Here is a 50345-nt window from a genome sequence, read left to right on the forward strand (position 1 = left end):
CTTCGTGGTAAAGGCCAAAGCTTTTTTTACCCTTGAATTCTTGAACTTGTACAAACGGGCAACTTCAGTCTTGCTCTCCAACTTAACTTCTTTGGTATCGGCCATTTCAACCTCAACTACATTGGTATCGATTTTAGCTTCTTGGGCTTGGGCGGCCATTCCGATAAAAAGAACAAAAGTGATAGTTAAGATAGTTTTCATGACTTGCGTTTTATATAAATAAAACGCCACAGGCCCCATTATAAGGGGTTTCCATTCGTTCAAAAACCTTTTAAACTCGTTAAGTTGCCCAACTTCGGATTAAAGGCAAAAAATGTTCGATGAGCGTAACGGGCCCCAAAAACACCTTATCGGAAGAAGGTGTTTTTTATCGATACGACAGTGAACAATGTCATAAATCGACGCGAATGCGAGATATCATATCTACTATTAAAAAGAATGGGGTACTTTAAGGAGCGCTAAAAGGAGTAAAGCTTATAGTAAGGAGAAGAGCTAAATTAGTAAATTTTAACCGTGTTCATTGTTTTTTCAAAAACGTTACAACATGCGCTCTGTTTGTTTCAGGAGTTCCTTGACACGGATTTTTAGGGTTTCAGGTTCCAAAATTTTAGCATGGTCACCGAACATCATATACCATCTGGGGAAACCGTGTACCAAGTCGGCGCACATAAAGGTCATTTCAACCTTATCATCTTTTATTTCCTCAGAAACGAAACCAAATGATTTACTTCCACTTTTAATATATCGGGCAACAGTTCTATCGACAAGAATCCTGATCTTAGTTTTCTTACCCTCGCTTTTTTTGCTCCGGTATTCATCAATTGTACCGTGTAGCAATTCAAAGGGCTGTCCAATGCATCGAATGGCCATCATCCGATCGGTACGAAATTGCCTATAGTCTTTTCTTAAATGGCAATAGCCCAATACATACCAAAAGTTGTTCTCGTGAAACAATCCTACAGGTTCGATATGTCTTTCAGATGGTTTATCGGCTTCCAAAGATTGATATTTTAAAAATACCTGTTTTTTTTCTGCCATACTCTCAAAAAGAACTTCAAGTGCATTTGGTATCTTTTCATTGAACAGCACTTGGGCGGGATCGATAATGACCTGCGACTCCAAAGCGGCAATCCAATCCTTCTCTTTTCCGCGTAGTACGGACTTTATTTTATACATCGCCGATTTGTGATATGCTCCAAGCGATGCATCGGTGAACTTTTGCATCAGCTTCTCTGCGGCAACAAAGCTACCGGCCTCTTCACGGGTGAACATTACCGGAGGAAGTCGATACCCATCCATAATGGAATACCCCACACCGGCTTCGCTTACTATCGGAACACCAGAAGCTTCTAATGTTCTTATGTCACGATATACGGTCCGAAGACTTACGCCAAAGCGATCGGCAAGTTCTTGAGCTTTTACAATACGTTTTGATTGCATCTGAATCAATATGGCGACAATGCGATCAAAGCGTTTTACAGTATCAATACCCATAATTGAATAACATATACTCCAAAGATAGGACTTCAGATTAAAGCTTGTCTTGAAGAAGGGTTTCATTTTTCGCTTTCATTACAGTTATCCGACCCGCCATTTTAAAATCAGTCGGTCGCATTATTTCGAGAAGTATCATAGGTTTTTTTTCAGTTGCAACACAAAGAAAGGTATGGTTGGTGACAACCCTTCGTCAGCAGCATATAAACAATTCAACGTACAGTCGAAACTACATAAACAACTAATATTAAGTCACTTAAAAAATACTATGACGTTTATTTTTACTACTGACAAAGGGCTGTCACCTACTGGTTTTAGTTTTGTTCATAACATTAGTAATCACTTAAAAACATATCTTATGAACACAATAGTAGAACAGCAAAAAGAAACTGCCCAAGTTATTACCCCTTCAGAATTGCTAAAACATTGGCAAGGGCATAGAAGTCTAACACGACGGGTCATCGAAGCATTTCCTGAAGAAGCTTTTTTCAACCACTCCATTGGCGGTATGCGCACTTTTGCGCAACTTACCATGGAGCTTCTCGGTATCGCGGGACCGGGAATCCAAGAAATTGCGACTGGCAACACCTCCGACTTAAAAGAACATTTTGACCATGACAACAGCAAAGCCAAAATTCTAGAGTTATGGGACAGGGCTACGGAAGAAATCAATGCGAATTGGTCACAAATTACTATAGAAAAATTTCAGGAAACCATTAAAATTTTTGGACAGTACGAAGGAACCGTCATGTCTTCGATATTCTATTTTATTGACAATGAGATACACCATCGCGGACAGGGCTATGTATATTTAAGATCTTTGGGCATTGAGCCACCAGCTTTCTGGGAACGATAATCAAGCGTATTAAGGCTATCATATGAAAACAGTTTTGGTATTTAAGACATCGGTCACCAGAAAGAAGCAAATACGAAGGCTTCGCCCACTTTTGAATAACTTGATAGACCCTAATGATTATTGGAATTTTGACTTGGAGGATTGTGATAACATCCTCCGGGTCGAAACCCAACAACTTGGGGCTGACATTATTTCTACCACATTGAAAACCCAAGGATTTTTTTGTGAAGAGCTCCCTTAAGGATACTAAATAGCAATATCTTAAACATTAAGCAAAAGATTGGGATCAGGGCAGTTTTCGGAATAAAAGGCTACGTCTTCTTTGGCACAGACGCCAGGATAATCACCTAACCAATTATTCATATCGATTATAATTTGAAAATGAAGATGCGGTGCATAGTTTCCGTTGACTTCTTTATTTCCAAGAGTTCCCAAAACAGTTCCTGCTTCGAACGATTTTCCTACTTTGAGGTTCTGTAAAGATTCCAAAGACAAATGACCGTACAGGGTATGGAACCTGAAACCAGCTATTTCATGAACAAGAATAATTGTTGGGCCATAATCACCTCGCCTATCATTGTTTTTGAAACTATGTATCTTTCCCTTGAGGGGTACTAAAACGGTCGTTCCGGCTTTCGTCCAAAAATCAACCCCCAAATGAATTGTTCTTTTTGACTCCCCTACTCGTGAAAATTCAGCCTTGTCCGAATAGAGGCTACGATTTTCCAAATAGCCGCCGTAAGCGACTTCTGCATCATTTCTTTTTAGCTCAGCGTTGATATAACTTTGACAAACATCGGGTTCCGTAACCTTCAACCCAACTAAATCACTATTTTCAGCAGACAGATTCAAGGGAGTATACTGCTCTCTAGTTATTGTCTTATCTAGAATAGGTATAGATTCAATTAAATAACTTTGGAACAACTTTGTCAACGGATTCATGAATCAAATATATTGAACAATAAGAGAAGTAACGGTTTTCTTTTTTAGGGATGTACCAAACTTTTTAGACCTATTTTTCGTAAGTATTTGTATATTATGGATACTAAGTATAAAAATTAATGCGATGCTAAGAATACAGATACCCATTTTAATACTGACACTTTTATTTGCAACAGGTTGCCAATCGAATACTAAAAAGAACGGGGATAATAATGTTGCGGAAGTTACTTCAGAAATTACCAAAGAGACCATAAAATTGGCTCCTCAAGACTTGGCCAAATATGAGACCGCCTATTTTGCCAGCGGTTGTTTCTGGTGTGTAGAGGCCATATTCGAAAGTGTAAAAGGTGTGAAGGAAGCTGTTTCAGGTTATGCGGGCGGTACAGAAAAAAATCCTACCTATGAACAAGTTGGCCGTGGACTTACTTCGCATGCCGAAGCCGTAGAGGTCTATTATGACCCAAAGGAAATTACCTTTATCGAATTGGTACAAGTTTTTTTTGGTTCGCATGACCCCACCTCTTTAAATCGTCAAGGCCCCGACAGAGGGCCCCAGTACCGGTCGATAGCTTTTTATAAAAATGAGGAAGAAAAGAAAATCATAGATACCTACATCGCAGCACTCAAAGAACAACATATTTATGATGCCCCGATTGTGACCGAAGTTACCAAATTCACCAAATTTTACGACGCCGAAGACTATCACCAAGACTATGAGAAACGCAATCCTGACAATTCGTACATTCGAAACGTTTCGATTCCAAGACTAAATCGGTTCAAGCAAAATTTTCCTGAGTATTTAAAAAAGGAGGCACATTAATTAAAATATAGCGAGAACTGACGAGAAAATTGAGCGACCTAAATGGGTCGCTTTTTTTGTTTGTTGAGAATTACGTTTATCTTTAATGGCTCAAATAAAAAACAACATGAGATTAAAATCAACCTATTATTCAATTTCTATGGCCATGGTGGCCGTATTCTTATTTGTTGGCTGTAACGAAGAAAAAAAAGACGATACCCCCTGGGTGTCACTTTTTGACGGCCAAACTTTAAACGGATGGACCCAAAAAGGAGGGGTTGCCAAATACATGGTTCGTGATGAAACGATCGTGGGTACTACCGTAAACAATACGCCCAACTCCTTTATGACATCTGACAAGATGTACGGAGATTTCATTTTGGAGCTCGAATACAAAGTCGATTCTTCGATGAACTCGGGTATTCAAATCCGTAGCAATAGCTTTCCTCATTATAGGGATGGAAGAGTGCACGGCTATCAGATCGAGATTGACCCTTCTGAGCGAGCCTGGAGCGCTGGAATCTATGATGAAGGACGTCGTGGTTGGTTGAATCCGCTTGATAATAACCCTGAAGCCCAAAAAGCTTTTAAACAAAACGACTGGAACCACTACCGCATAGAAGCTATAGGTGACACCTTGAAAACATGGATCAACGGTGTGCCCGCAGCGCATCTTATCGATGACAAAACGGCAAGTGGCTTTATAGGTCTTCAAGTACACGGTATCGGTAAAGACAAAACGCCAGGAACCGAAATTATTTGGAGAAACATCAACATCTTAACAGATAACCTCTCGAAGTATTCAAAAAAATCTCCCTTAGCACCAATCGTGACTAAAAATAACTTGACGGTGTCGGAGAAAAAAGATGGATTCAAAATGTTGTGGGATGGAAAAACCACGGATGGATGGCGCGGAGCACGTTTAGATGAATTCCCAGAAAAAGGCTGGAAAATAGAAGACGGTGTGCTAACCGTACTATCTTCTGGTGGTGAAGAATCTGCTGCCGGAGGTGATATTGTTACTAAAAATCTTTACGGAAATTTTGAACTGATGGTCGATTTCAAGCTTACTGAAGGCGCCAATAGCGGTATCAAATATTATGTGGATACCGACATTAATAAAGGTCCTGGTTCTTCTATTGGTTTAGAATATCAAATTTTAGACGATGCCAGACACCCTGATGCAAAACTGGGCAACCATGACGGTAGCCGTACCGTAGCCTCGCTTTACGATCTTATTCAAGCAGACCCCAGCAAACCTATCAATCCTATTGGGGAATGGAACACTGCCCGTATCGTTGCCAAAGACAACCATATCGAGCATTGGCTTAATGGTGCCAAGGTTTTGGAATACGAACGAAAAAGTGATGCATATAGAAAACTCGTGGCTGAAAGCAAGTACAAAAAATGGCCAAACTTCGGCGAAGTTGACAAAGGTCATATTCTCTTGCAAGACCATGGGGACGATGTTAGCTACAAGAATATCAAAATAAAAACGATGGATTAGTATCGATTGGTAACAATACTATGAAAGTTCAAAAAGGGCGGCTTCAGAATTTCTGAGGCCGCCCTTTTTATAATCGTTACAAAGCATTGCTTGTAGCCGTACAAGAAATCATTTATTCTAAGGTAACCTCACCGAATTTAGAACCGATGCTAATCGAACGACCTCCATTGTTCTTAATATTATAACCTTCATACAATGTATTTTCTTGATCTTTTGTCGTATTCAACACCAAGTTCGATGGATACATTACTTCCGAAGCCGTGGCGTTCATATTAATATTTATCGAAGAGCTAGGTAATTTAAAGTACAATTCGCCAAATTCAGAAGTTACAGTAAGATCGGAAAAATCGGGAGCTATCGAGTAAATTCGAACCACCCCCATTTTATTATTTATAGAAGCTCGGTTCGCCAAACGCTCAATAGAAACTTCAGAACTATTCGAGCTTAACGACAGGTTCGATACCTCGGTAAGTTCTACCTCGTCGGAATAATCAATTTTCAATTGCCCATAATTCCACTTTTCCACCAATACCGGTGAATATGAGGCAGTCACCGTCGTTTGCTCACCATCAATTGTTGCTGCGAAAAGACTCGCATGTGATAGTGTCGCATTGATATTTTTTGTGTTTTCGGCTAATTTGACTTCCCCGTGACGCACGTTCATTTTTAATTTTACCGACTTTGGCATTTTCACTTTAATTGTTTTTTTAACCTTTATGTTTTTACTCTTACCACCTGAATTGAAATAAAAAACATCAGGACCATTATTTCGCAGGGTATCGTCTGCCCTAACAATATTTTTTGTTACCGCCCTATTGACCAAACGTTGTACATGGGCCTCTGCCCTTTTTGCATGCAGTTCAGCCCTTTCCTCATGCATTTTCGCCCTTTCCTCATGAAGTTGTTTCATTTGCTCTACCCGTTTTTGGGCCAACTCACGGTAGCGTTCTCCTCGTTCTTCCATTCTTTTGCCCCATTCTTCCATTTTCTTTTGATGTTTCTTGTCAAATCCTTTTTCAAAATCCCTTTGCCATTTCTTCATGTATTTTTCTCCATCCTTTTTATAAGCCTCGTAATCGAATTTCATCATATTCATATTAGGAAGTGGCGGTGTATCTGTCATTTCTACCAATTCGTTCAGTTCTGCCACCTCAGGAATTTCAATTATTATTGGTTCTATGTCCGGAATTTCAAAATGAAAATCTTGCCTAAAGTCTCCCATTGCATGACGTATAGAGAATGAATTGTTCTCTTTTGTCGTTATTTTGATTTTTGAACTATTTCCCAAAATCTCCACAACATCATCTTCAAAATACGTATTCGCCTCGTCAAGGGTGGCATCTTCCATAGTTACCGTAGCCTCTACCAAGACTTCGTTCTTCTCCCATGTTTCAAACTGAATATCTGCATAGCTGGTATTAATTTCAATGATGGCATCATCACCAACTCCAAATGTCTCCGTATAAGTTCTTGACTCTTTTTGACCGTATGCCAATACGCTGACAGTAAAGAAAAAGAGCATAATTGCTTTAGATAATAGTATTTGCTTCATTTTTTGATTTTAAGTCGTTCAACCTCATTTTTAACTTCTGCAACAACTGTAATCGCAGTTGCAGGTTTTTTATCAGAGCTGCTATAGTCTGGTCATTGGGGCCTATGTCATTCAACTCTTTATTTAAAATGCCATACTCCCGATCTAATTCTTCCATGCGTTCCATAAAACTGTCGACCAATGCTTTATTATCAGCAGTGAGATCTAGTTTTGAAAGCTCCATATTTATGCTTGACACATAATAATTTTCTACCTTCTTCAAATCAGGAGATAAGTCGCCCAATGATATTTTTTCCAATACTACATCACGCTTCTGTTCGGCTGACCCAACATTGGTTACTGAATTGTATAGGTAACCACCGATGCTGACCAAGATTAATACCGATGCCGCTATTTTAAGAGCAAGGAAAGAAGGCTTGGCCTTTTGTGGCAATTTCGTATTCAGTCGTGCCAAAAAGCGTTCTTTATGACCCTCGCTCAGCTGTTCAGCTCCGGGCCTCTTTTTTTTGAACATTTCCCTAAGGTCTTGTGCCATATACTTTGTTTTTTAATAGTTCCCTCAAATATCCTTTCCCTCGAAGTAATCTCGTTCGGCATGTGTTTTCTGTCAAATCAAGCACTTGGGCTATTTCACCATGATCATAACCTTCAACCAAATACATCATAACAACGAATTTATATTTCTCGGGAAGCAAGGTTATGGCCGATTTGACCGCTTCGACAGTGACATCATTTTCTACCGACCAATCTTCATCTTCTACGATATATACGTGGTTTTCGTTCAGGGCAACCAAATTCTCCTTTTTCGATTTTACAAAATCAATGCTCTTATTGATTACAATACGCTTCAACCATGCCCCGAACGTAACTTCACCTTTAAATTGATGTATTTTCTCAAAGGCTTTAATAAACGATTCCTGCATAACATCTTCAGCATCATCGGCATTTCCAACAAAACGCAAGGCAACATGAAACATGCCATTACAATATTGCTCATATAGCTGCAATTGCGCTTTTCTATTATTAGCTTTGCACTGATTTACGACATCAATTGGAAACATTGGATTCGTTTCGTTGTTGGTTTAAGCTTGTTGTTATACTAAGGACGAGGAAAATATTCGGATGTTGCAAAAAACGATTACTTTTATAAAAAATTAAATATTTCCGCTTGAAACAAGTTACGCTTACTACCCCATATATTACATTGATCGTATTAGATTATGGTGCTATCATTCAAAAGGTTTTGGTGAAAAATAATCAAGGAAAATATACCAATATGGTAGTTGGTTCCAATTTTCCCGATGACTATTTGACCGATACCGCTCACCTCGGAGCGTGTGTAGGTCGTTTTGCAGGACGCATTTCCAAAGCCCGTTTTGAGCTTGACCGGGAAACCTATCCGTTGTACGGAGAACACGGAATGCATCTTCATGGAGGAAAAGAAGGGTTTGGTAAAAAATATTGGACTATCGAAGAGGTCAACCATGGTAATCGCCCCTATGTAAGACTTTCGTATTTCAGCAAACATTTGGAAGAAGGGTACCCTGGCAATTTAAAGGTCATGGTCACATACCAACTGATCAATAACAGCCTACGTATATTACATCAAGCAAAAACGGATCGTACAACGGTGGTAAACCTTACCAATCACTCTTACTTTAAACTTGACGAGAGCGATAGCTTAGAACATTATGACCTTCAACTAAACTGCCCAGCACGAGTTGAAACACATGAAAACCTTTTGCCAACAGGCAAAGTGGTATCTGTAAAAGGATCGAAATACGACTTCACCAACAAGCGGCCTATGGGTGATACAACCTTGGATACACCCTATGTAATCAACCCGAATACAAAGAGGGCGGCCCACATACATTCACAGAAATCTGGTATTTCTATGGATGTAAAGACAAATCAACCCGCCGTTGTAGTCTATACTCCACCACATTTTACCGGCATTTGTTTCGAAACACAAAATTTCCCCGATGCGCCAAATCATAAGAATTTTCCAAGCAGTGTTCTCAGACCTGGCGAGTTGTATAAAAACGAGTCTGAATTTAAATTCACGACACACGAAGCCCAGCTACCTTTGTTCTAGATTTTGTTTAGCCGCTTTGCGAGATATATCAAAATCAAGAATCGGAATAAGAAAATTCTTTAAGAGCCTAGTAGTGTCTTTAAACGTCAACCAATAAATTTAACCGTACTGTAATATTGTCTCGAGTGGCTTTGCTATAAGGGCAAATCTCATGTGCGGCATTTACCAACTCCTCTCCGGTTTCGGTATTTACCGTCGGCAAATAGCAATCAAGGGTCACCCCAATAAAAAAGCCATCTTTATCTTTATTGAACGCGACAATCGCTGTAACACTAAAATCACCAAGATCATCAACGTTTTGCTCTTTGGCAACCACTTGTAAAGCACCTGCAAAACAAGTTGAATAAGCGGCAGCGAACAATTGTTCGGGATTTGTTGATTTCCCATCCGTTTTCCCTTCACTATCCGGCATTTTTATGGCGAAATCAAGTGTACCGTCTTCACTTGTAACATGGCCAGACCTTCCACCTTTATTGGCCGCTTTTGTTTTGAATATTGTTTTCATGATCAACATTTAAAATTAGGTTTTAAGATAGTAAAGATGATTATCAAAGACGCAGTGGAACTATTAAATTTGTGTGAAACTTTATCCGTTATTGAACGAAAAAGGTATCATTTGGTTTTGTAACTTAGTAGTTGATCCCAACAAGGATTATAAAACTTCCAAATTTTCATCACCTAAACCGAAGAAAATGAAAATCTTAAAATGGCTTTTAATAGTTTTAATTGTTCTGGTTGCCCTTTTCTTCACAGTTGGTCAACCCTATTTGAAAGGACAGACAAAAAAAAACAGTCCAGAAAAAACAGTTACCTATTCAGAAAATGGAATAGATCTTTCGGTAAACTATTCGAGCCCCGCTAAAAAAGAACGTGAAATTTTTGGGGCTTTGGTCCCTTATGATGCTATTTGGCGAACAGGTGCCAATGAGCCCACCACCTTTACTACCGCTTCCGATATCAAGATAATCGACAAGAACCTACCTGCCGGTACGTATTCATTGTGGACGGAACCCAACCCTGAAAGCTGGAGCATCATTTTTAATAAAGAGGTTCCCGAATGGGGCGTAACACTTCTTAGCGGAGGAAAGAAAACGACTCGTGAACCGCAATCGGATGTGGTTCGTGTAAATGTACCAACAGAAAAGTTATCGAATGTTCAAGAACATTTCACTATTGCTTTTGAAGACGCGACTTCCTTATATTTAACGCTCAGTTGGGACCGAACAAAAGTGAAAATCCCCATTAACAAATAAGATTGGCCCTTAAAAAAAATAGTGAATCTACGAGCATTTCCAAACCGGAGCATAAGCGGAAACAAATTCCATCTATCGATGAGCTCTTTCATGGCATTCAAAAAGGTGATAAGACTGCTTTAGCCAGAGCGATAACATTAGTGGAAAGCAGCAACGCCGAGCACCTTGCTAAAGCGAACCTAATTGTTGAAAAATGTCTGAATCAAAATAAAAAAACCTTACGAATAGGCATAACAGGCGTTCCTGGCGTCGGTAAAAGTACTTTTATTGAGGCCCTCGGCAAGAAATTGACTTCGTTGGGTAAAAAAGTCGCCGTACTTACGGTCGACCCTACCAGTTCGCAAAGCAAAGGAAGTATTTTAGGTGATAAGACCAGAATGTATGAGTTGGCAAAAGACCCAAATGCTTTTATACGCCCCTCGCCCTCTAGCGAATCTTTAGGAGGGGTAGCGCGAAAAACCCGAGAGACCATTATATTATGTGAAGCTGCAGGCTATGATGTCGTTTTAATAGAAACGGTAGGTGTAGGCCAAAGTGAAACCATGGTTCACAGTATGGTCGATTTTTTCTTGTTGCTGAAACTTGCCGGCGCAGGTGACGAACTGCAGGGGATTAAACGGGGAATTATCGAAATGGCCGACGCCTTGGTAATAAATAAGGCCGATGGGGAAAATATTAGATCTGCCGCAATAGCGAAACAAGACTTCTCGAAAGCCTTGCATTTGTTTCCTTTAAAAGAAAGTGGTTGGAAACCGGAAGTTCTTACCTGTTCAGCTTTAGAGAATAAAGGTATAACCGAAGTTTGGGAGTTCATCGAAAAGTTTTTCGAACTGACTACTTCAAATGGCTATTTTGAAAAGAATCGTAGAAAACAGAACAAAAATTGGTTGCTACAATATATTGATAATCGAATTACCACTGATTTTTATCAACACCCCCAAGTTGCCCATGCATTACCTTCTGTGATAAATGAGGTAACCCAGGGCACAACATCGCCTTTTACCGCCGCAGAGAAGCTGATCAAGGCCTACAAGGCCCAAAAATAATAATTCCAAGTCGCTGTGAAGTCGGCAAATAGAGAGATTACCGACTATAACCAAGTATTATGAATAAAAACATAACTTTGCCGAACCCAAATAATCTTGGGTATTGACATTCAAGCAAAGAACCAAAACGACATTCCTATAAACCCATCGAATGAATCCTGTAACTACTTTAGCACTTTCCGTAGTCGTCCCGCTATATAATGAAGAAGAAAACGTAACACTCTTGACCCAAAAGATTCATGAGAGCCTAAAGGGGTACAACTATCAGATTATTTACGTTGATGATTTCTCCAAAGATGCGACCCGCAAAGTGGTAAAAGAGATGAAAGACGACAAGGTGCACTTGATCGAACTTAAAAAAAATTATGGGCAAAGTTTGGCTTTGGCCGCCGGGTTGGACTATGCCGAAGGAGAATTCATAATTACTATGGACGGAGACCTTCAAAATGACCCGAGCGACATTCCGCAAATGTTGGAGCAGGCATTAAGTGGGGAATATGATGTTATTACAGGAATACGTCAAAAAAGAAAAGATTCGCTTGTTAAGAAAATTCCTTCAAAGATTGCCAATTTTTTGGTTCGCCGTATTACAAAATTAGATATAAAAGACAACGGTTGCGCTCTAAAAGTGTTCACCCGTGACATTGCCAAAGACCTCAACCTTTATGGTGAAATGCATCGCTTTATAACCTTATTGGCCCATTTGGAAGGTGCACAAATAAAACAAGTACCCGTAAAGCACCATGCACGCCACGCAGGCGTATCAAAATATGGTTTGGAACGCGTTTTCAAGGTAGTCGCCGATATGATGCTGCTCTTGTTCATCAGAAAATATTTTCAACGACCGATACACCTCTTCGGTATTTTTGGTGTATTGCTCATCATGCTAGGCTTTCTTATCAATGTGTATTTGCTCATCGTAAAATTCGGTATGGGCGAGGATATCGGAACCCGGCCCCTACTTATTTTCGGAATGATGTTTATTTTAGGTGGTATACAATTATTTACGATAGGCATCGTAATGGAGCTTCTTATTCGAACCTACTACGAATCACAGAAAAAGCGGCCGTATAGAATAAAAAAAATATCGATAGGTGGTGAATCGTAAAAAACTGATGACGGCCCTTAAAGTGGTCGTAAGCATTGCGCTTGTCTATTTTATTTTCACCAAAATTAATCTTCAGGAAATAGGAGCTGTGCTAAAACGCGCAGACCCAACCTATCTGGTTCTGGCGCTTTTACTATTCACGGTATCAAAAATTATTTCCGCCGTGAGGGTAAATCTCTATTTTCATCGTATTGGCATACCACTCACACAAACGGCAAACTTAAAACTCGCTTTTTTAGGTATGTTCTACAATCTCTTTTTTCCCGGAGGAATCGGTGGCGATGCTTACAAGGGTTATTTGCTCAAGAAAAACTTCGACATCAAGACGAAACGCGTTGTCTCTGTCTTGGTATTAGACCGTCTCAGCGGACTTTTGCTTTTATTCATCTATGCCTGTATTCTTGCCCTTCTTTTAAAAAACGACACCCTGACCCCTTTTAATTGGTTGTTCGTAACGGCTATCGTATTGAGCGTTACGGTTTTTTGGTTTTTGAACAAAAAATTCTTCCCGTATGTGCTCCCGATATTCTGGAAATCGTTTGGTTTTTCAGCTTTGGTACAGTTGGCCCAATTGGTCAGTGTAATGATGATACTCAAAGCTCTGGGTATAGCGGCTACCACGTGGGCCTATCTCTTTATTTTTCTGATCTCCTCGATTGTGGCCGTACTACCGATGACCATCGGTGGAATTGGAAGTAGGGAAGTAACTTTTTTCTATGGCGCCTCTTTATTGATGCTCGATGAAAATACTTCGGTCACCATAAGTATGATTTTCTTTTTGATGACCGCCCTAGTATCACTGTTTGGAGTTTATTTCCATTTTAAGAAGATTGCCTTGAAAGTTGTCGAACCAGCGTAAACCCTAGGGTATCCCAAATTATTGCAATCTCAATAAATATGAACAAGATGCATTTTTCGCACTACTTTCTTACGAGTATTTGGATTAAGGAATTTGGCCTGTAACCTGGTAATCCTGAATTGATTTACTGAGTATTGTCGATCCCAATCAAAGCCTTTTTGGTGCAGTTCACGTAGTTCCTCATCACTTACATAGACCCAAATATTTTTTTTGCCTTCTATGTCTTTAAAAGAGGAAATTTTTACGGGACTTTTATTATAGAAATCCAAACCCCAGGTATGCGCTGGCGAAAGTTTACAAATATCAGCTACCGGAACTCCATTCTCTTTAATTTTTTCCGCCATGGAAGAACCCGCTTGATATTTCAATAGCGAAGGATAAAAGTGCATATTCAATATGGCGTTCAAAAAGACGGAACTCAATACAGAAATTGTAATGATTTTAAAATAATAATCTTCTTGTTTGAGAATGTAGTACACAATTGCCAGTGCCAAAGACACTTTCCAAATATAATTGTAAGGGTTGTCGAGTTTAAAAACCAGATAGCATATGAAAGCGGAGGCGATGAAGATCAAACCAAGAATAAAATATTGTATTCCCAATAAAGTCTTGATAAATTTTCTTTCAGGATTATTATAAAGTCCATAAATATAGGACGCCGTAAGCACTGAGAAAAGCGGAATTACAATGTTCAGGTAATGCGGCAGTTTGAACTGTGCAAAACTGATGATTATAAATATCAATGTGATTCCTCCTATTGTGAGAATTTCATTGTTAGGATTAAAGGCAAACTTCGACTTTACCAGTGTCTTTGCCCGGTTCCAATACGCTAATAATCCCAAAACCGTCCACGGAAGAAATACCCACAAAAAAGTATGGAAAAAGAAGAAATAATCACTGCTATTCTTCCCTACCCCTTCTCCACTCAATCGCTCAAAACTCTGCTCCCAAAAAATAAAAAAGATACCACTTCTATTCCCTTTTCCCCTGATAATTTTCTCAGGATGCATATCGAACTGGTGATAATAGGCATACAACATGGGCGCGATTGTCAAACCAAAAACGAGTAGGCCAACTACTACGCGCCAATTTAAGAAGGCCATCCACTTTTTGGTATAGCCCAAATGACACAACAACGGTAAGCCAATAACCAATAGTGCGATTTGACCTTTGGTAGAAAAAGCTATTCCAGCTCCGAAAGCACCTAAAAGGATACTACTTAATGTTCCTCGCTCAATATATGTGGCAAGTTGCCAAATAGCAAAAATGGCCGACCCGGTAAGCACGGCATCGGTACGGACATCGATTACAGAAAGAACGATAGTCTGTGCCGTCATGAATATCAAGACCGCTAACTTTCCGGTCTCACGGTTGTACAGTAGTTTGCCCAGCCCAAAACAACTATAGGCACCAAATAACGTAGCCAAAAGGGCAGGGATTCGGTAGGCCCAATCATGAATACCAAAAATCTTAAAGGAAAGCGCAGCTAGCCAATAATGCATATGGGGTTTATCAAGATACTCTTCAGTGCCCTTGAACAAGCTTAGAAAATCATTCTCTTGAACCATTCGCATGGCCATGACCGCAAATTGTGCAGAATCGTTTTCAAAAAGCGTTGCGAACATTCCGGCTATGTAAACCAAAATAATCAAAACCAAAAAAAACCAATACCTCATGTTAGAGATCATAGGCGGAATCTGTGAGTTGCAAATATAAATAACTTTGAAAACAACCAGCTCAAAATCAAACCTATTCCTATTCCTGTGAGTACATCCAACGGAAAATGAACGCCAATATATATCCGACTATAAGCTACAACAAACGCCCATAGCATCAAGAAAATTCCTATGTAGCGTAGTTTTGACTTCAGCAAAAAAGTAAAGAAAAGTGCTACAGCAAAAGAATTTGCCGCATGGGCCGAAAAATATCCGAATTTACCCCCGCAAGATTCCTTGACCAAACGCATGAGTGTATTTACCTCTGGATCGTGACATGGCCGTAAACGTTGCACTCCGTATTTGAAAAAGTTCGCCAGTTGGTCCGTAGTAAGAATTAATATGGCCATGGTGACCAGTACAAGCAGCGTTTTTTTCAGACCATAATATCTGTATGACAAGCCGATTAGGGTTGCATAAATTGCTAAACTGACAAAATTCCACTTATAGGTGATAAAGAGCCAAAAACCGTCCCAATTAGGGCTACCCATATTATTGAGCCATAAAAACAGGTCTTTGTCATAATGTATTAAATCTTCAAGCATAGGCCTATCTAATCCTCATAACGTGCAACTTCCCTATCATAGAATTCGGTTGCCTGGACTATAAGGTTTTCGGTTTCTGTTTCCAATTCCTTTTCATCCTCTTGAGAAAACTCTTCGAACCATTCTACCTCATCGTTTTCTAAATTAATAATAAATCGAGGATATTCGGTGTGCACCACAAAGACAGCGGTAGGATAATCGGTATTGTCACCTAATAAAAATTTTGGCAATTGCATTTTGAATTGATTTATAGGGTTAACGGTTTTCCGTTCTTTCTTTTAAGATTTGCTTCTATTCCTTATTTAACGAAGTATCAAGTGAGTTGGACACAATCAGTTTTTTCGTCAAATAATTAAATCGAATATACAATAATATGGCCGATGCCGTAAGTCCGGTAAGCAGACCGATCCAAATGCCCGTACTTTCCAACTCGGTATAGAGCCCTAAGTAGAATGAAATAGGGAAGCCAATCAGCCAATAGGCAACAAAGGTCATCCAAGTAGGGATCTTCACATCTTGTAATCCTCTTAAAGCTCCCAAAACAACTACTTGGATACCGTCGGAAATTTGGAAAAAGGCCGCTACAAATAATAATTTGGCGGTTAATTCAATGACTTCGGTGTTATCGATTATATTGACCAAATCTTTCTCATCTAAATAAAGTGTGGGGAACCAAAATCGGCCCACCAAGAACAAAATGGCGAAAACAATTTCTAGAAGAAATGTGAGGAAAAAAATAGAAATCGCGATGCGCCTAAGTTCTTTGAAACTCTGTAGGCCCTTTTGATTGCCTACCCTTATCATGGCCGCAACCCCTAAGCCCATGCCTACCATAAAGGTCATACTACTTAAATTCAAGGCTATTTGATTTGCCGCTTGCGGATTCTTACCCAATACGCCACTTAACCAAATGGCGGCGGTAAAAATAGCAACCTCAAAAAACATTTGAAGTGCCGATGGAAAGCCTAAACTTATGATTTTGTTCATCACCTTTTTTTCAATTTTCTTAAAATTGAAACCGGTAACATAATCATGAAATTTTTTCTTATTCTTTAGCAAGATCCAAATGAATATGAGCATTACGATTCTAGATACCAATGTACCGATTGCCGCACCTACAATGCCCAACTTTGGAAATCCCATTGACCCGAATATGAATAGATAGTTCAAGACAATGTTGACCACATTCGCGATAATCGTCGCATACATGGGGTATTTTGTTTGGGAAAGACCCTCAGAAAACTGTTTAAAGGCTTGGAACATTATCAAAGGCACCAATGAAAATGCCACCAAATCTAAATAGGGCAGCGCCAGTTCAACCACTTCAGGCGGCTGTCTCATTAAATGTATCAGCGGTTTAGATAACAGAATAAGGCCGAAAAGCGAAAGTCCCAAAAAGGTACAAAGTACCAATCCGTGCTTCAGCGCACTTTTTCCATCTGCTTTGTGTCCTGCTCCGTCTGCTTCGGCCACCAAAGGGGTTATCGCTGTCGAAAACCCAATACCCAGCGACATAGCAATAAATACAAAACTATTGCCCAGGGAGACTGCAGCCAGTTCTGCAGTACCTAATTGACCGACCATAACATTGTCGGCAAAAGCCACAAAGGTATGCCCCAACATCCCAAGGATTACTGGAGTCGCCAATTTTAAATTATAACTGAATTCTTTTGTATATCGTTGTAACAAAATCTCTTTATGGATTTGGTGTTAGACACCTATTGTTTTCTTTAATTTGGGGTTCTACTTAATGCTCATTATGTTTCGCTTCCTCCCAAAAAACATCCATTTCTTGTAAAGTCATCTCTTTTAAAGATTTTCCCACCAATTTCGCACGTTCTTCGAGGTATTGAAAGCGCTTTATAAATTTTTTATTGGTGCGTTCTAGCGCATTTTCGGGGTTAATATTCAGAAAACGGGCGTAGTTTACCATTGAAAATAAAACATCGCCAAACTCCGCTTCCATAGCATCGTGTCGGTTTTTATCAATTTCGGTCTGAAGCTCGGCAAGTTCTTCCTGCAACTTTTCAAAGACCTGTTCGGGTTTTTCCCAATCAAAGCCGACCCCCGCGACCTTATCTTGAATTCGGTTGGCCTTCACCAAGGATGGCAAACCATTTGGCACTCCTTCCAAGACGCTCTTTTTTCCCTCTTTTAATTTTATGTTTTCCCAGTTGCGCTTTACTTCTTCCTCATCGGCAACCTCGACATCACCATATATATGTGGATGTCTATTAATCAATTTTTCGCAGATTTCATTGGCAACATCGCCCATATCAAAGGCTTCGGTCTCGGAACCAATTTTTGCGTAAAAAACAATGTGCAGCAACAAATCTCCCAATTCCTTTTTTACCTCATCAAGGTTGTCTTCTAAAATAGCATCACCAAGTTCATAAGTTTCTTCTATGGTCAAATGTCTCAAGGTCTCCATGGTCTGCTTTTTGTCCCAAGGGCATTGGGCGCGAAGCTCATCCATAATAGTCAATAATCGATCAAAAGCCTTAAGTTGTGATTCCCTAGAATTCATAAACTGATATTTTGGCAAAAGTACGAATCTAAGATATTAGACCGTGTTGTATTATTTAGTATTTTAGAAGATTGAAAAAAAGGCCATTTTCAATTCGATTCGCCAACAAATGCGATATATTGTAGGTTCTTCTTTTAATAAACCACGTACACTAAAATAATCTTAAAACAAATTACCACCGAACATGAGAACATTTAGAAAAGTAGTTCTTCTTATAATTTTTTCATTTTTTTTAAGTACCGCTGCCGCCCAAGACCTTTCAGAAAAGGCCAATAACTTTCTTGGTACACTGTCAAAAGAATTAAAGTCAGAAGCCTTTTTCCCGTTGGATGATGCGGAGCGAACAAACTTCAACTTCGTTCCCATGGACCGCAAGGGGCCCACGTTCCACGATTTCAATGAAGCTCAAAAGCAGGCCGCTTTAGATTTATTAAGGGCTTCACTGAGTGAAGATGGTTACCGCAAAACAACAGACATCATGTCGCTCGAAAAGGTTCTTAACGAACTGCTTAACGACCCAAGCAAAAAAATGTCTGACGGAAGACCCTACCGAGACCCCCTAAACTACCACTTTTGTATTTTTGGCACCCCCTCACCCACCGATTTTTGGGGCTGGCGTTTTGAAGGCCATCATGTATCCGTGAACTTTACTTCAACAGATGGAAAAATAATATCCTCGACGCCGAGTTTTTTCGGGTCAAATCCCGGTATTGTGCAAAGTACGGCAGCCAAAGGCAAGGAAGTATTGAAAAGAGAAACCGACCTTGGTTTTAAACTTGTAAATTCTCTCGAACCAAATCAGTTAAAAACAGCGAAATTCTCAGATGAGGCTCCGTACGAAATTATCACCACCAACAAACAAGAAGTTGGGATTATAGAAACCAAAGGAATTACATACTCGGCGCTTTCCAAAAGCCAGAAGGAAATATTCATGGAACTTTTAAATGTGTATTTGGATACGTATGAATCTGACTTTGCCGCACATTTCAAAAAAAGAATAAAAAAAGCGGGGATGGAAAACCTACGTTTCGCATGGGCAGGCAGTCTAAAAGCTGGCATACCGAATTATTATCGCATTCATGGGCCTATTCTCCTCATTGAATATGCCAACACACAGAACAATGCCAATCATGTACACACCGCTATTCGCGATCTGGAAAACGATTTTGCCAAGAGCGCATTGAAGGAACATTACGAAGCACATCACCACAACTAAAAACAGCCATGGCAACAAGAAGAGATTTTTTCACGCAATCGGCCTTACTGGCTTTAGGAACAATGGTACTACCGTCATACGCCATTTCTCCTCCAAAAAAATTAAAATTAGGGGTTCAATTGTATACGTTTCGAGATGAAATGACCGCAGACCCCAAAGAAACCTTAAAACAGATTGCGGCAATCGGTATCAAAGAAATTGAAACGGCCCGAAGTTCTAAAGGCCATTATTACGGACTTTCGCCAGAGGAAATGAAAAGAACATGTGCCGACTTGGGCATGAACCTTAAAAGTGGTCATGTGGCGCTTGATAAAAAATTTCAAAAAACCATGGATGAAGCCGCGGCATCGGGGCAAGAATACCTTATCTGCTCATCAATGCCCTCTGATGGCCAAACGGTCGACAATTATAAAAAAGTGGCGGAAGCCTTCAACAAAGCTGGCGAGGATTGTAAAAAAATGGGGCTTAAATTCGGATACCACAATCACGGTTATGAGTTTGAAACTGACCAGGGTAAAGTGCTTTACGATATTCTAATGGATAACACCGAACCCGACTTGGTACATATGGAATTAGACCTCGGCTGGGTTGTCATGGGCGGTAAAGACCCGCTTGACTATTTTAAAAAATACCCTAAGCGTTTTCCGTTGTGGCATTTGAAAGACATGAATCTAAAGGATGGACACAGTACCGAATTCGGAAAAGGTGCACTAGACATTCCAGCAATGATAGCCAATAGAAAAGCTTCAGGGGTAAAACATATTTTTATAGAACAGGAAGAATACGCCAATACTCCCCTAGAAAGCATGCAGTACAACATGAATTATATGCACCATCTATAAAGCCAGGTCGCTCGCCCCAAATTTAAATTTCGGTCGTGCCTTTATTTAAATTAAGAGCTAAACCCATGTTATTTTTAGTGTTTTGACTTCCTTCGTTCTTTATAGTCGGAAATTAAAAAAAATTTTCGATCATGGTGATAGCCATGAAATTTCTAGGTTTGCTTGAACGCGTGATTTTAGTTTGAGTTTCAGAGTTACTTTGCCCTTAGTGCTATAAAAACGAAATTATTTTAAATTTCTCTTCGTACATTAATACCCAAAATTGCAACCCATATGAAAAAAGGCAAAAGGCATTTTTTTACTACATTCCTATTCTCTACAATGATTTTGTCGATTAGTGCTCAAAAAACACCGCTTATCGCAGATGGTGCTGAAATTACTTTGGTCGCTTCCGATTACAAGTTCACTGAGGGTCCCGCAGTAGACAAAGAGGGCAACGTGTTCTTCACAGACCAACCCAATGACCGTATTATCAAATGGTCGGTGGTGGATGGTTCGGTATCGGTTTTTATGGAGCCTTCTGGGCGTGCCAATGGACTTTACTTTGACCGCCAAGGAAATTTAGTGGCCTGCGCCGATGAAAAGTTTCAACTCTGGCGTATCGATCCCAAGAAAAATGTAACAGTTCTTGTTGATGGGTTTGAGGGGAAGAACCTGAACGGCCCCAATGATTTATGGATAGATTTAAAAGGAGGCACCTATTTTACGGATCCTTTTTACAAACGTGATTATTGGGAACGCACAGAAAAAGATATTCAAAACGAGCGGGTTTATTACCTTACCCCTGACATGGATAAAATTAAAATTGTCGCCAACGACTTTGAGCGGCCAAATGGCATTGTAGGTTCCCCAGACGGTAAAATTCTGTATGTATCCGACATTGGAGCCAAGAAAACCTATTCTTATAGTATTAGCGAAGACGGCTACCTTACCAACAAACAGTTGTTTGCCGATATGGGTTCTGACGGCATGACCTTAGACAATCAAGGTAATGTCTATTTAACAGGAAACGGGGTCACCGTTTTTAATTCCATGGGTGAGCAGATTCAGCATATACCCATAGACCAAAAATGGACTGCCAATGTCACTTTTGGAGGCAAAGACCAAAAAACACTTTTTATTACCGCTATGAATTCGCTCTACACATTGCAGATGAATGTTCATGGTGTCACACACCTAAATTGAGCTATAAAATGTCACTGTACCATCTATACAAAAGACTTGGCACTATCATTATTATAATGATACTCATAACGACCCCACAACTGGTAAATAGCCAAACCGAAGCTCCATTAAAAGTAGGCATTGCCGGTATCACCCACTCCCATGTGCACCAACTCTTGCGAAGACCTGAACAAGGTGATATTAAAATCGTAGGTATTGCCGAATCCAATAGAGATCTAGCAAAACGATATGCCGATCGCTATGGGTATTCCATGGATATTGTTTTTAGTACCGTAGAAGAAATGATAGCCGCTACCCATCCTGAAGCGGTTACCGCTTTTGGAAGCATCTATGATCATTTAGGTGTAGTTGAAGCCTGCGCTCCCAAAGGTATACACGTTATGGTCGAAAAACCTTTAGCTGTGAGTATCGCGCATGTTAAGAAAATGGAAGGCCTTGCGAAAAAACATAAGATTCATTTATTGACCAATTATGAAACAACTTGGTATTCATCGAATCATAAGGCTTATGAGATGGTCGAGAATAACGCTATTGGCGAGCTACGTAAAATAGTAGTGCACGATGGGCACGAAGGCCCTGAAGAAATAGGTGTGAATCCCGAATTTTTAGAATGGCTCACAGACCCTATAAAAAATGGTGGTGGTGCAGTGATAGATTTCGGATGCTACGGTGCCAATTTAGTTACTTGGTTGATGAAGGGTGAACGACCCATCTCCGTATTGGCCATGACCCAGACTATAAAACCTGAGAAGTATCCAAAAGTTGATGATGAAGCCACCATTATATTGAAATTTCCAAAAAGTCAGGCTATCATTCAAGCCTCATGGAACTGGCCCTTCTCCCGAAAAGATATGGAAATATATGGCAAAACAGGATTCATTCTGAGTGATAACGCTACCAATATCCGTTACAGGCTTGACTCAAAAGAAACAGTAAAAAGTGAAAAATTAGAAAAAAGAATAGCGCCTTATAATGATCCATTTTCTTTTTTATCGGCCGTCATAAGGCAAAAGATTACCCTGCCACCCTACGCGCTATCTTCCTTGGAAAATAACGTCGTGGTAGTAGAAATTTTAGAAATGGCCAAGGAGAGTGCAAAAACGGGCAAAGCTGTACAATTTAAGAAGTAAAGGAAATTAAAGTTGCAAGCGCGTCCGACCAATGAATTATTTAGAAAAAATGTTGAAACCAAAAATTGAACAACTTTCAACAAAGACGGTCGTTGGTAAATCGCTAAGAATGTCATTGGCCAACAATAGAACCTTTGAATTGTGGCAAAGTTTTATGCCCTTACGCAAAACAATTAAAGATAGTCCGAGTCCCCATTTATATTCCATACAGGTTTACGACAATGACACTTACTACGAAAACTTTAACCCGCAAACCGAGTTTACAAAATGGGCAGCCATAGAAACCGTGAATAATGATAGTTTACCAGAAAATTTAGAAACCTTGAAATTAGATGGAGGTCTCTATGCGATTTTCCATTATGAAGGCTCGAGCACGGATCCTAGTATTTTCCAATACATTTTCAAAACTTGGTTGCCACAATCAAGTTATGAGTTAGACGAAAGACCCCATTTTGAAATTTTGGGAAACAAGTATAAAAATGAAGACCCAAATTCAGAAGAACAAATTTGTATACCTATCAAATTAAAAAAATAACTTTAGTAGAACGCATTGATAAAGGCCCAATATTTTAAATTCTAAAAATCACGATCCATGACCATCCGTAATCTTTTTGACCCAAAGGAATCACAGGAAACCATTGTACGCATAAACAGTTTAAACTCAGAAACTCAACCTTTATGGGGAAAAATGAGCGTAGCACAGATGTTGGCCCACTGCAATGTGGCTTACGAACTCGTTTATGAAGATAAACACCAAAAACCAAAAGGATTCAAGAAGTTCTTAATCAAGCTTTTCGCAAAAAATATTGTAGTAGGGCCAAAGCCATATAAGAAAAATAGTATGACTTCTCCGATATTTATAATCAGTGATGCCCGTGATTTTGATAAGGAAAAGAAACGTTTGATTTACCATATCGAAAAAACGCAACAATTAGGGGGCTCTCACTTTAACAACAAAGAGTCTCATGCTTTTGGTCCATTATCGGAAAAAGAATGGAATACATTATTTTCTAAACATTTAGACCATCACTTACAACAGTTTGGGGTTTAAAAAAGTTTTCTTCTGATAATTATTCTATTTTGGTTTAAGCCATGATAGCTAGAAACCCTATTCTTAAGTTGCTAATTGACCACTGTCGTTCACTTATCAAATACTGATGAGAAAAGTTCTTGATTTCCTATCAAATCATGATTTTCGAAATACAACATCTTAAATTATGGGTGGATAAAGTATTCAACATTTTTTCTATCTTACGCATTCCTAATTAAACGACCACAACCATGACAGCTTATATTTTTGAATTTATAGGAACCGGTATGCTAATTCTTTTGGGCAATGGTATTGTAGCCAATGTAGTCTTGAAAGGAACCAAGGGATCTGATGCCGGTTGGACAGGTATCTCTTTGGCATGGGGTATCGCTGTTTTTGTAGGTGTCTTTATAAGTGGCAATGTTAGCGGGGCTCACCTGAACCCTGCAGTGTCAGTAGGTTTGGCTGTCGCCGGCAAATTTGAATGGGCATTGGTCCCGGGTTATGCAATTGCCCAAATTTTAGGGGCTATGATGGGCAATTTACTCGTATGGTTAACGTATAAAAAGCAATATGATGCCACTGAAGACCAAGGGGCTCTTTTAGCTACGTTTTGCACCGCACCGGCAATCCGAAGTCCTCTTTGGAATTTTGTAACCGAGGTCATTGGTACATTTGTCTTAGTTTTCGGAGTGTTTTATATTGCAGGAGGTTCATTTTCGGAAGAACCCGTCTCATTAGGGTCTTTAGACGCCCTGCCTGTAGCTCTTTTGGTAATGGGGATAGGTTTCGCCCTTGGTGGCCCAACGGGCTATGCCATTAACCCAGCTCGAGATTTCGGGCCACGTCTTTTGCATGCATTGCTTCCGTTAAAAGGAAAAGGCATTAGTGACTGGGGCTATGCCTGGGTTCCTATTATCGGTCCGTTAGTGGGAGGTTCACTAGCTGCCGGGGTATTTCTTTTGCTCAGTGCATAATTTCTAAAATTTTATTCCTAAATAATTAAAATGGCTTTTCTGCGCATATTATCGATTTTTTTAGTGTTCAACTGGGGTTTCGCCCAAGAAAAGGAACCCGCTTTGATCTTTTATGGAACGGAGAATTTTTTAATAGAAGGCACTCAGGTCGATGCAACGCGTAAAGAAAGTCCATATGACCGATTACCAGCTTCGCATAAAGAAAAAGTTAGGGAAGCCGTCTGGAATCTTTCAAAAAATTCCGCTGGTATATCCATTCGCTTTCATACCACTTCAACCCGTATAGCTGCGCGATGGACATTATTGAACGACAACAGTATGAACCATATGGCCGATAGTGGTATTAAGGGAGTTGATCTGTATGCCAAGAACGATAATGGAGATTGGCAGTACGTCAATACAGGTCGCCCCACCGACAAAACAAATGAAAGCATACTTATTAAAAACATGGATGGCAAAGAGCGGGAATATAAAATTTATTTACCCCTTTACGATGGCGTAACCCAATTGGAAGTAGGTATCGATGAAAGTAGCGAAATACACAAGGCAGTACCAAATAACAACAAACCATTAGTCTTTTATGGAACGAGTATTACCCAAGGGGGTTGTGCTTCGCGCACCGGAATGGCACATACCAATATAGTCTCTCGCAAACTAGGTCGCGACTGTATCAATTTCGGGTTCAGTGGCAATGGTAAAATGGAGCATCCTGTAACCGAGGTCATTTCAGAAATCGATGCTAAGATTTTTATAATCGAATGCCTCCCGAACATGACTCCTGAACAAGTAACCGAACGTACTGTTCCATTGGTCAATTATATTAGAGAAAAAAGACCCGACACTCCAATTTTATTGGTAGAAAACTTTTTCTATGAGGGAGCGTTCTTAGACCACAGTAAACGGGCTAAAACTATTGATAAAAACATAGCGCTAAAGGCCGAATTTGACAGCCTAGTTGCTCAAAATACCAAAAATATTTTTTACATCGCAACTGAAAATGTGTTTGGCCAAGACCATGAGGGTACTGTCGACGGCGTACATTTTACCGATTTGGGTTTTCTAAATTATGCTGATTTCTTGGTTGCCGAATTCGACCGATTAAATTTGCTCGATTAGGATCCAGAACACCTCCAATAGAACACTATTCAAAAAAAGGAACTCCTTTTTCGGCATATTTCCGCATTCCCTCTTCATTGATATCTACGCCGATGCCCGGTTTCTCGGAGAGTGTAATAAAACCGTTTTCTACCATAGGGCCATCAAAGGTTACGATTTCCTTGAACATTGGATTTTTATGGAAATAAATCTGCCATTCCAAAATCATAAAATTAGGTACCGAGGCACATACGTGACACGATGCCATAGCACCTAGATACGAGGCTACCATATGCGGCGCGAAGGGCACATAATATAAGTTGGCCAAATTTGCTATGCGCTGCGCCTCACCTAAACCACCGGCTTTTTGTAGATCGGGCATAATAATATTTACAGCACCGATTTCAAGCATTTTGCGAAAGCCATAAGCCAAATAATGGTTCTCTCCAGCGCAAATGGGCGTAGATGTCGAATCGGTAATTTGTTTATAGGCATCGATATTTTCTGCGGCGATGGGTTCTTCTAGCCACATCATGTTCAGAGGTTCTAAAAGCTTGGCCACTTTCATACCTGTTACAGCATCGTATCGGCCGTGCATATCGGCACAGATATCTATATTCGGCCCCACTTCTTGACGGGTAGCTGCCATTTGATCGTACATGCGCTGTAATTCTGCTGGGCTAGCTGTCCAATTGTAGTGGTCGTATTTATTGGGATCATTGGCTTGGTCCAAGTCAAATTTTACCGCTGTAAAGCCCATATCTACAGCTTCACGGGCCGCAACTGCAAAATCTTCGGGTTTCGGCAACCTATTCTGATAGAGGGCGGTATCCATATAGACCCTAATCTTATCCCTGAACTTACCTCCCAAAAGCTGATAGACCGGTACATCAAGTGCTTTTCCTGCCAAGTCCCACAATGCAGTTTCTATAGCGGTTAGAACAGCTACGTACATTCCCGATTGTGCTCCTTGAAAAAAGCCTGATTTACGAATATCCTCGAAAAGACGGTGTATATTCAACGGATTTTCCCCTTTGATACGCTCACCCAACTTCTTGACCAGATGATAGGTACCCTGCACCGCATCGGCCCCTTCGCCACAACCATAAATACCCTGATTGGTATACACCTTCACAAAAAGAGCACCGCCGTTTCGAATATAGGCAGATTTGACATCGGTTATTTTCAGGGTAGATGGTGCCGAACGCTTGGGCGCTTTATCAATTGCCGATTCATAGCCTTGTCCATAACTAGACATAAAACCGAGACCGGTACCGGCCAATAAACTTTTCGAAATAAAAGCGCGCCTATCGTTTTTCATATTGTAAACTTTACCAAGTTCTTGTTTTTAGTAATTGTTGTATTTGTGCCTTGGGTACCGGCAATGCATCAATATGGTCGTTCAACCATTGGGAGAAATCCTTTTCTATGACATCAGACCATCGTGAATCAATTTGTCCGGCTGTATACTTCTGTTCGCGTAGTCTTTGATGTCCGAACATATCCCTAAGTCGCACCAGTTCCGATACGTTGACCACTTTTTCAGCCAAATGTGGAGGAATAAAAATGACACCCCCATCGCGGCCCAATACCACGTCTCCCGGCATAACCGTAGCCATACCGATTCGAGTAGGTGTATTAATGCCCACCAAAGTGGTATTTAAATCACCGTCAGGGTTGTTCAAGTGGTGTGAAGGATGATAAGTTTTAAAAAAAGAGGTAAATGAGCCAAGTTCCTTGAGTCCACTAATATCTCGAATTGCCCCATTATAAACAATCCCATTTCCCGATTTCGCAAAAATGGAATTGGCAAGGTTGTCTCCAATAGTAGGTCCGTCTATGTGTGCCCCAAATTGGTCGACAACATAAACATCACCTTTAATTAGCATATCTATTGCCCAAGAATTCTGCGACTTGATACGACCATCATCTTGATGGCCCTTATCGTCGATTACCCTATGAATATCAGGTCTCCCCGGCATAAAAGTAGCGGTCACCGCCCTACCGACCAATACGCTGTCGGGATTGATAACTTGCCAATCTTCCGCATATTGATACTTAAAATTTTCACCTTTCAAAACGGCCCAAGCCTCTTCTAAGGTTACCAACTTCATTCGCTCCAATAATTGATCTGCAACATACGGGCGGCCATCCTCGAGACGCTGCCCTTTCCATTCAGGAGTTAAAAAAACGAGATTTTCTTTAGAAATTTGTTGGGAATATGTCATAAACATTGATCCGAACAACAGCAGTGCCACCATTTTCTTCATTGGATACCAATTTTAATTATGCCTCGAAAAAGGCGATGGTTGTATCAAATATATAAAAAACACATCCTTATTTTAACGAAAAACCAAACTATTGATGAATTATTCAATAAGTCGATAATCGTAATATTTTTTGATGGCCAATCTTTACAGCAATCAGAAACTCTATGCTATTTTCATAGGGCTTTATTAAAAAAAATTCAAGGTTGAGTCGCAAGTTGAGATAGGAGAATAATTTGACCGATTCCTAAATTAAGAGTACCTTAATCCTCTTAAAATTGAGAATCAATGAGGCTTTGTTTAATTACATTTTTTTTTATCGGATTTCTTGCAAACGCCCAAGACCCTGATCGTTTTGCTGATCAGGTGGCAAGTATACAACAGAAGTATGAAACGCATTGGGATGGATCTAAGGAAACCATTGTGTTTACAGGAAGTTCTACCATTCGTATGTGGAAAAATCTTCAAACCCTATTTCCCGAACATCAAATTATAAATTCCGGTTTCGGTGGTTCACAGGCTTCCGATTTACTGGCATATTCCGATGAACTCATTTCTAACTATCGGCCCAAAAAAGTTTTTATCTACGAAGGTGACAATGATATTTTCGCCAAGAAAAAGCCGAAGGAAATCATAGCAACGTTTGAACAACTAATTGCTCAAATAAGGGATAAGAATCAAAATATACAAATCGTACTTCTAGCTGCAAAACCCAGTCTAGCACGGTGGGAACTAAAACGTAAATACAAACAACTCAATCGTAAGTTCAAAAAACTGAGTAAAAAAGACGCAACCGTAGAATATGTTGATGTTTGGCATCCCATGTTAGACGGTAAAACGGTAAAACAAGATATTTTCATTGAAGACGGATTGCACATGAATGCCAAAGGTTACGGACTTTGGTACGACGTGATCAAACCATATGTGGAAAAACCATGACCCACGTTTCAACAGAATCCCACTGAACGACCAACAAAGGAAAAATAAAAAAACATGAAATCACTCCTCATAAAAACAATACTTTCTATTACCATATTGGGTGCACTTGTAGCTTGCACAGAAAACAAAAAACCTGAAATCAATTTTCCACCAACTGATCTGACCGTGGCGAACATGATTCCAAAACCGTTAAAAACTATTGCCACCAATAATGCTTTCGGTCTCGACCAATTTACCGCAATCTATACCTCACAAACTGAAAATGGCTTTGCTGAAGTAGGCCAATATCTTTCGGATAAAATCAACGAGGTCACCAAATTAAACTTGCTCGTAAATGAAAGATCGGAAAATAGTGTGGACCGTATTATTTATATCAATCAATCTGATAGTACTGATCTTGCAACTAACGAGTCGTACCAGTTGTACATAACCAAAGATTCCGCCATTATCAATTCTAAAACTGCGGAAGGTGCCTTTAGGGCGGTTCAGACGTTTCGCCAAATCATTCCTGAAACCAGTAATGATACGCTTGCCGAACAACCGATTTGGCCAATTCCCACTGGAAAGATTATAGACGCCCCTAATTTTGAATATCGAGGCAGCATGCTTGATGTTGCCCGGCACTTTTTCAGCGTCGAAGATGTGAAGAAATATATTGACCTATTGGCATATTACAAATACAGTATTTTGCACTTGCACCTATCTGATGATCAAGGCTGGCGCATTGAAATCAAGTCTTGGCCCAAACTTACCGAAGTTGGTGGAAGCACTGAGGTAGGTGGAGAAGGCGGTGGATTTTACACTCAGGAACAATACAAAGAAATTGTCGATTACGCAGCCGCCAATTACATTACCATAGTTCCTGAAATCGATATGCCCGGCCATACCAATGCCGCATCGGTTTCCTACCCTTTTTTAAACGGCAATGGAAAAAAAGTAAAATTGTACGAAGGCACCCATGTAGGCTTTAGTACTTTCGATACGAGAAAAGATACGGTTTATGCCTTTATTGATGATGTTGTTCGTGAAATTTCGGCAATTACGCCCGGCCCCTATTTTCATATGGGGGGAGATGAAAGTCATGTGACCAAAAAGAATGACTATATCCATTTTGTGAACAAAGTAGAAAAAATCGTAAAAAAACACCGTAAACGCATGATCGGTTGGGACGAAATTGTGACGGCCGATATCGACAGCGAAGCCGTTGCCCAATTCTGGGCCAGTAAGGAAAATGCTGATTTGGCCGTAAAAAAAGGAATGAAGGTAATCTTGTCTCCCGCAAAAAGAGCTTATCTCGACATGCAGTATGACTCGCTATCAAAACATGGTTTGCATTGGGCCGCATTTGTTCCCGTAGATAGCGCCTATATCTGGACGCCAGAAAACTACGAAGGTATTCCTACCGAAAATATTTTAGGTATCGAGGCTCCATTATGGTCTGAGACCATCAGCAATATTGACGAATTGGAGTATTTGGCATTTCCACGAGCCATCGGCCATGCCGAACTTTCATGGAGCACCCAAGAAAACCGTGATTGGGATAATTACAAAGTACGTTTGGCGAATCAGGCACCTTACCTCGACCGTATGGATGTCAAATATTACCCGTCAAAACTTATCGATTGGAAAAAAAGTAAGTACTCGTATACCGAAATTAAAAAGGATTAACATTACGCTTTAGACTTACAAATTATATTTATAAAAATAGGTTACCTATTGATTTAATAAGAGATGTAATTTTAATAATCATCAACTCGACACTTTGTATCAATGAATAATGATAAGCCAAAAATATTCATAAGTTACTCCTCGGCCGATAGTGATTTTGCCGAACTGATGAAGATGAAATTGGAGGGGTCTGACATAATCGTTTGGCGCGATATTCACGAAATTGCCGCAGGTGAAGAATGGCGCAATGAAATTGATTTCGGCCTTTTAAGTTCCGACATACTAATAGTTCTCCTCACAAAAAACTCCGCAAAATCATCATATGTTACTTACGAATGGGCGTGGGCACTGGGAAATGGAAAAAATATTATCCCCATTCTAATCGAACCTTGTGAAATACATCCTAGAATCAAAGTGTTGCAATATCTAGATTTTCAAAATCGTAAAAGGCCTTGGAACACTCTTATTGAAAGGGTTACTGCGCTACACGCTAAAAAATCAAATAGTACATCAGGTGAAGGGCAGTTGTCTATGGAAGCGATATTCAACGGAATTAAGGCGTTAGCCAATGCGAATGCGAAACAAAGCAGCAGAACAACTAATGCCAATGACGTAGCGCAAGCGACCGATCAAATGGTGAGCGCCCGAAATTATTTGAATACCGTAAGTAAAAAATCAAATACTATTCTATGGGTTGACGACAACCCTGACAACAACAAATATGAACGGGAAGCTTTTGAAGCGCTAGGGTTTCAGTTTAATTTAGCTCTTTCAACCAATGAAGCCTTAGAACTTCTAAAATCTAATACCTATGCCGCTGTTCTTTCCGATATGGGAAGAGTCGAAGGGCCACAGGAAGGGTATGTATTATTAAAACAAATCAGGCAATCAGATAAAGAAACTCCCTTTATTATCTATGCCAGTTCAAACCTCTTGGAGCATAAAATTATGGCGCAAGAAAGAGGCGCACAAGGCTCAACCAATCGCGCAGACGAATTGATTGATTTGGTAACGACACACGTCGGAAACATTCCAAAGAACATCTTTTAAAAAATAGTAGTATCGCTTTTAATCAAATTCTCAACCCTACTATTGATCTCCTAAAAGCTTTAGATATTTTTTATAATTATAACGTGCAATTTTTCGGCCCAGCTCCAAGCCTTCGATATTTTCTGCTTGAATATGATAGCCCCCCATCACCCTGGAGATACCCGCCATTTCCGCAGCTTCCGTGAATGTGGGAAATTTAAGTACCACTGGGTCATCTAGATTATTGGGTTCGGTTAGTGCACCCGGCACCAATTCAACCTCTGCACCAAACCTATCTTCTCCTTTGAACAAACGCAATGCCTCGGCACATCCACCGCTGATGGTACTGTGACCCGATACATAACTGGGAAAAGGAGGGCACAAAAACGAATCGGGGGAATAAGGGCGCCATTCTTTACCTTTCATTTCCATCATGCCCTTTTCAGGCCCTCCCCATGCTTTTATAACCTCATCTTGGTAGTATTTATGCACCAGGGCATAGGGTCTTGCAAAATCATAGAACATTTTAGAGTCCCAACAAGCAATAAATCCATCCATAGCCACTGATTCTACCAAAAAATACATTTTTACGTCTTCGTCTAACGTATGCTTATCCCTTAAAGACACATCTTGTGCAAATTTCAACCAATGCCCTGCTTGTTGGACCGATTTTGGTCCATCTCTCATGAACTCTACCAAAGCCTTGTTCTCAGGTGTAAGTCCGGCCTGAAGATCAATAACCTCTTTTACTTCCCTTTGTAATTGTTCAGACCCCATCATGGGTGGAGGACCTGGGCGAAACTGATCGGCAGTTTCAATCAAAAGAGGGGTCACCTCTTGCCAATAGGGTGTCAAACAGCCTGGATCATATTTCTTACCACTCTCATCAATAAAGTATTTTGGCTGCCACCTGTTAATATCCACATTATTGTCGATGTCATTTACCGGCGTATACCCCGAATAATCAAAATAAGGCTCCCCATTAGATCCGGCAACCTCGCCATATTGATTGGCACCATCATTTTTGCGCATCGCTATGACCTTTTTAGCTGCTAGGTTACCGATACCTTCCGGAGTATTCGGATCCAAAGACTTATTATCAGGGTCGAAGCCCAATTCTATCATTTTATTTCGAAACATGGTACTATCGGAATAGTAATACTCGCATAAGGCTCCATAAGCCGCGTAACTAATGGCTATCTCTTTATTTTTTAGGGTTCTCTCATCTGCCGGCCGACGTTCTACATTACTTAGATAAACCGGACTCGCTTTTTTATCAAATCGCGTCCAGGCATCGAACATGGAGGTAAAAATCAAACCGAGGTATCTAGAGGTTATGGTCGGCCTTGGCTTAAACCTATCAGTATCATTGGCCGTGCCCTCTAATGCCATAAAGCCCCATTGAAAAGCTACGTTGTCTTTTCCTCTAGGCTCTTTCTTAACATCTTTTTCTATGACTGCTTGGGGTTTCTTTCCCGTTTCCTTGCCAATGGTCACGAAATAGGAGAATAGGGCGACTAAAGATAATAGTACTATTTTTGATTTCATATAATTCAGTTTTCCAAGCTCAATACTAAATATTTGAACCGTGCAAAACGTAATTATTGTATGGATCATGTATATTGGTTGATGAAATCCACTATTTATGGGACGAGCCATGAAATGTCTTATTGTTGACGACGACCCTTTGATCTGTAATCTTCTGGACCATTTTTGTAGTAAAATTCAGGATATTTCAGAAACCACAATCGCTACATCGGGTTTTGAGGCACTTAACTTGATCAACGGTTCACATTTCGATCTCATTTTACTCGACTTTGATCTGCCCGACATTACGGGTAAAGACATTTTAAAAAATATCAGTCCCCAAAGTGCCGTCATCATGGCAACATCAGACAGAAATTTCGCTTCTGAATCTTACAACTATGACCATATTGTTGACTATTTGGTGAAACCGATCGACTTTGCGCGATTTTTCAAAGGTTTCCAAAAAGCTCAGAATTTTGTTCTGGAAAATCGGAAAAAAGAATCGAGATTATTTATCAAAGAGGGAAACAAATTGGTAAAAATAAAACTCGAGGATGTTAAGTATTTCAAATCCGAATCAAACTACATCGCCGTCGTACTGAAAGACCATAAATTATTGACCCTAATGACTTTAAAGGACCTGGAACCCAAACTCCCCGATTTTTTTCAAAAAGTACATCGCTCCTACATTGTTAATCTTAATAGAATAGATTTTATAGATGGTAATGCCATCGCTATCGACAACGACCATATCCCGGTAAGCCAGAGTTATGAAAAAGAACTGCTTAAGAAGATAAATCTTTTGAATTGATATATTCTTCAAATCTAAAACAGCAGAGGTAATAGGCAAACAGATTATAAATCTTGCTCAGCTCATCACTTTCTACAACTACAATACGCTCGGGCATCGCATTTTTAAGGTCGGTCAACCCTAAACTATTTATATGGGCGACAAGTTTATGCTGAATCGCTATCCATTCTTTTTGGTCTTTGGAGTTGGCTACTGCTTCTATTCTATCGAGATAGGTCTTGAATTCACTTTGAAGAAGTTTGAGCACCTCAACCATTTTAAAGGCATCAGCATCATAATTGCTATATATATTCGAAAAATCGGGAGTATTGATTTCTTTTGACCCTAAAATGCAATATACACAGTCTTTTAGTGCCTCTATATCAAATGGTTTTTGAAAATTTATTGTGCTAAGCCGATTCATGATTTCTGGTTCTAAGGCAGAAACAAGAATTAAAGGGCAGTTGATTTTTTTAGCTACTTTCCATTTCTTAAGAATCTCAAGTAGATTTTCATCGGCTAACATCAAGTCACTTATAATCAAGTCAGGAGGGCCATCGTTTATGCTTTTCATTATATCATCCAACTTATCGTATTGATTTAACTCAATTTTTTCATTAGCTAAAATATGCTTCATCAGCTCCACTGTGGAAAGATCATCCTCTATAAAAAGCACCTTGTATCGATGGTGTAACCGTGGCCTAAAGTATTCCTTAGTGGGCGTATTATATCTTGATTTCGTTACTTCGGCCACTTTTACAGGTATAGTCACACAAAACTCTGAACCCACACCTTTCTCAGATTTTGCTTTTATTGAACCTCCGAATAATTCTACTAATTGTTTAACAATAGAAAGGCCAAGACCATAACCACCATACCTACCCGAAAGCCCCTCTTCTTCCCTGAAGAACCGTTCATTGATTTTTGCGATATTCTCTGGCAATATTCCGACTCCCGTATCTTTTAGACGTATCTCCAATAACCGAACTTCACCAGACAGTATCTTTGCAGTCAAATTTATTTGTCCCCTTTGTGTGTATTTTACAGCGTTTACTACAAGGTTGGTCACAATTTGGGACAATCGTAAAAGATCGGTTTCGAACAGCTGCTCTTCAAGATCTTTCTCTAAATCTAAACTAAAAACCAGTCCTTTCTGCATGGCTTCAAATTCATAACTTGAATGAATATCTTTTAATAACATGGCTATATTTGTTGGTCTATTTACAATTTGCACCTTTCTCTCAAGCAACTTCTGGTGGTCTAAAACGTCGTATATCAGACCGGCCAAGTTGTTCGCGCTTCGTTCCAAAGAATTAATTATAGGGAGTTGCACATCTGAAGGTGATTGTTTGTATAAGAATTGGGTAAGCCCTAAAATAGTATTCAGCGGAGTCCGCATTTCATGGCTCATATTCTGCAAAAACTCATCGCGTTGTTTTTTTGCTAGTTGTTCCTTTTCAAGTGCGACGTTCAAATCCTTTACATTACGATCAATCTTGGTTTTCATCTTGACAAAAGTGTTTGCCAGAACCCCAATTTCGTCTTTTCTGTTTGTTGGAAGTTCCATACCGTCTAAAACACCTTTGTCGTAATTCGCGATGGCCTTGGTAATTCGATTTATCTTCCTTGAAAAGAAATTTGTGAAAAACCACGACATCAAAATAGAAAACAAACAGACCCAGAGCAGTGTTCTAAAACTTTCGGAACGAACGCCCCTAGCACTTTGTAGCAATAAATTTTGCTCGATCAATGAAATTAGATAAACATTTCGTTTGCCTTGAAAATAGGTCAACTTCTTAAAATAACTTAGATATGTATGGTCGTACAGCCCTTTCAATTGCCCTATAATTTTTTCTTTAGAAATGAGGGTATCGCGCCCAATCTCAAAATCGGAATAAAAATCGTAGTCTTTTTGGGTCTGTAAGCCGAACGTCTTCTCAGGCTCTGGGCTATACAAATATTGCCCATCGTCATCGATCAAATAGAGTTGGTGTTCTCCCCCTGAAATTTGCCCGAATGTTTTATAAAGTTCACCCAAGTCTACATTAATGACCAATACTCCCACAGCTTGATCGCTGGTATTAAAAATTGGGCTTGCAGCCCGTACCGTCGGAGTGGGCGGATTACTGACTACCCCATATTCCTCGTTCAGGTTTATTTTTGAAAAGTAAAACTCCCCTTTGCCAATTTGAACCGTTTGCTTAAAATAATCAAGGTCTCCTTTCTGTTGGAGGATGTCAGATTTAAAAACCCGTGCGTTGCTTTTATCGAAACGTATGACTTCTCTACCATTATCTTCAACGCCGATCAACCTAATTTGAAAGTAAGACGTCTTATTTTCAAGGGTTGCCCGAAATAGGCGGTCAACATCCCTAACCGTTTTTTCCGTTGGATTGTTGATGTAATTCCTCAAGGTTGGGCTAGCGGCAATAACTGCTATATCATTCGAGACTTCATTTAAGAGCGAATAAAATGACTGCTCCGCCATTTCCGAAGTATGAATCAAACGATCCTGGGAGTATTCGACTATGACCCCTGAGGCCTTCTGAAAAACAAGGTACCCGGTTAAAAGAACTGAGAAAATAAGAAGCCCTGTAAAAAATAGGGCGAATTGGGTCACTATAGAGTATCGAAATTTCATTCAGCAGAAACTAAAACGCTATCAAACCTAAATGGTTATTATCTCTCTCATAAACAGAAAAATCTGCGCTCATAAATTACATAAACTTGAATATACATAATTTCCACATTTTTGACTCTTAAAGATTTTATTTTATCCTATAGAAAATCTTTATTAAATTTAGGTGTCATCACCTTAAAACAAAACCGATATGGAAAAAGTACTTCAGACCATGATCGAAAATATGCCCGAAAAAACGGGAAAATCACTTGACGAGTGGAAACGGATTTTGAAAACCAAAGATTTCAATAAACATGGAGAGGCTGTAAAATTTCTAAAGGAAGCTCACGGCGTAACTCATGGTTTTGCAAATACCATTGTCACCTTATCCAATGAAAAAAAGCACACACCGTCAGATTTGGTAACCAATCAGTATACAGGAAAAGAAAACCTAAAACCTATTTACGAAAAACTTATTTCGGTAACGAAAAGTTTTGGCAACGATGTCATTGTAACCCCAAAAAAAGGAAGTGTAAGTATCATTAGAAAAAGACAATTTGCACTGATTAAGCCCGCCACCAAGACTCGTATAGATTTGGGCTTAAAATTACCCGAAAAACCAAATACTGATCGACTTGGGCCTTCTGGTCCCTTTGGCACTATGTGTACGCACCGTGTACAACTTACATCAATTGATAAAGTTGACAAAGAACTAATCTCCTGGATCAAAGAGGCTTATCAAAAAGCGGAATAGCAATAAACCACTATCCTTAAAAGTCATGAACGACTTAACCGAGTTTAAGAAGGCAAATTAAATGAGCATTTGAAGGTATCTATTTTTTGGAAGGGAATTTTTATTTCCATTCAAAATCGCCGTTCATAATGGACCAATCGTTTCCAAAGAAACCAGCGCATTTTACACCTCTTATTCCATTCGGCAGTACACTTTGATCAAAAAGGATAAAATCAGGGAAGGTAGTACCATTTACCAAATAATGGTTGGCATAGGCTCCTTTCATACCTTCTGTTCCACTGGCCGTAACTACACCGACACTAGCTTTTGCACTGTCTTCGCGAGGAAAAATAAAGTAAAGTCCCCATTGGTTGCCTTCAATTTTTATCTTTCCAAAATCGACTACGCCATTCGTTACTTGCACCGGACAATTTTTTAGTAATTTCACCCAAGCTGAGTTGTTGGTCTTATTTCCGTATAACACAATATTTCTGTCAGGATAATTACTTGGTTTGAAATCGACATCCTTTACCAACTCAACATTACCATTGGCTCTGTACCAAAAAGTTTCCGCATCGAACCGCGCCTTGTTTAAATACCATTCATTTTCCTCTGTGGTACCATTTGTCGCAAATACGAAAACAACATTATTTCTAAAAACATCTTTAAACCCACCGTTTCTGTGCGGACCTTTTTCTTTTAAGGAAGGAGCTGAAACTGTTTTCCAATGTTCAGATGTTTTCTTAAAAAACAACCTGTTTTGATCTGTAATTGCAATCGGCTGCTCATCTATATGAAGACTATCAACAACCTTCGCAAATGGTGCAACCTCGACTTCAAGCAACTCGATATTCGCTGTTTCTATGAATGCATTATTATCCCCTTTTGAAAATTTGACCGTACTTTTTTCAAAAGGTTTTTGTTGCTGATGGATAGTAATAAAGTGTGATTTTGCAGATACACCGGGAGATCCTGTACTAAACTCCAATTTGTCAATAGTATGCGTTTCAGGAATGGTATGCCTCTGAAAAAAATCAAAAATAGGAGGCCAATCGACACTATGGTCCCCATACCAATGGGTACCACCAGGATACTCGTAATAAGTAAAATCGGGGTGAAATTTACCTAAACGTTCCCGCATATCGCGCGCCAATGCTGTGGGCACCACATTATCCTTTTCACCGTGGAGCACATACACTCCATGGTGCAAATAATTACGAATAAGATCAAGTGTTCTACTCGGCGAACCAGCCCTTTCCACGATTTTTTCAAGAGGTGTAGCCGTAGGTTGAAAGGTCATTAGTTCTAGCTGTTTTGTGGTTATGCCAAAACGTTCTCGACGTTCTTCCGACATTTCCAATAATCTATTTCGGAAACCATCGCGATACCTCAACAGATCCGGATAACCGGCACAGGGGGCGATGGCCGCAAACTGATCGGGGTAAGTTGCGCCCAAATACCATGTTCCGTGCCCGCCCATAGAATGACCGGTCAAATATATTTTTCTTTCGTTCGGACGGAAAATTTTCTTGGCGTCTTCTAGAACTTCCAAAGCGTCCAACCGCCCTAAATCTTCCCAAGCATAACCATACGGCCGTCTATTGGTCGGTGCCACCAAATCGCCCCATTCTTTCTGTTTGTAAGCATTTGCCTGATTCACGGCTTCTACCGAAGCACCGTGAACCGTCAAAAAGAGGGCAAGGGAATCTTTAGTTTTATCGGTAGCCGGAGCTACGCTGTAGTATTGTATACTTCCATCAACAGCACTTACAAAGGTTTTCTTGTGATGCCTGTATTTTGATTTTAGATTTAATGGAATTGTAGTCGTGTCAACAGATTTACCTTTTTTACCTATCAGTTTTACGTCTAAATCAACACTTTTTACGGTGCTATCCAAAACGGCGGCCGGTATGGTAAAAGGAACTTTTTGAACACTTAATGGGGGAATTGGTGCTATCTCGGTCATAGCTTCCGACGCCCCAAATGATATATTGATCAAATGCTTTTCAAGCCAGTCGTTCGAAGCATTTATAATCCTAACAGCACCCCTGTACGCCTTGTTTTCTTCCCATAACAAATCGGGAAGGGTAAGGTCTCTTTTGGTAAATTGAACTGGGGCATGGGCATCTAACAAACGTGCTCGTACCCTTGAAAATCGCCCAACTTTTAAAACAAAGACATTGGTTCCTTTTTTTAACTTAATGGGTATCAGGGTCCAGCCAAAATCATAATGATCACCTTCATGAGGCAATCCATTAATGGCCACAAGGGAATGTCCCGACCCTTCGAAAAGGGCAATTTTTTCGGTATTGGAGCGATATGTCAAATACACATAGGCAGACCGTAGCCCACGACCTGAAAAACTATTGGTACTATCAACCTCAATTGGTACCCAACGTTGTTCATTGCCCAGCGCATCGATACCGAATATCTTGTTTGATTTAATGTCGTATTCAGGGTCGGCAAGTGCCTGTTGAAAAACAGGATCGTTAGGAAATGTCGATGAATCGATACCAAAATCTTGAATTTGTAGTGCCCATCCTTTTTTAAAAAGATGTAAAACCTCTCCTTCGGTGATTTTGGCTACTTTCTCCTTTCCAAAATATTCGACGATATTACCTGTTCGCTGCTGAGCGCTTAAAATCATCGATCCTAGAAAAACAAATACGGCTATTAGCGTACAGGCTTTACTTTTATCATATATTTTCATACTTATACTTTTGAATAGTTGAATATAATATCCACTAGGTCAAAAAACAATGAATAAGCTGTAATGATGCGAACAGCTATCAAAAGCGATAAGTAAATCAATAGTGCCTAGCGAAAGCAAAAAACAAAAAAAGGTAATTTTTACTCTTCCTCGGAAGAACCTTTCTTTTCAGAAAAATCGGTAATGCCGTTGTCATGAAGTAAGTTATACCATTGGATTACCTTTTTGATGTCGCTGGCATAAACACGATCTTCATCGTAATCAGGCAGCACCTCGAAAAAATATTCTTCTAATTTCAGTTTCTCCTCTTTGTGTCCTACGGCAGTTTTAGCTCCCTTTTCCTTTACTTGAATTCTCAAGAACACTTCGCGCAATGGCAGTTCTTGTTCTAATGTGTAAATGGCAATCTCAGAAAGCACACTTACATTGCTACGTAAACCAACAGTAATTCGTTTGCCGTCGAGCAACGATTCTGCAACGAACCCTGTACGGGTCTGGGTTACTAATTTATAAAGGCCAGGTTTACCGGCAATGGATAAAATTTTGTCTAAACTCATTTGAAATATTTATTTCAGGGCGCAAATATTACATTTTTCCGGTAATAAAATTAAATTTTAACGTCCTTTTTTGAGGTTTGGAAAACGCATGCGATACTCTACCTTAATATTACCTTTCGAAATATTGGCAAGGCGTTTTTTTAATAAGCGTCTTTTTAGCGATGAAAGCTTATCTGTAAACAACACTCCTTCGATATGATCATATTCATGTTGAATTACACGAGCCAAAAGTCCATCATAGGTTTCTGTATGCTTCTCAAATCTTTCATCAACGTAAGTGATGTTAATTGTATCTTTTCTGTTTACGTCTTCCCGTACGTCGGGTATGCTCAGGCAACCTTCGTTAAAAGCCCACTCTTTACCGGTTTCCTCTTCTATCTGGGCGTTGATAAATACCTTTCTAAATCCCTTTAATGCTTTTTGCTCTTCTTTTGAAAGTTCATCATCATCGGCAAAAGGAGTTGTATCAACAATAAACAATCGTATGGGCTGTCCTATTTGCGGTGCGGCAAGACCAACACCATGGGCATTGTACATGGTCTCCCACATATTGTCTATCAATTCTTCCAAATTTGGATGGCTCTTTTCAATAGCCGTAGCCATTTTTCGTAAAACGGGGTCTCCGTAGGCAACAATAGGTAATATCATGTTAACTTATTCTAGTTAAGTACGCTTGCAAAATCAAAGTCGCACTAATTTCATCGACCAAGGCTTTATCCCTTCGCTGTTTTTTTTTCAGTCCACCGTCGAGCATACTTTGAAATGCCATTTTAGAGGTGAAGCGCTCATCTTGCCGATCTATGGGAATATCAGGAAATGTTTTGATCAAACGTTTTAAAAAAGGCTGGATCAATGCTTCCGATTCTGATGGGGTACTATCCATCTGTTTTGGCTCTCCAACAATAATACGTTCTACGGCTTCCGTTTTGATATAATTCTGCAAAAAGGGCAATAGTTCGTGTGTAGAGACAGTGGTAAGTCCGGAAGCGATTAATTGCAATTCGTCGGTAACAGCAATCCCCGTTCTTTTTTTTCCATAGTCTAAAGCCAGTATTCTTCCCAATCCTAAATTTTTGGCAAAAATAGCCATAAAATGTTATACGTGTAAAAAGAAATATGAATTCCGGCCCTACCCGTGTATATTTGTGAAAATTAATAGGACAAAAATGAATGAATTAAAGAACACCATAGAAAAGGCCTGGGAGAACAGGGAGTTATTAAAAGAAACGGCTACTCAAGATGCCATTCGTCAAGTTATTGATTTATTGGATGCCGGAAAGCTGCGTTGTGCAGAACCTACAGCAAACGGTTGGCAAATAAATGAATGGGTGAAAAAGGGTGTGGTGCTCTACTTTCCCATTCAAAAAATGGAAACTTGGGAAGTGGGAATTTTTGAATACCACGATAAAATTCCACTAAAGAGAGGCTATAAAGAAAAAGGCATACGGGTAGTTCCGCATGCGGTTGCCCGACACGGCGCCTATATTTCTGCTGGCACCATCTTGATGCCCAGTTATGTGAACATCGGCGCCTATGTTGATGAAGGCACTATGGTAGACACATGGGCCACTGTGGGTAGTTGTGCCCAAATTGGCAAAAATGTACATTTAAGTGGTGGTGTAGGTATTGGCGGTGTTTTGGAACCTTTACAGGCTGCACCGGTAATTATAGAAGATAATGCTTTTATAGGTTCACGATGTATCGTCGTTGAAGGTGTTCGTGTGGAAAAAGAAGCTGTGCTCGGAGCGAATGTAGTGCTTACGGCCTCGACAAAAATTATAGATGTTACAGGAGACGAACCTGTTGAACGTAAAGGGTTGGTACCCGCCCGGTCAGTTGTGATTCCTGGAAGTTATACCAAAAAGTTCCCTGCAGGGGAGTTTCAAGTTCCATGTGCTTTGATAATCGGAACACGAAAAGAAAGTACCAACAAAAAAACATCGTTGAACGATGCACTTCGCGAATACGATGTAGCCGTTTAAATATCAATATTACATTAGCGGAAATAGAATACGGTATTGGGCTGGCCATGGAGAATAACAAACTTCGGGACCAGCCCATTTTCATATAAAACGTGAATTAATCAAAGTAAGATTAGATGAAATTAAAAATAGTATTTCTATTTATTTTTTGGGCTAATGCAATAAGTTATTCTCAAAACAGGGACATAGAAGGGACAGTTAAGGGTTTTGAAGACAATGAACCACTACCTTTTGTTAATATCGGAATTGCAAATAAAACAGTGGGAACGGTTTCCGACAAAAATGGTTTTTTCCATCTTTCCTTAAACAACAACGTAACTCAAAAAGATATCGTTGTTTTCTCTTACGTAGGTTTTCGAAAAGAAATGTACTTAGCCTCAGAACTAAAGAATAAAAACAATAACATTTTACTACACCCACAAAATGTTGAGTTGAACGAGGTGGTAGTTAGTTCTAAAAAAATTAAACTAAAAACAAAAAAAATTGGGCGGACCTCCAAAGGTCTTGGCTTAACCCATATGAATTTCTATTCTTACAATGAAAAAGATGTTGATGACAGATTGAGTAAGGAAGTAGGTATGAAGCTCAAAATAAAAAGGAATTGTCATATTAAAGACCTTAACTTTAAAATAACCTCAAACGATTTTACTTCCCTAAAATTCAGGCTGAATTTTTACAAAATAAAAAACGGACTTCCAACAGAGTTATTACTAAACAAAAACGTTGTTTTTGAAATTAAGAATAATTTCTTAGGATGGTTCAAGGTAAATTTAGAACCTTATAAAATCTATTTGAAGAATGAAACCGAAGAGGTTGCAGTAACTATACAATGGCTTGCGAGTGTTAAAGAAAGTGACAAAAGCAAGTATTTTGCTATAGCAACCGCTGCCTCACCCTTGAATACAGCCTACTACAGAGAAAAAGCGATGGACACTTGGTTAAAAAGCGGACAGAGTTTAAGTTTTTACTTGAATGCTTTATGTGAATAAAAAACAATTTCAAAAATTAGTAAAAAAAATACCCAACCATTTTTAAGTTTTTGCATCTCAGGTAAAGACAGTGAATATATGCTGTCATCGTTAAGATGTAAAAGCTTTATTGAGATTTAAATTCTCGGAGAGCTTGTAGGATTTCACTTGTTATAAACAATTTTTTCTACATTTTTTTGTTATACTTTTGTATTAATTAAAATTGCTTTGTTAGCCCATGCATACTTCGTCAGAAAAAATATCCGCAGTCATCATTACGTTCAACGAGATGGGTTACATACAAAACTGTATCAAATCAGTTGAATTTGCTGATGAAATTATCGTTGTAGATTCTTACAGCACTGATGGTACTTTTGAATTTTTACAAGAACACCCTAAGGTAAAAGTCATTCAAAACCCTTTCGAAAACTTCACTTCACAGAAGTCATTTGCATTAAAGCAAGCCGCCAATGATTGGGTATTGTTCTTAGATGCCGATGAAGTGGTGCCAGATGCCCTTCGCGAAGAAATAAAAACAACGCTCGACAATGGCACAGATATCGCTGCCTATTGGTTTTACAGAAAGTTTATGTTCAAAAATGATTTGTTACGCTTCAGCGGCTGGCAGACAGACAAAAATTATCGACTTTTCAGAAAAAGCAAAGCCAAATTTTCCGACAAAAAAATAGTACATGAAACTTTAGATGTTAATGGCGCCTCCGGCATCATGCAAGAAAAGCTCATTCATTACTGCTATAAAGATTACGATGATTATAGAGCAAAAATGCTCAAATACGGAAGATTAAAGGCAAAAGAAGATTTTTATAAGGAGCGAACTTTCAATTATCTGTTCATGTTGGTAAAGCCTACATGGAAATTCTTCAATCATTACTTTTTAAGATTGGGAATCCTAGATGGCAGAAAAGGAATGGTTATCTGTCACTTGAATGCCCTTAGTGATTTAGAGCGCTATCGCGAACTGAAAAAATTAGAGAAAAAGAACGAATTGGCGTATTATTTACTAATGCCATAGTAGGTCCAGACCGACCGGCTTTTTTTCGTTTCTTTTCGAATAGCCATATTCTTCTCAATAGATGCTGGTGTTTTATATCCTCTTTTATGATCTAAGTGAACACAAACCGCGCTGTACCGTAATTGTTTCGATTTAATACCGAAATTGAACAACCGTTCGCCCAATTCACGATCTTGCCCTCCATATTGCATTCGTTCATCAAAACCGTTTACATTCATTATATCTTTCTTCCAACCAGAAGAATTATGACCGTTCCAACTTGCATTGGTCGGGGTAAACGTGTTAAAGAATTTTGATATGAATCCCCTCGCGGTCAGTTTGTTGTTTTTAAAGGTCTTGGGAATACCCATACTCCTCAACCACTGAATATTAAAACAATTTTGCGCTTCAATATCTGAAAAATCGATAGCTTTTGAAATATTCATGGGCAGCATATAATAACCTCCCGATATAAAATAACCGACTTCCTTATTTATATAATGTACCTCTACAAAGTCTTCCCGAGGAATACAATCACCATCCGTCATGATAATATAGGAAGCATGACAGGCGACTACCGCCTTGTTCAGAATACGGGATTTTTGAAACCCTTCGTCTTCTTGCCAAACATGAACTATCGGATAACAAACTTCTTTGCTAAATTTTTCGATCAGTTCTTTGGTTTTTGGTCCAGATCCATCATCGGCAATGACAACTTCAAAATTTTTGAAAGTTTGACAATTAAACCCCCAAAGCACCTTCTTCAACCACTCTTCGGAATTATAGGTACTTACGATAACAGATATTTTAGGAATCTCCATAGTCGGACAAAAATATAAAAGTCTTATTGTATATCTTTGCTTTCCTCTCAATTTTTATGGGCAACTATGCTGAAAAAGATAATTTACGGACTTCTTAAAAAAATGAAGTTCCTTCCTACTGATTTTTATTTGAAAATATATTACGAATATTATGTCGGAAAAAAATTGGATTTGGAAAATCCCATCGAATTCAATCAAAAAATTCAATGGTTAAAAGCATATTACAGGCCGCCTATTCTAACACAATTAGTAGATAAATATGAGGTACGCAAATATGTTGAAGAAGTTGTCGGGGCAAAATACCTTAATGAACTTATCAAGGTCTACGACCGAAGTAGCGATGTTAATTTTGACGAACTGCCCGAACAATTTGTAATAAAGGCTGTTCATGGATATCATTTTAATTTAATTGTAGAGGATAAATCTAAATTAAATAGAACAAAGGCTAGATTCTTATTTAAAAAATGGATGTCTAAAAACCAATATTCGCGGGGAGGCCAAGAATGGGCCTATAAAAATGTAAAACCCCGTCTGATTGCGGAGAAATACTTGTCGGAAATGGGAAAGGCCGCCATAAATGATTATAAATTTTTCTGTTTTTCAGGAGAGCCCAAATTTATTCAGGTAGATCTTGACAGAACGACGGGCCATGTTCGTAGTTATTATAGTGAAGACTGGAAAAAATTAGACCTAGCTACGATAGGTATCACACCCTTTACTGGAGAACTGGAAAAACCTAAAAACTATGAAGAAATGATAGAGGTCGCCACCAAGTTGGCGGATAATTTTCCTTTTGTTCGTGTTGACCTTTACAATGTTGATGGAGTTATCTTATTCGGGGAAATGACGTTCTATCCTACTGATGGACGCATGGACTTCGTCCCTGATGAGTATAATTACACTATTGGCGACTATATGACTTTGCCCAAGGTACCCGACGGACAAAATTTTATTACCCATGTCTAATTTATTCTTTTAAACAGCCTCCATCCTAAATTATCCGAAAGTCTATAAAACGATAACCTATTCTTTTCAATAATTAAATTCTTTAAAATTGACCGAAGAAATTCAAAGATGTATAGAAGTACTCGAAAAAGGTGGTCTTATTCTCTACCCTACCGACACGGTCTGGGGTCTTGGTTGTGATGCCACCAATAGCGAAGCGGTACAAAAGGTGTATGCCCTAAAACAGCGTGAAGACAGTAAAGCGCTCATCTGCCTGGTTGCAAACGATTTTATGCTCGAGAAACACGTAGAGCAAGTTCCTGAATTGGCATACGATATCATGGATCTTGCCACAAAACCAACAACGATCATTTATGACAAACCGAAAGGTGTAGCTAAAAATCTGATAGCTTCAGATAACAGCCTTGCAATTCGCGTAGCCTCCGATAAATTTTGCCGTTACCTAATCAATAAATTTAAAAAGCCTCTCGTCTCCACCTCCGCCAATAAATCGGGCTCTCCAACACCTCTGACCTTCCACGAAATAGGCGCCGATATTTTAAAAGGAGTAGACTATGTAGTAAGTTTGCACCAAAATGACAAAAACGGACAACCCTCGTCTATCATCAAATTAGGAAATGACGGTGCTGTCAAAGTCATTCGCGAATAAATTAATTGAAATCGTCATCCAAAACCCTGTGCTCAGTATGGGTGTTAAAAGTTGAGAAGGGCAAAGCTCTCGCCACATAATCTGAATAATGCCACAAAAAAATTACAAACAAGCAATTCAAGATCCTATTTTCTCGATTGTTACGGAAGCTTCCGAAAATCTTCAAGTGGAGTGTTATGTCATAGGCGGTTTTGTCCGTGATTTCCTTCTCGGGCGAGGAAACCCTAAAGACATTGATATTGTTGCCGTCGGAAGTGGTATTGAACTGGCCAGAAAAGTAGCATCAAAATTACCGGGCAAGCCTCAGGTTTCAATTTTTAAAAATTTCGGTACGGCCATGATAAAGCACGGTGATCTCGAAATTGAATTTGTAGGGGCACGAAAAGAAAGTTATCACCGCGATAGTAGAAAACCTGTTGTTGAAGACGGTACTTTGGAAGATGACCAAAAACGAAGGGATTTCACTATAAACGCTCTGGCCCTTTCCCTGAATTCTTCAAATTTAGGAGATTTGCTTGACCCTTTTGATGGCATTGGCGATTTAGAACGAAAAATAATCCGTACCCCTTTAGCACCGGATGTAACCTATTCCGATGACCCGTTACGAATGATGCGGGCCATACGATTTGCCACCCAATTGAATTTTACGATACAATTGCAATCCCTTCAGGCGATAACGGAGAATAAAGAGCGCATCAAAATTGTTTCTAAAGAACGTATTGTCGACGAATTACATAAAATCATCGCAAGCAAAAAACCGTCTAAAGGGTTTGCATTGCTTCACAAAACGGAACTACTGCCCATCATTTTACCTGAACTTACGGCACTTGAAGGGATAGAAGAAATTGAAGGCCAACGCCACAAAGATAATTTTTGGCATACCCTAGAAGTTGTAGATAATATTTCGGAAACCACCGACAACCTTTGGTTACGCTGGGCGGCATTGCTGCATGATATCGGTAAAGCCCCGACCAAAAAGTTCCATAAAAAAATCGGCTGGACGTTTCATGGACATGAGTTTGTAGGTTCTAAAATGGTCTATAAATTGTTCAAACGTTTGCGCCTACCACTAAACGACAAAATGAAGTTCGTTCAAAAAATGGTATTGATGAGTTCTCGGCCCATAGTACTTTCAGAAGATTTTGTGACTGATTCGGCAGTTCGCCGTTTGGTTTTTGATGCGGGCGACAACGTAGATGATTTGATGACACTTTGCGAGGCTGACATTACCACAAAAAACCCGAGAAAACAGAAAAAATACACCAATAATTTTAAATTGGTAAGGCAGAAAATTGAAGAAGTCGAAGCACGCGACCATGTCCGTAACTTTCAGCCTCCGGTCAGTGGAGAAGAAATTATGGCAACCTTTAATTTATCCCCTTCAAAAGAAATCGGCATCATCAAAGATGCCATAAAAGAAGCCATTCTTAATGGCGATATCCCTAATGAACCCGATGCGGCTAAAGCGTATATGCTAAAACTTGGAAAGGGAATGGGTTTGTAGCCGACTTAAATATTCTATTGAACTTACACTTACTTCCTTAATTTTCACGACAAAACGTAGGCGACTTTCGTATTAATTGTCAACAAGAAATAGATGGTTGACCTTACCTTTCCCCTTGTTGGCAACATAATGTTTTTGTTGTACTGGTACACTGCTATATTTACATTGCATCAATAGCTCTAAGCGCTTCCCATTGCTAGCAACAATCCTATTTATGGCAATTTACAAAAAGAGTAAATACAGTTTGCAAAGACTAGTCAAAATAGTCATATGTCCGACAACCATAAAAAAATGGTTGTCGCTCGTTTTTTTTGCGTTGCTAATTACCAATCTGGCCGAGGCACAACAAACCACTACATGGGCATCAGCGGGACCTGGCGTATGGGAATCCGTCACCTCCGACGGTCTAGTACGGGTAGAAGGTAGGGTTTCAGGTGGGGCATCCATTCTTGGTTCTGATACCATGGGATGTACAAGTGCCGCCACATACAGTGATCCAGCCATTTTTAGTAGTCCATCTCTCGAAATTTCAGCAAGCTCGACAAGCAACGGAACAATAGAGTTTCACTTTTTTGATGCAACTTCCGGAGATCCCGTGTATATCATAAACCCTATCCTTCATGTCGATAAGGTAGGTACGTTTGCCGTAGTCGCCATCTTTTCGGACGCCGCTACTGGAAACTTCGATATCACCAATGGTACTTGGACGAAACTTAGTTCGAATGGACCAATATTTCAGTCTACGGCCACACGATTCAATATCGATGATAATGCGCTATTGGTCAGCGGCGGCGGAGAATGCGGTAACGGTATAAATACGGGTAGTGGTGGAGGAAGCATGCGCATTGATGGGGTTACCACTTCCATTGATATGGATGTAGATGTAACAGGCGGATTGCTTTCATTGCTTACCGCTTCTGATGAAGTAGAATTTGTATTGTCTGATTTAGTTATTGCAGATCCTTCTCTGGAAGTCATAAAAACTGTTGTTGAAAATTTCACCGATCCCGTTAGTGTTGGAAATACCGTTGACTACACTATTACAATTAAAAACACGGGAAATGTTACCATCGATAATATTCGTCTTACGGATACATTTACCGACGCCGACCTAACTACAATTTCATTAACCTCTGGTCTCTCTTTTAACGGGGCGACCTTGGGTTCTTCAGCTGGAACACTACTTCCTGGAGAAGTGGCCACGTATTTGGCTAGTTTCACCTTAACCTCGTCTGAATTAGAAGCCGGTGGCGTTATAAATCAAGTAGAAATTCTGGGAAATAGTCCATATGGAACTGATGACGTTGATGATGTTTCTGATGATGGGGATGATACGGATGGCAACACAGAAAATGACCCAACGGAAAGCTTTTTTCCTTATGCTGTAGATGATTCGGAAACAGTTTGTGAAAACAGTACTATTGATATTACGGTACTCACGGATGATGATTTCGGAGGAAATGGTCCTTCAACAGGAAATATATTTGTAGTTACCTCACCTACCGCTGGAAATGCAGTGATCAACGACAATACCACCCCCGCCAACCCAGCCGATGATTTTATTACGTATACTTCGAACCTTGGCTATGTAGGATCCGATACTTTTGTATATGGTATTGCAGATGAAAATGGAAATACCTCACATGCAACGGTATCTATAACGGAACAGGCAGCGCCAGACGCGGGAACAGACGATACGCTCACCATATGTGAGGGGACGACCGTAACGGCGACACAACTTTTCAACGCCCTCGGGGGAAGCCCACATCCCGGCGGAAGCTGGGCACCGGCACTCGCAGGGGCGGGAACCTATACCTATACCGTAAGCGC

51 protein-coding genes are annotated in these 50345 nt (G+C 39.7%); 30 read left to right on the plus strand and 21 right to left on the minus strand.

The annotated features are described in order from the left end of the window. Positions 1-201, minus strand: a 201-nt coding sequence (locus BLS33_RS23515; protein WP_089895685.1) for a hypothetical protein, incomplete at its 3' end; no start/stop codon positions are given. Positions 202-320: 119 nt separating this feature from the next. On the opposite strand from BLS33_RS23515, the gene BLS33_RS25480 reads away from it, so the two are divergent. Then, positions 321-452, plus strand: a complete 132-nt coding sequence (locus tag BLS33_RS25480) for a hypothetical protein (protein WP_262495090.1) — start codon at positions 321-323, stop codon at positions 450-452. Between the two features lie 85 nt (positions 453-537). Here BLS33_RS25480 and BLS33_RS23525 read toward each other — a convergent pair whose 3' ends face one another. Next, a complete protein-coding gene (locus tag BLS33_RS23525; RefSeq protein WP_089895605.1) occupies positions 538-1494 on the minus strand; it encodes a helix-turn-helix transcriptional regulator in 957 nt (318 codons plus the stop codon). A 358-nt stretch (positions 1495-1852) separates the two neighbouring features. Here BLS33_RS23525 and BLS33_RS23530 point away from each other — a divergent pair, with 358 nt between their 5' ends. Next, the gene (locus BLS33_RS23530; protein WP_089895691.1) at positions 1853-2350 is read left to right on the plus strand and encodes a DinB family protein; all 498 of its coding nucleotides are present in this window, start codon (positions 1853-1855) and stop codon (positions 2348-2350) included. Positions 2351-2372: 22 nt separating this feature from the next. Beyond that, positions 2373-2591 (plus strand): hypothetical protein, encoded by a 219-nt coding sequence (locus BLS33_RS23535; protein ID WP_089895608.1) that lies wholly within the window; start codon positions 2373-2375, stop codon positions 2589-2591. Between the two features lie 20 nt (positions 2592-2611). Here BLS33_RS23535 and BLS33_RS23540 read toward each other — a convergent pair whose 3' ends face one another. Next, positions 2612-3292: a peptidoglycan DD-metalloendopeptidase family protein gene (locus tag BLS33_RS23540; protein WP_089895610.1), complete on the minus strand. Its 681-nt coding sequence runs from the start codon at positions 3290-3292 to the stop codon at positions 2612-2614. Positions 3293-3416: 124 nt separating this feature from the next. Between BLS33_RS23540 and msrA the strand changes: the two genes are divergently transcribed. Together msrA and BLS33_RS23550 are read left to right on the plus strand one after the other, a co-directional pair. Next, positions 3417-4112: a peptide-methionine (S)-S-oxide reductase MsrA gene (gene msrA / locus BLS33_RS23545; RefSeq protein WP_089895611.1), complete on the plus strand. Its 696-nt coding sequence runs from the start codon at positions 3417-3419 to the stop codon at positions 4110-4112. A 145-nt stretch (positions 4113-4257) separates the two neighbouring features. After that, the gene (locus BLS33_RS23550) at positions 4258-5598 is read left to right on the plus strand and encodes a 3-keto-disaccharide hydrolase (protein WP_394330911.1); all 1341 of its coding nucleotides are present in this window, start codon (positions 4258-4260) and stop codon (positions 5596-5598) included. 112 nt (positions 5599-5710) lie between these two features. On the opposite strand, the gene BLS33_RS23555 is transcribed toward BLS33_RS23550, so the two are convergent. The 3 genes from BLS33_RS23555 to BLS33_RS23565 are packed head-to-tail and all read right to left on the minus strand — an operon-like array spanning position 5711 to position 8211. Continuing rightward, positions 5711-7150 (minus strand): hypothetical protein, encoded by a 1440-nt coding sequence (locus tag BLS33_RS23555; RefSeq protein ID WP_089895613.1) that lies wholly within the window; start codon positions 7148-7150, stop codon positions 5711-5713. Beyond that, positions 7128-7685 (minus strand): hypothetical protein, encoded by a 558-nt coding sequence (locus BLS33_RS23560; protein WP_089895615.1) that lies wholly within the window; start codon positions 7683-7685, stop codon positions 7128-7130. The genes BLS33_RS23555 and BLS33_RS23560 overlap by 23 nt, the downstream gene beginning before the upstream one ends. Then, complete coding sequence (locus tag BLS33_RS23565; RefSeq protein WP_089895617.1) at positions 7669-8211, minus strand: RNA polymerase sigma factor; 543 nt, start codon at positions 8209-8211, stop codon at positions 7669-7671. Before BLS33_RS23565 ends, BLS33_RS23560 begins: the two co-directional genes overlap by 17 nt. A 107-nt stretch (positions 8212-8318) precedes the next feature. Here BLS33_RS23565 and BLS33_RS23570 point away from each other — a divergent pair, with 107 nt between their 5' ends. Further along, entirely contained in the window at positions 8319-9245 is a 927-nt protein-coding gene (locus BLS33_RS23570) for an aldose epimerase family protein (RefSeq protein ID WP_089895619.1), read from the plus strand. 79 nt (positions 9246-9324) lie between these two features. On the opposite strand, the gene BLS33_RS23575 is transcribed toward BLS33_RS23570, so the two are convergent. Next, positions 9325-9750, minus strand: a complete 426-nt coding sequence (locus BLS33_RS23575) for an organic hydroperoxide resistance protein (protein WP_089895695.1) — start codon at positions 9748-9750, stop codon at positions 9325-9327. 187 nt (positions 9751-9937) lie between these two features. On the opposite strand from BLS33_RS23575, the gene BLS33_RS23580 reads away from it, so the two are divergent. From BLS33_RS23580 to BLS33_RS23595, 4 genes are all read left to right on the plus strand, one after another. Continuing rightward, a complete protein-coding gene (locus BLS33_RS23580; RefSeq protein ID WP_089895697.1) occupies positions 9938-10498 on the plus strand; it encodes a DUF2911 domain-containing protein in 561 nt (186 codons plus the stop codon). Between the two features lie 2 nt (positions 10499-10500). Continuing rightward, positions 10501-11544 carry a methylmalonyl Co-A mutase-associated GTPase MeaB gene (gene meaB / locus BLS33_RS23585; protein WP_089895621.1) on the plus strand — a complete coding sequence of 348 codons (1044 nt, stop codon included), beginning with the start codon at positions 10501-10503 and terminating at the stop codon, positions 11542-11544. A gap of 151 nt (positions 11545-11695) precedes the next feature. Next, the gene (locus BLS33_RS23590) at positions 11696-12652 is read left to right on the plus strand and encodes a glycosyltransferase family 2 protein (RefSeq protein ID WP_089895623.1); all 957 of its coding nucleotides are present in this window, start codon (positions 11696-11698) and stop codon (positions 12650-12652) included. After that, positions 12642-13511 (plus strand): lysylphosphatidylglycerol synthase transmembrane domain-containing protein, encoded by an 870-nt coding sequence (locus BLS33_RS23595; RefSeq protein WP_245731632.1) that lies wholly within the window; start codon positions 12642-12644, stop codon positions 13509-13511. Before BLS33_RS23590 ends, BLS33_RS23595 begins: the two co-directional genes overlap by 11 nt. A 29-nt stretch (positions 13512-13540) precedes the next feature. On the opposite strand, the gene BLS33_RS23600 is transcribed toward BLS33_RS23595, so the two are convergent. Genes BLS33_RS23600 through mazG form a run of 5 tightly spaced genes read right to left on the minus strand, consistent with a single transcriptional unit; the run spans position 13541 to position 18298 of the window. Continuing rightward, positions 13541-15187, minus strand: a complete 1647-nt coding sequence (locus BLS33_RS23600; protein ID WP_317039879.1) for an ArnT family glycosyltransferase — start codon at positions 15185-15187, stop codon at positions 13541-13543. Between the two features lie 8 nt (positions 15188-15195). Further along, on the minus strand, positions 15196-15771 hold the full coding sequence (locus BLS33_RS23605) for a phosphatase PAP2 family protein (RefSeq protein ID WP_089895630.1): 576 nt from the start codon (positions 15769-15771) through the stop codon (positions 15196-15198). 8 nt (positions 15772-15779) lie between these two features. After that, the gene (locus tag BLS33_RS23610; RefSeq protein ID WP_089895632.1) at positions 15780-16007 is read right to left on the minus strand and encodes a hypothetical protein; all 228 of its coding nucleotides are present in this window, start codon (positions 16005-16007) and stop codon (positions 15780-15782) included. Between the two features lie 55 nt (positions 16008-16062). Beyond that, positions 16063-17460 (minus strand): MATE family efflux transporter, encoded by a 1398-nt coding sequence (locus BLS33_RS23615; RefSeq protein WP_089895633.1) that lies wholly within the window; start codon positions 17458-17460, stop codon positions 16063-16065. 58 nt (positions 17461-17518) lie between these two features. Continuing rightward, complete coding sequence (mazG, locus tag BLS33_RS23620; RefSeq protein ID WP_089895635.1) at positions 17519-18298, minus strand: nucleoside triphosphate pyrophosphohydrolase; 780 nt, start codon at positions 18296-18298, stop codon at positions 17519-17521. 184 nt (positions 18299-18482) lie between these two features. Between mazG and BLS33_RS23625 the strand changes: the two genes are divergently transcribed. The 8 genes from BLS33_RS23625 to BLS33_RS23660 all read left to right on the plus strand — a co-directional run bounded on the left by BLS33_RS23625 (position 18483) and on the right by BLS33_RS23660 (position 25794). Further along, on the plus strand, positions 18483-19514 hold the full coding sequence (locus BLS33_RS23625; RefSeq protein ID WP_089895637.1) for a DUF3500 domain-containing protein: 1032 nt from the start codon (positions 18483-18485) through the stop codon (positions 19512-19514). An 8-nt stretch (positions 19515-19522) separates the two neighbouring features. Then, entirely contained in the window at positions 19523-20356 is an 834-nt protein-coding gene (locus BLS33_RS23630) for a sugar phosphate isomerase/epimerase family protein (protein WP_089895639.1), read from the plus strand. Between the two features lie 273 nt (positions 20357-20629). Then, positions 20630-21541, plus strand: coding sequence for an SMP-30/gluconolactonase/LRE family protein (locus BLS33_RS23635; protein ID WP_089895641.1), 912 nt, complete (start codon positions 20630-20632; stop codon positions 21539-21541). Positions 21542-21597: 56 nt separating this feature from the next. Then, positions 21598-22671, plus strand: coding sequence for a Gfo/Idh/MocA family protein (locus BLS33_RS23640; RefSeq protein WP_089895644.1), 1074 nt, complete (start codon positions 21598-21600; stop codon positions 22669-22671). 49 nt (positions 22672-22720) lie between these two features. Next, positions 22721-23206: a GyrI-like domain-containing protein gene (locus tag BLS33_RS23645; RefSeq protein WP_218129636.1), complete on the plus strand. Its 486-nt coding sequence runs from the start codon at positions 22721-22723 to the stop codon at positions 23204-23206. Positions 23207-23263: 57 nt separating this feature from the next. After that, complete coding sequence (locus tag BLS33_RS23650) at positions 23264-23722, plus strand: DUF1569 domain-containing protein (RefSeq protein WP_089895646.1); 459 nt, start codon at positions 23264-23266, stop codon at positions 23720-23722. 230 nt (positions 23723-23952) lie between these two features. Further along, positions 23953-24678 carry an MIP/aquaporin family protein gene (locus BLS33_RS23655; protein ID WP_089895647.1) on the plus strand — a complete coding sequence of 242 codons (726 nt, stop codon included), beginning with the start codon at positions 23953-23955 and terminating at the stop codon, positions 24676-24678. A 30-nt stretch (positions 24679-24708) separates the two neighbouring features. Next, positions 24709-25794, plus strand: a complete 1086-nt coding sequence (locus BLS33_RS23660) for an SGNH/GDSL hydrolase family protein (protein ID WP_089895649.1) — start codon at positions 24709-24711, stop codon at positions 25792-25794. Between the two features lie 25 nt (positions 25795-25819). Here BLS33_RS23660 and BLS33_RS23665 read toward each other — a convergent pair whose 3' ends face one another. Together BLS33_RS23665 and BLS33_RS23670 are read right to left on the minus strand one after the other, a co-directional pair. Then, positions 25820-27094 carry a mandelate racemase/muconate lactonizing enzyme family protein gene (locus tag BLS33_RS23665; RefSeq protein WP_089895651.1) on the minus strand — a complete coding sequence of 425 codons (1275 nt, stop codon included), beginning with the start codon at positions 27092-27094 and terminating at the stop codon, positions 25820-25822. Positions 27095-27104: 10 nt separating this feature from the next. Continuing rightward, on the minus strand, positions 27105-28043 hold the full coding sequence (locus BLS33_RS23670; RefSeq protein ID WP_089895653.1) for an RraA family protein: 939 nt from the start codon (positions 28041-28043) through the stop codon (positions 27105-27107). Between the two features lie 285 nt (positions 28044-28328). Between BLS33_RS23670 and BLS33_RS23680 the strand changes: the two genes are divergently transcribed. From BLS33_RS23680 to BLS33_RS23690, 3 genes are all read left to right on the plus strand, one after another. Then, the gene (locus tag BLS33_RS23680) at positions 28329-28979 is read left to right on the plus strand and encodes a GDSL-type esterase/lipase family protein (protein ID WP_089895658.1); all 651 of its coding nucleotides are present in this window, start codon (positions 28329-28331) and stop codon (positions 28977-28979) included. A gap of 54 nt (positions 28980-29033) precedes the next feature. Then, complete coding sequence (locus BLS33_RS23685; RefSeq protein ID WP_089895660.1) at positions 29034-30647, plus strand: family 20 glycosylhydrolase; 1614 nt, start codon at positions 29034-29036, stop codon at positions 30645-30647. Between the two features lie 102 nt (positions 30648-30749). Next, on the plus strand, positions 30750-31697 hold the full coding sequence (locus BLS33_RS23690) for a TIR domain-containing protein (RefSeq protein ID WP_089895662.1): 948 nt from the start codon (positions 30750-30752) through the stop codon (positions 31695-31697). Positions 31698-31736: 39 nt separating this feature from the next. Here the strand turns inward: BLS33_RS23690 and BLS33_RS23695 are convergent, their stop codons facing one another. Further along, on the minus strand, positions 31737-33224 hold the full coding sequence (locus BLS33_RS23695) for a vanadium-dependent haloperoxidase (RefSeq protein WP_089895663.1): 1488 nt from the start codon (positions 33222-33224) through the stop codon (positions 31737-31739). A 97-nt stretch (positions 33225-33321) separates the two neighbouring features. Between BLS33_RS23695 and BLS33_RS23700 the strand changes: the two genes are divergently transcribed. Beyond that, positions 33322-34014, plus strand: coding sequence for a LytR/AlgR family response regulator transcription factor (locus BLS33_RS23700; RefSeq protein WP_089895665.1), 693 nt, complete (start codon positions 33322-33324; stop codon positions 34012-34014). Here BLS33_RS23700 and BLS33_RS23705 read toward each other — a convergent pair. Then, positions 33989-36634: an ATP-binding protein gene (locus BLS33_RS23705; protein WP_089895667.1), complete on the minus strand. Its 2646-nt coding sequence runs from the start codon at positions 36632-36634 to the stop codon at positions 33989-33991. The two genes, BLS33_RS23700 and BLS33_RS23705, sit on opposite strands and share 26 nt — an antisense overlap. 190 nt (positions 36635-36824) lie before the next feature. Between BLS33_RS23705 and BLS33_RS23710 the strand changes: the two genes are divergently transcribed. Continuing rightward, positions 36825-37367: a DUF4287 domain-containing protein gene (locus tag BLS33_RS23710; RefSeq protein ID WP_089895668.1), complete on the plus strand. Its 543-nt coding sequence runs from the start codon at positions 36825-36827 to the stop codon at positions 37365-37367. Positions 37368-37467: 100 nt separating this feature from the next. Here the strand turns inward: BLS33_RS23710 and BLS33_RS23715 are convergent, their stop codons facing one another. From BLS33_RS23715 to ruvX, 4 genes are all read right to left on the minus strand, one after another. After that, a complete protein-coding gene (locus tag BLS33_RS23715; RefSeq protein ID WP_245731642.1) occupies positions 37468-40056 on the minus strand; it encodes a carboxylesterase family protein in 2589 nt (862 codons plus the stop codon). Between the two features lie 140 nt (positions 40057-40196). After that, a complete protein-coding gene (locus BLS33_RS23720) occupies positions 40197-40613 on the minus strand; it encodes a DUF5606 family protein (RefSeq protein WP_089895670.1) in 417 nt (138 codons plus the stop codon). Positions 40614-40670: 57 nt separating this feature from the next. Further along, positions 40671-41261 (minus strand): peptide deformylase, encoded by a 591-nt coding sequence (gene def, locus BLS33_RS23725; RefSeq protein WP_089895672.1) that lies wholly within the window; start codon positions 41259-41261, stop codon positions 40671-40673. 1 nt (position 41262) lies between these two features. Beyond that, positions 41263-41676 carry a Holliday junction resolvase RuvX gene (gene ruvX / locus BLS33_RS23730; RefSeq protein WP_089895703.1) on the minus strand — a complete coding sequence of 138 codons (414 nt, stop codon included), beginning with the start codon at positions 41674-41676 and terminating at the stop codon, positions 41263-41265. Positions 41677-41779: 103 nt separating this feature from the next. Here ruvX and BLS33_RS23735 point away from each other — a divergent pair, with 103 nt between their 5' ends. From BLS33_RS23735 to BLS33_RS23745, 3 genes are all read left to right on the plus strand, one after another. After that, the gene (locus tag BLS33_RS23735; RefSeq protein ID WP_089895674.1) at positions 41780-42595 is read left to right on the plus strand and encodes a 2,3,4,5-tetrahydropyridine-2,6-dicarboxylate N-succinyltransferase; all 816 of its coding nucleotides are present in this window, start codon (positions 41780-41782) and stop codon (positions 42593-42595) included. 116 nt (positions 42596-42711) lie between these two features. Then, positions 42712-43584 carry a carboxypeptidase-like regulatory domain-containing protein gene (locus tag BLS33_RS23740; protein WP_089895676.1) on the plus strand — a complete coding sequence of 291 codons (873 nt, stop codon included), beginning with the start codon at positions 42712-42714 and terminating at the stop codon, positions 43582-43584. 217 nt (positions 43585-43801) lie between these two features. Beyond that, entirely contained in the window at positions 43802-44596 is a 795-nt protein-coding gene (locus BLS33_RS23745; RefSeq protein WP_089895678.1) for a glycosyltransferase family 2 protein, read from the plus strand. On the opposite strand, the gene BLS33_RS23750 is transcribed toward BLS33_RS23745, so the two are convergent. After that, positions 44578-45396 (minus strand): glycosyltransferase family 2 protein, encoded by an 819-nt coding sequence (locus tag BLS33_RS23750; RefSeq protein WP_089895679.1) that lies wholly within the window; start codon positions 45394-45396, stop codon positions 44578-44580. The genes BLS33_RS23745 and BLS33_RS23750 overlap by 19 nt on opposite strands. A gap of 66 nt (positions 45397-45462) precedes the next feature. Here BLS33_RS23750 and BLS33_RS23755 point away from each other — a divergent pair, with 66 nt between their 5' ends. The 4 genes from BLS33_RS23755 to BLS33_RS23770 all read left to right on the plus strand — a co-directional run. Beyond that, positions 45463-46362: an ATP-grasp fold amidoligase family protein gene (locus BLS33_RS23755; RefSeq protein ID WP_245731645.1), complete on the plus strand. Its 900-nt coding sequence runs from the start codon at positions 45463-45465 to the stop codon at positions 46360-46362. 88 nt (positions 46363-46450) lie between these two features. Beyond that, a complete protein-coding gene (locus BLS33_RS23760; protein WP_089895681.1) occupies positions 46451-47011 on the plus strand; it encodes an L-threonylcarbamoyladenylate synthase in 561 nt (186 codons plus the stop codon). 88 nt (positions 47012-47099) lie between these two features. Further along, a complete protein-coding gene (locus tag BLS33_RS23765; protein ID WP_089895683.1) occupies positions 47100-48515 on the plus strand; it encodes a CCA tRNA nucleotidyltransferase in 1416 nt (471 codons plus the stop codon). Positions 48516-48759: 244 nt separating this feature from the next. Continuing rightward, on the plus strand, positions 48760-50345 hold a 1586-nt coding region (locus BLS33_RS23770), incomplete at its 3' end, for a DUF7507 domain-containing protein (RefSeq protein ID WP_176801493.1).

It is taken from the genome of Kriegella aquimaris (assembly GCF_900103215.1).
Taxonomy (GTDB): Bacteria; Bacteroidota; Bacteroidia; order Flavobacteriales; family Flavobacteriaceae; genus Kriegella; species Kriegella aquimaris.

Bases quoted from the DNA above. Each gene is read 5' to 3' on its own strand.
- BLS33_RS23740 (WP_089895676.1), top strand. From the start codon at position 42,712: ATGAAATTAAAAATAGTATTTCTATTTATTTTTTGGGCTAATGCAATA.
- BLS33_RS23625 (WP_089895637.1), top strand. From the start codon at position 18,483: ATGAGAACATTTAGAAAAGTAGTTCTTCTTATAATTTTTTCATTTTTT.
- BLS33_RS23590 (WP_089895623.1), top strand. From the start codon at position 11,696: ATGAATCCTGTAACTACTTTAGCACTTTCCGTAGTCGTCCCGCTATAT.
- BLS33_RS23735 (WP_089895674.1), top strand. From the start codon at position 41,780: ATGAATGAATTAAAGAACACCATAGAAAAGGCCTGGGAGAACAGGGAG.
- BLS33_RS23645 (WP_218129636.1), top strand. From the start codon at position 22,721: ATGTTGAAACCAAAAATTGAACAACTTTCAACAAAGACGGTCGTTGGT.
- BLS33_RS23550 (WP_394330911.1), top strand. From the start codon at position 4,258: ATGGTGGCCGTATTCTTATTTGTTGGCTGTAACGAAGAAAAAAAAGAC.
- BLS33_RS25480 (WP_262495090.1), top strand. From the start codon at position 321: ATGAGCGTAACGGGCCCCAAAAACACCTTATCGGAAGAAGGTGTTTTT.
- BLS33_RS23745 (WP_089895678.1), top strand. From the start codon at position 43,802: ATGCATACTTCGTCAGAAAAAATATCCGCAGTCATCATTACGTTCAAC.
- mazG (WP_089895635.1), bottom strand. From the start codon at position 18,298: ATGAATTCTAGGGAATCACAACTTAAGGCTTTTGATCGATTATTGACT.
- BLS33_RS23750 (WP_089895679.1), bottom strand. From the start codon at position 45,396: ATGGAGATTCCTAAAATATCTGTTATCGTAAGTACCTATAATTCCGAA.
- BLS33_RS23605 (WP_089895630.1), bottom strand. From the start codon at position 15,771: ATGCTTGAAGATTTAATACATTATGACAAAGACCTGTTTTTATGGCTC.
- BLS33_RS23660 (WP_089895649.1), top strand. From the start codon at position 24,709: ATGGCTTTTCTGCGCATATTATCGATTTTTTTAGTGTTCAACTGGGGT.
- BLS33_RS23695 (WP_089895663.1), bottom strand. From the start codon at position 33,224: ATGAAATCAAAAATAGTACTATTATCTTTAGTCGCCCTATTCTCCTAT.
- BLS33_RS23710 (WP_089895668.1), top strand. From the start codon at position 36,825: ATGGAAAAAGTACTTCAGACCATGATCGAAAATATGCCCGAAAAAACG.
- BLS33_RS23700 (WP_089895665.1), top strand. From the start codon at position 33,322: ATGGGACGAGCCATGAAATGTCTTATTGTTGACGACGACCCTTTGATC.
- BLS33_RS23685 (WP_089895660.1), top strand. From the start codon at position 29,034: ATGAAATCACTCCTCATAAAAACAATACTTTCTATTACCATATTGGGT.
- BLS33_RS23670 (WP_089895653.1), bottom strand. From the start codon at position 28,043: ATGAAGAAAATGGTGGCACTGCTGTTGTTCGGATCAATGTTTATGACA.
- BLS33_RS23680 (WP_089895658.1), top strand. From the start codon at position 28,329: ATGAGGCTTTGTTTAATTACATTTTTTTTTATCGGATTTCTTGCAAAC.
- def (WP_089895672.1), bottom strand. From the start codon at position 41,261: ATGATATTACCTATTGTTGCCTACGGAGACCCCGTTTTACGAAAAATG.
- BLS33_RS23715 (WP_245731642.1), bottom strand. From the start codon at position 40,056: ATGAAAATATATGATAAAAGTAAAGCCTGTACGCTAATAGCCGTATTT.
- BLS33_RS23535 (WP_089895608.1), top strand. From the start codon at position 2,373: ATGAAAACAGTTTTGGTATTTAAGACATCGGTCACCAGAAAGAAGCAA.
- msrA (WP_089895611.1), top strand. From the start codon at position 3,417: ATGCTAAGAATACAGATACCCATTTTAATACTGACACTTTTATTTGCA.
- BLS33_RS23560 (WP_089895615.1), bottom strand. From the start codon at position 7,685: ATGGCACAAGACCTTAGGGAAATGTTCAAAAAAAAGAGGCCCGGAGCT.
- BLS33_RS23705 (WP_089895667.1), bottom strand. From the start codon at position 36,634: ATGAAATTTCGATACTCTATAGTGACCCAATTCGCCCTATTTTTTACA.
- BLS33_RS23530 (WP_089895691.1), top strand. From the start codon at position 1,853: ATGAACACAATAGTAGAACAGCAAAAAGAAACTGCCCAAGTTATTACC.
- BLS33_RS23690 (WP_089895662.1), top strand. From the start codon at position 30,750: ATGAATAATGATAAGCCAAAAATATTCATAAGTTACTCCTCGGCCGAT.
- BLS33_RS23755 (WP_245731645.1), top strand. From the start codon at position 45,463: ATGCTGAAAAAGATAATTTACGGACTTCTTAAAAAAATGAAGTTCCTT.
- BLS33_RS23600 (WP_317039879.1), bottom strand. From the start codon at position 15,187: ATGAGGTATTGGTTTTTTTTGGTTTTGATTATTTTGGTTTACATAGCC.
- BLS33_RS23635 (WP_089895641.1), top strand. From the start codon at position 20,630: ATGAAAAAAGGCAAAAGGCATTTTTTTACTACATTCCTATTCTCTACA.
- BLS33_RS23720 (WP_089895670.1), bottom strand. From the start codon at position 40,613: ATGAGTTTAGACAAAATTTTATCCATTGCCGGTAAACCTGGCCTTTAT.
- BLS33_RS23525 (WP_089895605.1), bottom strand. From the start codon at position 1,494: ATGGGTATTGATACTGTAAAACGCTTTGATCGCATTGTCGCCATATTG.
- BLS33_RS23665 (WP_089895651.1), bottom strand. From the start codon at position 27,094: ATGAAAAACGATAGGCGCGCTTTTATTTCGAAAAGTTTATTGGCCGGT.
- BLS33_RS23650 (WP_089895646.1), top strand. From the start codon at position 23,264: ATGACCATCCGTAATCTTTTTGACCCAAAGGAATCACAGGAAACCATT.
- BLS33_RS23540 (WP_089895610.1), bottom strand. From the start codon at position 3,292: ATGAATCCGTTGACAAAGTTGTTCCAAAGTTATTTAATTGAATCTATA.
- BLS33_RS23580 (WP_089895697.1), top strand. From the start codon at position 9,938: ATGAAAATCTTAAAATGGCTTTTAATAGTTTTAATTGTTCTGGTTGCC.
- BLS33_RS23640 (WP_089895644.1), top strand. From the start codon at position 21,598: ATGATACTCATAACGACCCCACAACTGGTAAATAGCCAAACCGAAGCT.
- BLS33_RS23765 (WP_089895683.1), top strand. From the start codon at position 47,100: ATGCCACAAAAAAATTACAAACAAGCAATTCAAGATCCTATTTTCTCG.
- BLS33_RS23555 (WP_089895613.1), bottom strand. From the start codon at position 7,150: ATGAAGCAAATACTATTATCTAAAGCAATTATGCTCTTTTTCTTTACT.
- BLS33_RS23575 (WP_089895695.1), bottom strand. From the start codon at position 9,750: ATGAAAACAATATTCAAAACAAAAGCGGCCAATAAAGGTGGAAGGTCT.
- BLS33_RS23565 (WP_089895617.1), bottom strand. From the start codon at position 8,211: ATGTTTCCAATTGATGTCGTAAATCAGTGCAAAGCTAATAATAGAAAA.
- BLS33_RS23655 (WP_089895647.1), top strand. From the start codon at position 23,953: ATGACAGCTTATATTTTTGAATTTATAGGAACCGGTATGCTAATTCTT.
- BLS33_RS23610 (WP_089895632.1), bottom strand. From the start codon at position 16,007: ATGCAATTGCCAAAATTTTTATTAGGTGACAATACCGATTATCCTACC.
- BLS33_RS23630 (WP_089895639.1), top strand. From the start codon at position 19,523: ATGGCAACAAGAAGAGATTTTTTCACGCAATCGGCCTTACTGGCTTTA.